The sequence below is a fragment of the Limnohabitans sp. Jir72 genome, from assembly GCF_003063575.1.
Lineage (GTDB): Bacteria > Pseudomonadota > Gammaproteobacteria > Burkholderiales > Burkholderiaceae_C > Limnohabitans_A.
Map to the genome: position 1 here is coordinate 1 of NZ_NESC01000009.1, position 53,534 is coordinate 53,534.

59 protein-coding genes and 1 riboswitch (1 of these 60 running past the window's edge) are annotated in these 53,534 nt (G+C 60.1%); of the genes, 34 read left to right on the forward strand and 25 right to left on the reverse strand.

Annotation, left to right across the window (positions count from 1 at the left end):
- The 4 genes from B9Z52_RS13050 to B9Z52_RS13065 all read left to right on the forward strand — a co-directional run.
- On the forward strand, positions 1-515 hold a 515-nt coding region (locus B9Z52_RS13050; RefSeq protein ID WP_146182856.1), incomplete at its 5' end, for a DUF2345 domain-containing protein.
- Positions 516-533: 18 nt separating this feature from the next.
- Positions 534-2,906, forward strand: coding sequence for a M23 family metallopeptidase (locus tag B9Z52_RS13055; protein ID WP_108414300.1), 2,373 nt, complete (start codon positions 534-536; stop codon positions 2,904-2,906).
- Positions 2,903-3,565 (forward strand): hypothetical protein, encoded by a 663-nt coding sequence (locus tag B9Z52_RS13060; RefSeq protein ID WP_108414301.1) that lies wholly within the window; start codon positions 2,903-2,905, stop codon positions 3,563-3,565. The genes B9Z52_RS13055 and B9Z52_RS13060 overlap by 4 nt, the downstream gene beginning before the upstream one ends.
- Positions 3,566-3,742: 177 nt before the next feature.
- Positions 3,743-4,501, forward strand: a complete 759-nt coding sequence (locus B9Z52_RS13065; protein WP_108414302.1) for a hypothetical protein — start codon at positions 3,743-3,745, stop codon at positions 4,499-4,501.
- Between the two features lie 158 nt (positions 4,502-4,659).
- Here the strand turns inward: B9Z52_RS13065 and B9Z52_RS13070 are convergent, their stop codons facing one another.
- The gene (locus tag B9Z52_RS13070) at positions 4,660-6,288 is read right to left on the reverse strand and encodes a peptide chain release factor 3 (protein WP_108414303.1); all 1,629 of its coding nucleotides are present in this window, start codon (positions 6,286-6,288) and stop codon (positions 4,660-4,662) included.
- 274 nt (positions 6,289-6,562) lie between these two features.
- Positions 6,563-6,654: riboswitch (S-adenosyl-L-homocysteine riboswitch) on the forward strand.
- 82 nt (positions 6,655-6,736) lie between these two features.
- Between B9Z52_RS13070 and ahcY the strand changes: the two genes are divergently transcribed.
- The 5 genes from ahcY (at position 6,737) to B9Z52_RS13095 (ending at position 11,266) form a co-directional block, all read left to right on the forward strand.
- Positions 6,737-8,170 (forward strand): adenosylhomocysteinase, encoded by a 1,434-nt coding sequence (gene ahcY / locus B9Z52_RS13075; RefSeq protein WP_108414304.1) that lies wholly within the window; start codon positions 6,737-6,739, stop codon positions 8,168-8,170.
- A 178-nt stretch (positions 8,171-8,348) separates the two neighbouring features.
- The gene (locus tag B9Z52_RS13080) at positions 8,349-9,197 is read left to right on the forward strand and encodes a TlyA family RNA methyltransferase (RefSeq protein WP_108414305.1); all 849 of its coding nucleotides are present in this window, start codon (positions 8,349-8,351) and stop codon (positions 9,195-9,197) included.
- An 18-nt stretch (positions 9,198-9,215) separates the two neighbouring features.
- A complete protein-coding gene (metF, locus tag B9Z52_RS13085) occupies positions 9,216-10,055 on the forward strand; it encodes a methylenetetrahydrofolate reductase [NAD(P)H] (RefSeq protein ID WP_108414435.1) in 840 nt (279 codons plus the stop codon).
- Positions 10,055-10,522 (forward strand): septal ring lytic transglycosylase RlpA family protein, encoded by a 468-nt coding sequence (locus tag B9Z52_RS13090; RefSeq protein WP_108414306.1) that lies wholly within the window; start codon positions 10,055-10,057, stop codon positions 10,520-10,522. Before metF ends, B9Z52_RS13090 begins: the two co-directional genes overlap by 1 nt.
- A gap of 141 nt (positions 10,523-10,663) precedes the next feature.
- Positions 10,664-11,266, forward strand: coding sequence for an OmpW family protein (locus B9Z52_RS13095; RefSeq protein WP_108414436.1), 603 nt, complete (start codon positions 10,664-10,666; stop codon positions 11,264-11,266).
- Between the two features lie 68 nt (positions 11,267-11,334).
- On the opposite strand, the gene paaE is transcribed toward B9Z52_RS13095, so the two are convergent.
- From paaE to B9Z52_RS13125, 6 genes are all read right to left on the reverse strand, one after another.
- Positions 11,335-12,435 (reverse strand): 1,2-phenylacetyl-CoA epoxidase subunit PaaE, encoded by a 1,101-nt coding sequence (gene paaE / locus B9Z52_RS13100; RefSeq protein WP_108414307.1) that lies wholly within the window; start codon positions 12,433-12,435, stop codon positions 11,335-11,337.
- A gap of 21 nt (positions 12,436-12,456) precedes the next feature.
- Complete coding sequence (paaD, locus tag B9Z52_RS13105; protein ID WP_199222104.1) at positions 12,457-12,993, reverse strand: 1,2-phenylacetyl-CoA epoxidase subunit PaaD; 537 nt, start codon at positions 12,991-12,993, stop codon at positions 12,457-12,459.
- A gap of 129 nt (positions 12,994-13,122) precedes the next feature.
- Positions 13,123-13,935, reverse strand: a complete 813-nt coding sequence (gene paaC / locus B9Z52_RS13110; protein ID WP_108414308.1) for a 1,2-phenylacetyl-CoA epoxidase subunit PaaC — start codon at positions 13,933-13,935, stop codon at positions 13,123-13,125.
- Between the two features lie 56 nt (positions 13,936-13,991).
- On the reverse strand, positions 13,992-14,288 hold the full coding sequence (paaB, locus tag B9Z52_RS13115) for a 1,2-phenylacetyl-CoA epoxidase subunit PaaB (protein ID WP_108414309.1): 297 nt from the start codon (positions 14,286-14,288) through the stop codon (positions 13,992-13,994).
- The gene (paaA, locus tag B9Z52_RS13120) at positions 14,285-15,325 is read right to left on the reverse strand and encodes a 1,2-phenylacetyl-CoA epoxidase subunit PaaA (RefSeq protein WP_108414310.1); all 1,041 of its coding nucleotides are present in this window, start codon (positions 15,323-15,325) and stop codon (positions 14,285-14,287) included. The genes paaB and paaA overlap by 4 nt, the downstream gene beginning before the upstream one ends.
- Positions 15,326-15,451: 126 nt before the next feature.
- A complete protein-coding gene (locus B9Z52_RS13125) occupies positions 15,452-16,342 on the reverse strand; it encodes a 23S rRNA (adenine(2030)-N(6))-methyltransferase RlmJ (RefSeq protein ID WP_108414311.1) in 891 nt (296 codons plus the stop codon).
- 195 nt (positions 16,343-16,537) lie between these two features.
- Between B9Z52_RS13125 and rplM the strand changes: the two genes are divergently transcribed.
- From rplM to erpA, 3 genes are all read left to right on the forward strand, one after another.
- Positions 16,538-16,969 carry a 50S ribosomal protein L13 gene (gene rplM, locus B9Z52_RS13130; protein WP_089953382.1) on the forward strand — a complete coding sequence of 144 codons (432 nt, stop codon included), beginning with the start codon at positions 16,538-16,540 and terminating at the stop codon, positions 16,967-16,969.
- Positions 16,970-16,980: 11 nt separating this feature from the next.
- Positions 16,981-17,373: a 30S ribosomal protein S9 gene (gene rpsI / locus B9Z52_RS13135; protein WP_108324550.1), complete on the forward strand. Its 393-nt coding sequence runs from the start codon at positions 16,981-16,983 to the stop codon at positions 17,371-17,373.
- Positions 17,374-17,540: 167 nt separating this feature from the next.
- Entirely contained in the window at positions 17,541-17,906 is a 366-nt protein-coding gene (erpA, locus tag B9Z52_RS13140) for an iron-sulfur cluster insertion protein ErpA (protein ID WP_090137811.1), read from the forward strand.
- A gap of 43 nt (positions 17,907-17,949) precedes the next feature.
- On the opposite strand, the gene B9Z52_RS13145 is transcribed toward erpA, so the two are convergent.
- Together B9Z52_RS13145 and B9Z52_RS13150 are read right to left on the reverse strand one after the other, a co-directional pair.
- The gene (locus B9Z52_RS13145) at positions 17,950-19,083 is read right to left on the reverse strand and encodes an anhydro-N-acetylmuramic acid kinase (protein WP_108414312.1); all 1,134 of its coding nucleotides are present in this window, start codon (positions 19,081-19,083) and stop codon (positions 17,950-17,952) included.
- 85 nt (positions 19,084-19,168) lie between these two features.
- On the reverse strand, positions 19,169-20,635 hold the full coding sequence (locus B9Z52_RS13150) for a M23 family metallopeptidase (RefSeq protein ID WP_108414313.1): 1,467 nt from the start codon (positions 20,633-20,635) through the stop codon (positions 19,169-19,171).
- 141 nt (positions 20,636-20,776) lie between these two features.
- On the opposite strand from B9Z52_RS13150, the gene tyrS reads away from it, so the two are divergent.
- The 4 genes from tyrS to dbpA all read left to right on the forward strand — a co-directional run bounded on the left by tyrS (position 20,777) and on the right by dbpA (position 24,959).
- A complete protein-coding gene (tyrS, locus tag B9Z52_RS13155; protein WP_108414314.1) occupies positions 20,777-22,009 on the forward strand; it encodes a tyrosine--tRNA ligase in 1,233 nt (410 codons plus the stop codon).
- Between the two features lie 42 nt (positions 22,010-22,051).
- Positions 22,052-22,978 carry a cation diffusion facilitator family transporter gene (locus B9Z52_RS13160; protein ID WP_108414315.1) on the forward strand — a complete coding sequence of 309 codons (927 nt, stop codon included), beginning with the start codon at positions 22,052-22,054 and terminating at the stop codon, positions 22,976-22,978.
- Positions 22,975-23,418 carry a D-aminoacyl-tRNA deacylase gene (gene dtd / locus B9Z52_RS13165; RefSeq protein ID WP_108414316.1) on the forward strand — a complete coding sequence of 148 codons (444 nt, stop codon included), beginning with the start codon at positions 22,975-22,977 and terminating at the stop codon, positions 23,416-23,418. Before B9Z52_RS13160 ends, dtd begins: the two co-directional genes overlap by 4 nt.
- 131 nt (positions 23,419-23,549) lie before the next feature.
- Positions 23,550-24,959: an ATP-dependent RNA helicase DbpA gene (dbpA, locus tag B9Z52_RS13170; protein ID WP_108414317.1), complete on the forward strand. Its 1,410-nt coding sequence runs from the start codon at positions 23,550-23,552 to the stop codon at positions 24,957-24,959.
- 300 nt (positions 24,960-25,259) lie between these two features.
- Here the strand turns inward: dbpA and ybeY are convergent, their stop codons facing one another.
- Together ybeY and B9Z52_RS13180 are read right to left on the reverse strand one after the other, a co-directional pair.
- Positions 25,260-25,715 carry an rRNA maturation RNase YbeY gene (gene ybeY / locus B9Z52_RS13175; protein WP_108414318.1) on the reverse strand — a complete coding sequence of 152 codons (456 nt, stop codon included), beginning with the start codon at positions 25,713-25,715 and terminating at the stop codon, positions 25,260-25,262.
- Between the two features lie 39 nt (positions 25,716-25,754).
- Positions 25,755-26,735, reverse strand: a complete 981-nt coding sequence (locus B9Z52_RS13180) for a PhoH family protein (protein WP_108414319.1) — start codon at positions 26,733-26,735, stop codon at positions 25,755-25,757.
- An 85-nt stretch (positions 26,736-26,820) separates the two neighbouring features.
- Between B9Z52_RS13180 and ruvA the strand changes: the two genes are divergently transcribed.
- The 4 genes from ruvA to ruvB are packed head-to-tail and all read left to right on the forward strand — an operon-like array spanning position 26,821 to position 29,116.
- A complete protein-coding gene (gene ruvA / locus B9Z52_RS13185; protein WP_108414320.1) occupies positions 26,821-27,396 on the forward strand; it encodes a Holliday junction branch migration protein RuvA in 576 nt (191 codons plus the stop codon).
- A gap of 48 nt (positions 27,397-27,444) precedes the next feature.
- Positions 27,445-27,705, forward strand: coding sequence for a hypothetical protein (locus tag B9Z52_RS13190; RefSeq protein ID WP_108414321.1), 261 nt, complete (start codon positions 27,445-27,447; stop codon positions 27,703-27,705).
- On the forward strand, positions 27,702-28,067 hold the full coding sequence (locus tag B9Z52_RS13195; RefSeq protein ID WP_108414322.1) for a type II toxin-antitoxin system PemK/MazF family toxin: 366 nt from the start codon (positions 27,702-27,704) through the stop codon (positions 28,065-28,067). The genes B9Z52_RS13190 and B9Z52_RS13195 overlap by 4 nt, the downstream gene beginning before the upstream one ends.
- A complete protein-coding gene (gene ruvB, locus B9Z52_RS13200) occupies positions 28,064-29,116 on the forward strand; it encodes a Holliday junction branch migration DNA helicase RuvB (protein WP_108414323.1) in 1,053 nt (350 codons plus the stop codon). Before B9Z52_RS13195 ends, ruvB begins: the two co-directional genes overlap by 4 nt.
- Positions 29,117-29,370: 254 nt before the next feature.
- On the opposite strand, the gene B9Z52_RS13205 is transcribed toward ruvB, so the two are convergent.
- From B9Z52_RS13205 to B9Z52_RS13230, 6 genes are read right to left on the reverse strand one after another with little or no spacing between them, the layout of a single operon-like run.
- Entirely contained in the window at positions 29,371-30,015 is a 645-nt protein-coding gene (locus B9Z52_RS13205; protein WP_108414324.1) for a histidine phosphatase family protein, read from the reverse strand.
- Between the two features lie 21 nt (positions 30,016-30,036).
- Positions 30,037-30,684, reverse strand: coding sequence for a DUF4136 domain-containing protein (locus B9Z52_RS13210; RefSeq protein WP_108414325.1), 648 nt, complete (start codon positions 30,682-30,684; stop codon positions 30,037-30,039).
- Positions 30,685-30,701: 17 nt separating this feature from the next.
- The gene (ttcA, locus tag B9Z52_RS13215) at positions 30,702-31,640 is read right to left on the reverse strand and encodes a tRNA 2-thiocytidine(32) synthetase TtcA (protein WP_108414326.1); all 939 of its coding nucleotides are present in this window, start codon (positions 31,638-31,640) and stop codon (positions 30,702-30,704) included.
- A 2-nt stretch (positions 31,641-31,642) separates the two neighbouring features.
- On the reverse strand, positions 31,643-32,014 hold the full coding sequence (locus B9Z52_RS13220; RefSeq protein WP_108324516.1) for a dihydroneopterin aldolase: 372 nt from the start codon (positions 32,012-32,014) through the stop codon (positions 31,643-31,645).
- A complete protein-coding gene (locus B9Z52_RS13225) occupies positions 32,011-32,406 on the reverse strand; it encodes a dihydroneopterin aldolase (protein ID WP_108414327.1) in 396 nt (131 codons plus the stop codon). Before B9Z52_RS13225 ends, B9Z52_RS13220 begins: the two co-directional genes overlap by 4 nt.
- Entirely contained in the window at positions 32,403-33,176 is a 774-nt protein-coding gene (locus B9Z52_RS13230; protein WP_108414328.1) for an SDR family oxidoreductase, read from the reverse strand. The genes B9Z52_RS13225 and B9Z52_RS13230 overlap by 4 nt, the downstream gene beginning before the upstream one ends.
- A 133-nt stretch (positions 33,177-33,309) precedes the next feature.
- On the opposite strand from B9Z52_RS13230, the gene B9Z52_RS13235 reads away from it, so the two are divergent.
- From B9Z52_RS13235 to trxC, 5 genes are all read left to right on the forward strand, one after another.
- Positions 33,310-34,482, forward strand: coding sequence for a class I SAM-dependent methyltransferase (locus B9Z52_RS13235; RefSeq protein WP_108414329.1), 1,173 nt, complete (start codon positions 33,310-33,312; stop codon positions 34,480-34,482).
- A gap of 18 nt (positions 34,483-34,500) precedes the next feature.
- Positions 34,501-34,695, forward strand: a complete 195-nt coding sequence (locus B9Z52_RS13240) for a DUF2905 domain-containing protein (RefSeq protein ID WP_108414330.1) — start codon at positions 34,501-34,503, stop codon at positions 34,693-34,695.
- A gap of 369 nt (positions 34,696-35,064) precedes the next feature.
- Complete coding sequence (locus B9Z52_RS13245) at positions 35,065-35,280, forward strand: hypothetical protein (RefSeq protein WP_233251958.1); 216 nt, start codon at positions 35,065-35,067, stop codon at positions 35,278-35,280.
- Between the two features lie 14 nt (positions 35,281-35,294).
- A complete protein-coding gene (gene infA, locus B9Z52_RS13250; RefSeq protein WP_108414331.1) occupies positions 35,295-35,549 on the forward strand; it encodes a translation initiation factor IF-1 in 255 nt (84 codons plus the stop codon).
- An 88-nt stretch (positions 35,550-35,637) separates the two neighbouring features.
- Positions 35,638-36,084, forward strand: coding sequence for a thioredoxin TrxC (gene trxC, locus B9Z52_RS13255; protein ID WP_108414332.1), 447 nt, complete (start codon positions 35,638-35,640; stop codon positions 36,082-36,084).
- 202 nt (positions 36,085-36,286) lie between these two features.
- Here the strand turns inward: trxC and B9Z52_RS13260 are convergent, their stop codons facing one another.
- The 3 genes from B9Z52_RS13260 to B9Z52_RS13270 are packed head-to-tail and all read right to left on the reverse strand — an operon-like array spanning position 36,287 to position 40,268.
- Positions 36,287-37,540: a multifunctional CCA addition/repair protein gene (locus B9Z52_RS13260; RefSeq protein ID WP_108414333.1), complete on the reverse strand. Its 1,254-nt coding sequence runs from the start codon at positions 37,538-37,540 to the stop codon at positions 36,287-36,289.
- A gap of 14 nt (positions 37,541-37,554) precedes the next feature.
- Positions 37,555-38,238, reverse strand: a complete 684-nt coding sequence (locus B9Z52_RS13265) for a glutathione S-transferase family protein (protein WP_108414334.1) — start codon at positions 38,236-38,238, stop codon at positions 37,555-37,557.
- A gap of 35 nt (positions 38,239-38,273) precedes the next feature.
- Entirely contained in the window at positions 38,274-40,268 is a 1,995-nt protein-coding gene (locus tag B9Z52_RS13270; protein ID WP_108414335.1) for a lytic transglycosylase domain-containing protein, read from the reverse strand.
- Positions 40,269-40,277: 9 nt separating this feature from the next.
- Between B9Z52_RS13270 and B9Z52_RS13275 the strand changes: the two genes are divergently transcribed.
- The 3 genes from B9Z52_RS13275 to B9Z52_RS13285 all read left to right on the forward strand — a co-directional run bounded on the left by B9Z52_RS13275 (position 40,278) and on the right by B9Z52_RS13285 (position 42,779).
- A complete protein-coding gene (locus B9Z52_RS13275) occupies positions 40,278-40,862 on the forward strand; it encodes a 5-formyltetrahydrofolate cyclo-ligase (protein WP_108414336.1) in 585 nt (194 codons plus the stop codon).
- Between the two features lie 11 nt (positions 40,863-40,873).
- Entirely contained in the window at positions 40,874-41,503 is a 630-nt protein-coding gene (locus B9Z52_RS13280; RefSeq protein ID WP_108414337.1) for a TetR/AcrR family transcriptional regulator, read from the forward strand.
- Positions 41,504-41,765: 262 nt separating this feature from the next.
- Positions 41,766-42,779: an MBL fold metallo-hydrolase gene (locus tag B9Z52_RS13285; protein ID WP_108414338.1), complete on the forward strand. Its 1,014-nt coding sequence runs from the start codon at positions 41,766-41,768 to the stop codon at positions 42,777-42,779.
- Between the two features lie 149 nt (positions 42,780-42,928).
- On the opposite strand, the gene B9Z52_RS13290 is transcribed toward B9Z52_RS13285, so the two are convergent.
- Positions 42,929-43,795 carry a DUF6279 family lipoprotein gene (locus B9Z52_RS13290; RefSeq protein ID WP_233251959.1) on the reverse strand — a complete coding sequence of 289 codons (867 nt, stop codon included), beginning with the start codon at positions 43,793-43,795 and terminating at the stop codon, positions 42,929-42,931.
- Between the two features lie 300 nt (positions 43,796-44,095).
- On the opposite strand from B9Z52_RS13290, the gene glmU reads away from it, so the two are divergent.
- The 3 genes from glmU to B9Z52_RS13305 are packed head-to-tail and all read left to right on the forward strand — an operon-like array spanning position 44,096 to position 46,250.
- Positions 44,096-45,499 (forward strand): bifunctional UDP-N-acetylglucosamine diphosphorylase/glucosamine-1-phosphate N-acetyltransferase GlmU, encoded by a 1,404-nt coding sequence (gene glmU / locus B9Z52_RS13295; RefSeq protein WP_233251960.1) that lies wholly within the window; start codon positions 44,096-44,098, stop codon positions 45,497-45,499.
- A gap of 36 nt (positions 45,500-45,535) precedes the next feature.
- Positions 45,536-45,781, forward strand: a complete 246-nt coding sequence (locus B9Z52_RS13300; RefSeq protein ID WP_108414340.1) for a metal-sensing transcriptional repressor — start codon at positions 45,536-45,538, stop codon at positions 45,779-45,781.
- Positions 45,782-45,821: 40 nt separating this feature from the next.
- Positions 45,822-46,250, forward strand: a complete 429-nt coding sequence (locus tag B9Z52_RS13305; RefSeq protein ID WP_199222099.1) for a rhodanese-like domain-containing protein — start codon at positions 45,822-45,824, stop codon at positions 46,248-46,250.
- A gap of 1 nt (position 46,251) precedes the next feature.
- Here the strand turns inward: B9Z52_RS13305 and coq7 are convergent, their stop codons facing one another.
- The gene (coq7, locus tag B9Z52_RS13310; RefSeq protein ID WP_108414341.1) at positions 46,252-46,878 is read right to left on the reverse strand and encodes a 2-polyprenyl-3-methyl-6-methoxy-1,4-benzoquinone monooxygenase; all 627 of its coding nucleotides are present in this window, start codon (positions 46,876-46,878) and stop codon (positions 46,252-46,254) included.
- Positions 46,879-47,223: 345 nt separating this feature from the next.
- On the opposite strand from coq7, the gene B9Z52_RS13315 reads away from it, so the two are divergent.
- Complete coding sequence (locus B9Z52_RS13315) at positions 47,224-48,372, forward strand: porin (RefSeq protein WP_108414342.1); 1,149 nt, start codon at positions 47,224-47,226, stop codon at positions 48,370-48,372.
- Positions 48,373-48,490: 118 nt separating this feature from the next.
- Here the strand turns inward: B9Z52_RS13315 and B9Z52_RS13320 are convergent, their stop codons facing one another.
- Together B9Z52_RS13320 and B9Z52_RS13325 are read right to left on the reverse strand one after the other, a co-directional pair.
- Positions 48,491-49,462, reverse strand: a complete 972-nt coding sequence (locus B9Z52_RS13320; protein WP_108414343.1) for a tripartite tricarboxylate transporter substrate binding protein — start codon at positions 49,460-49,462, stop codon at positions 48,491-48,493.
- A gap of 131 nt (positions 49,463-49,593) precedes the next feature.
- Positions 49,594-50,928 carry a porin gene (locus B9Z52_RS13325; RefSeq protein WP_158270564.1) on the reverse strand — a complete coding sequence of 445 codons (1,335 nt, stop codon included), beginning with the start codon at positions 50,926-50,928 and terminating at the stop codon, positions 49,594-49,596.
- A gap of 279 nt (positions 50,929-51,207) precedes the next feature.
- Here B9Z52_RS13325 and B9Z52_RS13330 point away from each other — a divergent pair, with 279 nt between their 5' ends.
- Together B9Z52_RS13330 and B9Z52_RS13335 are read left to right on the forward strand one after the other, a co-directional pair.
- Positions 51,208-52,230, forward strand: a complete 1,023-nt coding sequence (locus B9Z52_RS13330) for a phage integrase SAM-like domain-containing protein (protein WP_108414345.1) — start codon at positions 51,208-51,210, stop codon at positions 52,228-52,230.
- A 39-nt stretch (positions 52,231-52,269) separates the two neighbouring features.
- A complete protein-coding gene (locus B9Z52_RS13335; protein ID WP_199222100.1) occupies positions 52,270-53,241 on the forward strand; it encodes a tripartite tricarboxylate transporter substrate binding protein in 972 nt (323 codons plus the stop codon).
- Here B9Z52_RS13335 and B9Z52_RS13340 read toward each other — a convergent pair whose 3' ends face one another.
- On the reverse strand, positions 53,242-53,534 hold the end of the coding sequence (locus B9Z52_RS13340; protein ID WP_108326489.1) for a MurR/RpiR family transcriptional regulator. 553 nt of this gene lie beyond the right edge of the window; the window shows 293 of its 846 coding nt (coding positions 554-846); its start codon lies beyond the right edge, outside the window; it ends in the stop codon at positions 53,242-53,244.

Below are 53,534 nucleotides of genomic sequence, written 5' to 3' on the forward strand. Positions count from 1 at the left end.
AAACAGAAGGGAAATTCCCGGAACTGAGTGAACCGCATTTGGTCCTGACCAGCCCAGCGGGCATCGAGAGCACCACACCGCAAAGCACGCACCAGCACAGCGGCCAGCACCACGCCATCACCAGCGGCGGGCACACCAGTGTGAGCGCGGGCAAGAGCTTGCTGGTCAGCGCAGAAAAAGCACTGCGCCTATTTGCGTACAAGGCTGGCTTAAAAATTGTGAGCGCAGTGGCCAACGTGGACATGCAAGCGCTGGACAAATCCATCCGCTTCTTGGCCAAAGTGAAGATCACGCAAACGGCCAACCGGATCACCTTCACCGCCAAAGAAGAGATCGTGATCAATGGCGGGGGGAGCTACACAGTGTTCAAGGCTTCGGGCATTGAAGACGGCACCACCGGGGCGTGGACGAGTAATGCCGTCAGTCACAAGATGCCTCAAGGCAAAAGCTTGGCGGTGGTGATGCCTAGATTGCCCACAGCATCGCCTCAAGCAGTACGCGGCTTTTCTAACTGATTTTTAGAAAGAACAGCGATGATCATCAGCCTTCCTTTTCTTGCAGACGCTCCAGTCGATACCGATGACGATTTGGTTCGGTATGCCTTTGGAGGTAATTACCCTATTTCCTCGCATCTTGAGTGGCACAACGGGATCCATCTGATTGCACCCTCAGACCAAAGCCCCGTTCGTGCCATTGCCGATGGCAAAGTGATTTTTGTCAACGCGCCTGACAGTGCGCCCAGCACTGAGCCGTTGCATCCTCAAAACTATGGCTCGGCCAATCCTCAAGAAACCCTGTGGACCGACAAAGGCATGGTCATCGTGGAGCACACCACTGAGATCGGTGCCAATGGTGCCACGCCTGTTGAGTTGACTTATTACAGTGTGTACATGCATCTCAAAAGTGTGGATAAAGCGGTCGGCAAAGACAAACCTGTTTATCGCAAAGACAGGCTGGGTGAGGCGGGGCAAATTTACGGTCAACGAAATCACATGCATTTTGAAATCTGCATGAACGAAGCCAACCTCTCCAAACTGTTAGGGCACGCACGAGATAAACACCCCGAGGATGGTGTAACGCCCAGTGCCGATGGCCGTGTCGATGCCGTCTTTGGTAGCACTTGTGTGTTTTTGCCTGCCACCACGCCTGTTTTGGACAAAGAGCCCGGTACACACATGAATACGATAAGCGCAGGTACGTTAGGCGCACCCATGTGGCTCAAGATCGACTATGCGGGCAATGCCACGATTGGCAGCTACACCATCAATGGTGAGCCCATCGGTGCGGTCGTGGTGGAGCCTGATGGCGAATACCAGCTCTACAAAGATGCACTCAAGAGACACGGGCTGTTGACGCCGGAGCAACAAACGCAAAGCAGCCCTAGTGGTTGGTATGAGTTGTTGCGCTTTGGCCGGAATTTAGGGCCTGATCCGTTGCCCTCTAGTGTTGAGCATTGGCGTAAGGTGGCAACACCCTCGGGTGAAAAGTATGTCAACTTGAATGTAGTGGGCTCATTCAAGTTCAGTGAAGCTGATTTCCCGGTGTTCTTGGGTTGGCAGTGCATTGCGGACGATGACAGCGTGAACGACCAGCGTTGTGACAGTCCCAAGCTCAGGACGTTGCTGGCCCGCAGCATTGCAGACATGGGGCAGCGAGAAAAAGCGTTGAAAAAAACCGGCGATGGTCGCCAGCTGCTGGCCAAGCAAACTGCGCAAAAAAATATGGCTGCCAAGATGCGGAAACTCATTTGCAAGTTTCCGAGTGAATTTGAGCAAGGCACGTTCGAGGAACGCTATGGGCACATCAAAGAAGAGGACGATTTCAAAAGCAATGATGAGAACTGGAAGAAGCTCAAGGCGCACATTCAGGCACTGACGCGCACGGACTTGCCGCAGGTCTACAAAGATGCGCAGTGGCATGTCCATCCGGTGTCGTTCATTGAGCAGATGCGCAAGTGCGGGTGGTTGAGTAAACAGGAGTTGGTGCAGTGCATTCCAAGTCATGCGCTGCGCACAGGGGCGTGGAAAGATGCGCAAGGCAATAAGCACACGGGAGTGTTTTGGGAGGAAGTCGCTTCGCCTGAGGCAGGCAAAAAAGGGACGGCAGGGAGGGCCTACGACATCATTAAAAATCACTACATCCCACTTAACCGGATGATGCGCAAATATGGCATCAGCAGCAAACCCTTGCGCATGGTGTCATTGCTGGGTAATGCATTGCAGGAAACAGGATGGCTGTCGGGCTTGCAAGAAGCCGGTGGCTCAGGATATTGGTACACACCATGGCACGGCCGTGGCATGTTGCAACTGACGCATGCCGAAAACTATTTCAATTACTGGCGTTGGCGCGGTCGAAAAACACCAGCTGCTTTGGAAAAAGCGCTGAAAGATGCTACCCAAGTAGAGGCCAAAAAATCTTCATCAGCCCGTAGCCTTACGGCGCTTGCAGACAACAACTTCATCGGCTGGACATCAGACATTAAGGATTGGCGAGAGGATGTCAGCGCAGCAATAGGGACTCCACGCGAAAACACAGGAGATGCGCGCCAAGCACCTACAGACAGTGCAGGGTACTACGCCTTAGCCAGCAAGCTGGTGCAATACGCTGATGAAGCCCACACGATTGAGCGCGTAAGCGTAAACACGGTCAATGTAAGTGGGGTTAGTACGGGCGCCAAGGTGTACTACAGAAGCCTGTCTTTCTGGAAGGTGTCGGCCAGCGTGAATTTGCCTGGAGTGGTCAGTAACACGAACTACAGCGGTATCAATGGTTTTGACTCTCGTTGTTCAGCCTACGGGGTATTGCTGGCGATGCTTACTGAAACTTATTTTTCAGATGCACAAGGGAATCGATCACTGCTATTTCCTGAGGGGTATGAGCGACGTAAACAAGAGGTGAAGTCATGAAGAATCTCATTATTTTGTTGTGTATTGAGGTGTTTTTTTGCAATTTAGCTTTTGCTAAAGACAATACTCCAACACATAAAGTACAAGCTGACTATGGCGTTGGCTGTCGAATCTCAGTAGAGCTTCCCATAAGTAAAGATGGAGGTCTTGGTGCTGACGCGGCAACTGGATTGGGGGGTATGGCTGTCAACCCCCTTCCAAAGGCATGGGCCAGCAAACTTGATGCACTGGGCTTCGGTATCTCTTGCAAGCCAGCAGAAGAACTTGATCGACCTCAAACTTGGGGCATCTTGGATGCAAAGTCGCAACGTTGGATTAAAAATCCAGAATCCATGCGCAAGGAGTTGAAGGCAAGTGCGAATGTGTATGAAAGAAATCTGGCTGATCGAATAATTGCCACTACAAATATCTATGACATTCGCGCTGTTAATTCGCATGGCTGGGTCGAAACATTTGAAGATCTGACGGGTGACGAGAGCTTTCGCAAGCGAAGTTTAGTTTTTTGTTTATTCGAGTCATCCAAGGTTCTTTGTGGACGTGGTGATGTTGCCTATCTGAACGATGGTAAACGCGGCGACTTGACACCTATCGCGCTCAAGATCATTCAAAGCATTGAGTTTTTACCTGATGTAAAACCTAGCAAGCGGGATGCGAAGTGAATGGAGATTCCATTTTTTTGATGCCTACAAGCTAAAAAATCAAAGCACTGTCCTACGCCCAATGCCCAACGCCTGAGCGGTTAGTGGAGCATTGAGGTGCGCTTTGAAGTCCAGCCCATCACCGAGGTGCTGTGCCCCGAAGGCATTCAACGTAACCCACATCCTTAAACCCACCCTATGACCACTACCACCACACACCCCTCAGCCTTCAACTACGCCGAACACGACAAGCAACTGCGCAAGTTGTTTGAGTTGGCCGAAGACAACCAACTGGCGGTGCAAGACGCCATCGCATGCCTGAGCGCCGAGCGCGAGGCGCTGGCCAAAGAGCGCCAGGTTTTGGCCAAGGCCTCGGTCAATTCTGCCGAGGTGTCCGAGACCTTGCGCCGCTCCACGGCAGATGCCATTCCGGCCATAACGCAAGCGGCTGACCAGTCCATCCGAGAGGCCATGGACCGCGCCCTGGGCCTCACGCAAGACGTTGCCAATCGCATTTGGAACGGGACCACTGCGCCCATGGTGGAGCGCTTTGGCACCCTGGCGCAGATGGCACAAGAGATGGAGTCTCGCATCCGCCGCGTTGGCGACCGCCATGCTTGGCAGTGGACGGCCCTGAGCGCGTTGGGTGTTGCTGCCACCGTGGTGGTGGCGGTGGTGGGCGTGCAGCAAATCAAGGCGCAACAAGCCGAGGTGCAGCGCCAACAGGCCGAGCTGGCCGCTCAGCGACAGGCGTTTTCTGAGGAGATGGCCCGCATGCAAGCGAGTGTGGCCTTTCTGGAGAAAAAGGGCGGGCGCATCCGACTGGACAAATGTGGCCCCGAGCAGCGCCTGTGCATCGAAGTGGCCACCGACCAAGGCAACAGCCGCAGCAGCTTTCGTGGGCCTTGGGCTGATCCGAAAAACGAACGCACATTTGTGATTCCACGGGGGTACTGAGTTCTGCGACGGCGTGCTGGTGGACAGCGTAGCCATCACCTGCGGCATGCTGCTCGCGTGTTCACCAGCATGCACGACTTGCGCTTGGCGTGAAGGTCTGACACTGTTCTAACGCATCGCAAATTGCAGGCAGGGCGCAAGCCCTGTGATCTGCATACTCAGTTGGCCGAACCCAAGGCCAAGCCCGCGTGCTCGCGCAACGGGTGAAAATGGATTTTGGGAAAGCGCTCTTGCGCCAGACGCACGTCGTACGGACTGGTGCACAAATAGGCCAGCGTGCCTGCCGCATCCAGCGACATGCGCTGCGGGTAGGCGTTGGTGAACTCGCGCAGCTCGGCAGGGGTGTCGGCGGTGATCCAGCGGGCGCCGGTGTACTGGCAGCCTTCCAATCGCACGTCGCAGTCGTATTCGGCTTTGAGGCGGTGCTGCACCACTTCAAACTGCAGCTGACCTACAGCGCCCAGCAGCATGGGGCCGCCGATTTCGGGTTTGAAGACCTGGATCGCACCTTCTTCGCCCAATTGGTCGAGGCCGGTTTGCAGCTGCTTGGTGCGCAGCGGGTTCTTCAGGATCACGGTCATGAAGAGTTCGGGCGCAAAAAACGGCAGGCCGGTGAATTGCAGGTTGGCGCCGTCGGTGATGGTGTCGCCCAACTGCACGCCGCCGTGGGTGGTGAAGCCGATGATGTCGCCTGCATAAGCTTCGTCGACCGCTTCGCGCCGTTGCGATAGGAAGGTGACCACGCTGGTGGGGCGCAGTTCTTTGGCGGTGCGCTGCACCTTGAGTTTCATGCCGGGGGTGTATTTGCCAGACGCCATGCGCACGAACGCAATGCGGTCGCGGTGGTTGGCGTCCATATTGGCCTGCACCTTGAACACCACGCCCGAGAACGCGCTGTCTTCGGGCTGGATTTCTTTGACCACGGGCTGTTTGTTGACGATCAGGTTGCTGGTGCGGGGCTTGGGCGCGGGGGCCAGATCGACCAAGGCGTCGAGCACTTCCATGACGCCGAAGTTGTTCACACCGGAGCCGAAGAACACCGGGGTTTGTTTGCCCGCCAAAAAAGCTGCTTCGTCAAATGCGGGCGATGCGCCGGTGGCCAGCTCCATGCTGTCCATGGCGGTTTGCCATTCCAGGCCAAAGCGCTCGGCCAGTTGGGCTTGCTCGGTCAGGGGGATGGTTTCGAAGTCTTGCGGCAGGCGCTCGCTGCCGGAGTCGAACACCGTCATGGCCTTCGTGCGCAGGTTGATGATGCCGCCAAACGATTTGCCTTGACCGACAGGCCAGGTCATGGGCACACAAGGCATGCCCAGTTCGCGTTCGACTTCGTCCAAGATGTCCAGCGGGTCGCGCACTTCGCGGTCCATCTTGTTCACAAAGGTGATGATGGGCGTGTCGCGCTGTCGGCAGACTTCAATCAGACGGCGGGTCTGGGCTTCCACACCGTTGGCCGCGTCAATCACCATCAGGGCCGAGTCCACGGCCGTCAGTACGCGGTAGGTATCTTCCGAGAAGTCTTTGTGGCCGGGGGTGTCCAGCAGGTTGATGACGTGCTCGCGGTAGAGCATTTGCATGACCGACGAAGCCACCGAGATGCCGCGCTGCTTTTCAATTTCCATCCAGTCGCTGGTGGCGTGGCGCGAGGCCTTGCGGGCCTTGACCGAGCCGGCGATCTGGATCGCGCCCGAGAACAGCAAGAGCTTTTCGGTCAGCGTGGTTTTACCCGCGTCGGGGTGGGAAATGATGGCAAAAGTCCGGCGGCGCCGGGTCTCGTTGGCGTAGGTCACAAGGGGTCCTGATCGGGGAAAGCGCCGCAGGGGCGCCAGGCGGGCGGCCAAGCGTGGCCGCGATGCCATGATTTTACCGGGCCCGCCCCATCGCCCACGGGGTGGCCTCCTCAGGTTTTTTGTAGGAGCCCACCCCGTGGGCGATGGGGCGTGTGGTGGTCCATCAAACATCGCCCAAAGGGTTGGGCTCCTACAAAGACGCATGCCCTGTAGGAGCGCACCCTGTGGGCGATGGCCAAAGCGCGTGGTGCGGGGGATGGGTTAGAATATTGGGTATTCCGAGGAGCGTTGCAGCGCCCACCAGCCCCGAAGCTGGCAGCAGGCGTGAGGCTCGGAACCTTCAAACAGCAACGACGCTCATCCACTCGACGTGCGGTGAGCCTGTACCTTCCATTCAGTGCTTTCATCCACGCGTGTGGCTTATTCACATTGCTTTGGAGCTTTTCTCATGAATGCACGTATGCCTTCCACCGTCAACGCTGACTGCGTGATCGCCGACATCGGCCTGGCCGATTGGGGCCGCAAAGAAATCAAAATCGCCGAGACCGAAATGCCCGGTCTGATGGCCATCCGCGAAGAGTTCAACGCAGCGCAGCCCTTGAAGGGCGCGCGCATCACCGGCTCGCTGCACATGACCATCCAGACGGCCGTGCTGATCGAGACCTTGCAAGCCTTGGGCGCTGACGTGCGCTGGGCTTCTTGCAACATCTTCTCGACCCAAGACCACGCCGCTGCGGCCATCGCCGCCAAGGGCACTCCTGTGTTCGCCATCAAGGGCGAAACCTTGGCCGACTACTGGGACTACACCCACCGCATTTTTGACTTCGGCGCGGCAGGCACACCCGGCGAAGGCCCCAACATGATCTTGGACGACGGCGGCGACGCCACCTTGCTGATGCACCTGGGCAAGCGCGCTGAAACCGACGCATCTTTGATCGCCAACCCCACCAGCGAAGAAGAGACCTGCCTGTTCAACGCCATCAAGGCCAAGCTGGCTGTGGACCCCACTTGGTACAGCCGCAAGGGCGCGCAGATCATTGGCGTGACCGAAGAGACCACCACCGGCGTGCTGCGCCTGAACGAAATGGCCGCCAAAGGCAGCTTGATGTTCCGAGCCATCAACGTGAACGACTCGGTGACCAAGAGCAAGTTCGACAACCTGTACGGCTGCCGCGAATCGCTGGTGGACTCGATCAAGCGCGCGACCGACGTGATGATCGCTGGCAAAGTGGCCGTGGTTGCCGGTTACGGTGACGTGGGCAAGGGTTCGGCCCAAGCCCTGCGCGCCCTGAGCGCCCAAGTGTGGGTGACCGAGATCGACCCGATCAACGCCCTGCAAGCCGCGATGGAAGGCTTCAAGGTTGTGACCATGGAATACGCCGCCGACAAGTGCGACATCTTTGTGTCGGCCACCGGCAACAAGAACGTGATCCGCTACGAACACATGGCCGCCATGAAAGACGAAGCCATCGTTTGCAACATCGGTCACTTCGACAACGAAATCGACGTCGCTTCGCTGGACAAGTGCCAGTGGGACGAGATCAAGCCCCAGGTCGACCACGTCATCTTCCCTGATGGCAAGAAGATCACCTTGTTGGCCAAAGGCCGCTTGGTGAACCTGGGCTGCGCCACCGGCCACCCCAGCTTTGTGATGTCGTCTTCGTTTGCCAACCAGACGATTGCCCAGATCGAGCTGTTCACCAAGCAAGACCAATACGAGTCGGGCAAGGTCTATGTGCTGCCCAAGCACCTCGACGAAAAAGTGGCCCGTTTGCACCTGAAGAAAGTTGGCGCGATGCTGACCGAGCTGAGCGACGAGCAAGCGTCATACATCGGCGTGTCCAAGAATGGTCCTTACAAGGCCGACACTTACCGCTATTGATGCGCAAGAGTGGGTTGGCGGTCAGCCCTGCATGGTGTTGTTGTGACACCCTGTCGGGGCTGAAGCCGCCGACCTACAGATGCCTGCTCCGCAGGTCGGTGGCTTTAGCCCCGACATGCTTGATCCTGCACCATCGCGCGTACATCCCTCCCCCCATTGTTTGACTGAATCCCACCGCATGCGCATTGACCAACTTCTCGTTGAACGTGGCCTGGCCGCTTCTCGCTCACAAGCCCAGCGACTCATTGCTGGAGGCGTGAAGTGGCAGCAGCCCGACGGCCATTGGCGCACCGTCGTCAAAAACCGCGACGAGGTGCCCGAGAGCGCTGCCCTGGAGTTGCTGGACGATGCCGAGTCGCGTTATGTCTCGCGTGGCGGTCTCAAGCTCGAAGGCGCATTGAAGGCCACGGGCGTCAAGGTCGATGGTTTGCGTTGCCTGGACGTGGGCCAAAGCACAGGTGGCTTCACCGACTGCTTGCTGCAGCACGGCGCGGCCGAGGTGGTGGGTGTGGATGTGGGCCACGCCCAGGTGCACCCGCGCATCAGCCAGGATGAACGGGTGATCTGCATCGAAGGCGTGAATGCCCGCGAGCTGGAGCCCGGTGACGAACGCATCCCGGATGCGTTGGAAGGCTTTGACTTGATGGTGGGCGATGTGTCGTTCATCTCGCTGACCTTGGTGCTGCCGGGCGTGGTGCATTTGCTCAAGCCCACAGGCCAGTTGCTGATGCTGGTGAAACCCCAGTTTGAATTGCAACCCGGTCAGGTGGGCAAGGGCGGCATCGTGAAAGACGACACGCATTTCCCCTTCATTGAGAACCGTGTGCGCACGGCTTTGACCGAGTTGGGCATGAAAGTCACCGCATGGCTGGACAGCCCGATTGCGGGCGGCGACGGCAACCACGAGTTTTTTGTGCAGGCCTGCTGGCCCGACCCGGCGGCCGTTTTGCCCGCTCGCGAGGCCACGCGTGTGGCGCACGAGGCCGATCTGGCCGCCAAGGCCTATGCCAAGGCCAACGACTATTGAATTTTGGAAGGTGACGTGATGTCTGGTTTGAAGCTGCCCATCAGCCTGGAATTTTTTCCACCCAAAACGCCCGAAGGCGCAGAAAAATTGCGCGGTGTGCGCGAGAAACTGTACGCCCTGAAACCCGAGTTTTGCTCGGTCACTTATGGCGCAGGCGGCTCGACGCAAGAGGGCACTTTTTCCACCGTGAGCGCCATCCTGAGCGAGGGCGTTGCCGCCGCTTCGCACTTTTCGTGCATTGGCGCGACCAAGGCATCTGTGCGCGAAGAGCTGGCCACCCTCAAGGCCATGGGCGTCAAGCGCCTGGTGGCTTTGCGCGGCGACTTGCCCAGCGGCTATGGCGCAGGTGGCGAGTTCCACTACGCCAGCGATCTGGTGGCCTTTATCCGGGCCGAGACGGGTGACGATTTCCACATCGAAGTGGCGGCCTACCCCGAAATCCACCCCCAGGCCAAGTCGCCCGAGTCTGACTTGCAGGCCTTTGCCACCAAGGTCAAAGCCGGTGCCAACTCGGCCATCACCCAATATTTTTACAACAGCGACGCCTACTTCCGCTTTGTAGACGATGCCTACAAACTCGGTGTGGACGTGCCCGTGGTGCCCGGCATCATGCCGATCACCAGTTCATCGCAACTGCTGCGCTTTTCCGACGCTTGTGGTGCCGAGATCCCACGCTGGATCAGATTGCGTTTGCAAGGCTTTGGCGATGATGTGGAGTCCATCAAGGCCTTTGGCGTGGACGTGGTGAGTGACCTGTGCGAGCAACTCATCAACGGCGGCGTGCCTGCGTTGCATTTCTACACCATGAACCAGAGCGCTGCCACGCTGGGTGTGCTGTCAGGCTTGAACGGCCGGTGATGCGCTGGTTTTTGGCTTGTGCCTTGTGGTGTGGCATGGCCGTTGCTGCGGTTGCGCAGCCAAACGACGTGGTGCTCCCCGCGTCGATGATCGAGTCGTCGCGGTTTGACACCACAGGCCCTTCGGTGCCGTTGTCGGATCGGCCGGAATCGCTGTTGCAACAAGGACTGGCCACTTGGTATGGCGGCAAACGCTGGCAAGGGCGGCGAACTGCCAGCGGGGAGTCGTTTGACCGGCATGGCCTGACTGCGGCACACCTGACCTTGCCACTCGGGTCCATGGTCAGGGTGGTGAACCTTCACAATGGCCGTGAGGTGCTGGTGCGCATCAATGATCGGGGCCCGTTTGCCAAAAATTTCATCATCGATTTGAGTGAAGCGGCAGCGGAGCATTTGGGCATGCGCCGTGCGGGTCGAGCACAAGTCGCGTTGCACCGCAATGAGTTACTGCACACCCAAATGCCTTAACGGCCAAGGCTTGATCTGACGCAAAGCAAGGCCAGACATCCTTGTCATGGCATTTCAGGTTTGATGCAACGCAATGCGTGCCGTGATGCGCAGGCGCCCAATGACTCTGAGGCGGAAAGCTTCTTAGTCAAAGGAAAAACCATGAAAAAACAATTGATCGTTATCGCCGCTCTGGCCGCTTGTGGCGTGAGCGCTGTTCAAGCACAACAAGCCGAAGGCCCTTGGATGGTGCGTGCACGCGCTGTGCACTTGGACATGGCCAACCACGACAGCACGGGCTTGGGCTTGAGTGTGGACAACAAAACGATCCCTGAAGTGGATGTGAGCTATTTTTTCACGCCGAACATCGCGGCCGAATTGATTCTGACCGTGCCACAAAAGCAGACCGTGCATTCATCGGTCTTGGGCTCTGACATCGGCACTTTCAAACATTTACCGCCCACGCTTTTGTTGCAATACCACTTCACGGGTTTGAGTGCTTACAAGCCTTATGTCGGGGCGGGTATCAATTACACCGACATCAGCAAAGTCAACCTGCTCAGTGGTGCGACCACCTTGGACGGTCACAGTTGGGGTGGCGCATTGCAAGCGGGTGTGGATATTCCATTGGACAAGAATTGGTCCATCAACTTTGATGTGAAAAAGGTCTACCTCAAGACGGATGTTTATGCCGCAGGCCTCAACTTGGGCGCGCTTAAGCTTGATCCAGTGCTGGTCGGCGTGGGCTTTGGCTACCGTTTCTGATCAGCTTCACTCTCAAGTAAAACGCCCTGCATTGCAGGGCGTTTTTGATGGCATGTGACGAACGCAGATCAGCGTTCGTCGAAGCTCACCACCACACGGTCGCTGGTCGGGCGGGCCTGGCATGACAGCACGAAGCCCTGGTCGACTTCGGGCTTTTCGAGGGTGAAGTTTTTCTCCATCTCCGTTGAGCCTTCCATCACCTTGCAACGGCAGGTGCAGCACACGCCGCCTTTGCACGAATAGGGCAAGTCCAAGCCCAGTGCCAGCGCGATGTCGAGGATCTTCTCGTTCTTGTTCATCGGCATGTCGTAGGGCTTGCCGTCCAGCACCACCGTGAGCTGCACTTCGCCGCCATCGCGCGTAGCTTTGTGGCCCAGCACAGCCTTCGCTTTCTGCTCGGGGCTCAAGGCCTCCAGGGTGGGCGATGTGAAGCGTTCGGTGCGGATGCGCTCGGCCTTGACGCCCGCATCCAGCAAGGTTTTCTCGGTTTCTTCGATCATGGCTTCGGGGCCGCAGATGAAAACCTCGTCCATGCTGCCCACCGGCAAGAAGGCGTCGATGATGGCTTGCACTTTGGCGGCGTCGATGCGGCCTTCAAGCAAGGGCACCTCTTGCGATTGACGCGACAGGATGTGGATCAGCGTCAGGCGCGAAGGGTAGCGGTCCTTCAGGTCTTGCAGCGCTTCGTTGAACATCACGCTGTCCATGCGGCGGTTGCCATAAACCAAGGTGAATTTGGATTCAGGCTGATCTTCCAGCGTGCTGGCCAGGATCGACAAGATGGGCGTGATGCCCGAACCTGCTGCAAAACCCACACGGTGGATGGCGCGGGCGCGCTGCACCACAAAGCGGCCATCGGGTGGCATCACGCGCAGTGTGTCACCCACCTTGAGCTGTGTGGCCGCCCAGTTAGAGAACACGCCACCTTCGACGGGGCGAATGCCCAACTCAAGTTCGCCGCGCTGCAGCTGGCTGCGGGCCGAGCTGATGGAGTAACTGCGGCGCACGTCGGCGCCGTCGATGCTGGCGCGCACGGTCAGGAACTGTCCGGGCACAAAGGCAAAAGCCTCGCGCAGATCGGCAGGCACATGGAGCGTGACGGCCACAGCGCCTGCGGCTTCGGGCGTGACGCGGGCGACGGTGAGGTCATGAAAACGCAAGGCGGTCATGGCGGGCTTTCTCAAGAAGCTTCAGTAGGGTTTGAAGTAGTCAAACGGTTCCATGCAATCGAGGCACCTGTACAGGGCCTTGCAGGCGGTGGAGCCGAAATGGGAGGTTTCGGTGGTGTTGGCCGAGCCGCATTGCGGGCAGTGGACCACCTCGGCTTGGGCGCTGCGTGCTGCGAACTGCACCACATTGGCCGAACCGGAAGGTGCACTCACACAGGCGTGCGGTGGTGCAATGCCATACGCCCGCAGCTTGTCTTTGGCAGCCTCGGTCATCCAGTCGGTGGTCCATGCCGGGGCCAGCTGCGTGACCACGGTGCCTTGCAGGCCCTCTGTGGCCAAGGCGGCTTTCACATCGTCTTCGATCTGGCCCATGGCGGGGCAGCCGCTGTAGGTGGGGGTGATGACCACTTCCAAACCGGATGCACCTTCTCGCACGTCGCGCAAGATGCCCAGCTCGCGCAGCGAGACCACGGGGATTTCCGGGTCGCTCAGGTGTTCGAGCAAGGCCCAGGCGCGGTGTTCAATCTCTGTCATCTCGACCGAAGAAGTCTCCTTCATTGGGACCGAAGAAGCCTCCGTCATCGCGAGCGAAGAAAACTCCGTCATCGCGAGCGAAGCGCGGCGATCCAGTGGCTGTTCTACTGCGCTGGCTGTGAGGGTCGGTATGGTCATGGCAGCCCAGCAGGTTTACCAAGTGGCGCCGGGGTGTTGGCGGGCCAGGCTTTGCATTTCGGCCAGCACGAAGCCCAGGTGTTCTGAGTGGATGCCTTGCTTGCCGGTGGGCACAAAGCCGCCTGCTGCGGGGCGTTGCAGCGTGGCCTCGGTCAGGGCTTCGTCCACGATGCGGTTCCAGTCCTCTTGCAGCACGGCCATGTCGATGCCCGTGCCGTTGGCCCGTGCGGCTGATTCTTGCGGGCTGGTGCTCCAGAACTCTTGTGTGTAGGGCAGCAGTTGGTCGAGTGCGGCTTGAGCCTTGGCGTGTGAGGCCTCGGTGCCGTCGCCCAGACGCACCAACCAGTCGCGCGAGTGGCGCAGGTGGTAGCGCACTTCTTTGAGCGACTTGGCAGCGATCGCAGCCAGTTGCGCGTCTTGGGAGGCTTGCAACTGGTCCCACACCAGCACCATCAGGCTGCTGTAGAGGAAGTTGCGCACGATGGTCATCGCGAAGTCGCGGTCACCGGCCGAGGTGCCAGCCATCAGCGGCATGTGGGGCAACTCGCACAGGGTGTAGTTGCGGAAATCGGGCACGTCGCGGAAATACGCCAGCGTGTCTTCGGTGGCGCCGTTGCCGATTTGCGCAGCGGCGTGCTGGTACAACATGCGGGCCTGGCCGATCAGATCGAGGCTGTTGTTGGACAGCGCGATGTCTTCTTCGAGGATGGGGCCGTGGCCGCACCATTCGGCGTTGCGCTGACCGAGGACCAGCGCGTTGTCTGCCAAATGCAGCAGGTAATCGACCGGTGCGTTGAGCGTGGCGTGTTGAGAGTTGAGCGTGTTCATATTGGACGAGTCTGGTGCATGACGCTCAACGCAAAACGCTGAACGCCAGACGGGAATCACATGTGACCGACTTCGTCGGGGATTTCATAGAAGGTCGGGTGGCGGTACACCTTGTCGCTGGCGGGCTCGAAGAACTCGCCTTTGTCGTTGGGCTCGCTCGCCGAAATGGTGGCCGAGGGCACGACCCAGATGCTCACGCCTTCTTGGCGGCGGGTGTAGACGTCGCGTGCCATTTGCAGGGCGTGCTGAGCGTCGGAGGCGTGCAGGCTACCGCAGTGTTTGTGCTCCAAGCCTTGCTTGGAGCGGACGAAAACTTCCCAGAGGGGCCATTCCTTGAGTGCGGGTGTGCTCATGCTGCTTCCTTCATTTGACGCGCTTGTTGTTTTTGGGCGTGGGCCAGGGCCGCTTCGCGCACCCAGGCACCGTCGTTCCAGGCTTTGACGCGGGCACCCAGGCGCTCCTTGTTGCAAGGGCCGTTGCCATTCACGGTGGCCCAGAACTCGTCCCAGTCGATCTGGCCGTAGTCGTGGGCTTGACGCTCTTCGTTCCACTTCAGGTCAGGGTCGGGCAAGGTCACGCCCAGCACCTTGGCCTGCGGCACGGTGGCGTCGACAAACTTCTGGCGCAGGTCGTCGTTGCTGATGCGTTTGATGCCCCAGCGCATGCCTTGCGCGCTGTTGGGGCTGTCGGCGTCGGGCGGCCCGAACATGGCCAGGCACTTCCACCACCAGCGGTTAACGGCGTCTTGCACCATGGCTTTTTGCTCGGCCGTGCCTTGCATCATGACCAGCAGCGCTTCGTAGCCCTGGCGTTGGTGGAAGCTTTCTTCTTTGCACACACGCACCATGGCGCGGGCATAGGGGCCATAAGAGCAGCGGCACAGCGGGATCTGGTTCATGATGGCCGCGCCATCGACCAGCCAGCCGACCACGCCCACATCGGCCCAGTTGAGCGTGGGGTAGTTGAAGATGGAGCTGTATTTGGCTTTGCCGGTGTGCAGGGCGTCCAGCATCTGGTCGCGGCTGGTGCCCAGGGTTTCGGCGGCGCTGTAGAGGTACAGACCGTGGCCGCCTTCGTCTTGCACTTTGGCGATCAGGATGGCCTTACGCTTCAAGCTGGGGGCGCGGCTGATCCAGTTGCCTTCGGGCAGCATGCCGACGATTTCGCTGTGGGCGTGCTGGCTGATCTGGCGCACGAGGGTCTTGCGGTAGGCGTCTGGCATCCACTCGCGCGGCTCGACGCGGCCGTCGGCGTCGATGCGTTCGTCAAACTGGGCTTGCAGCGCTTGTTCGCTGGCGCTGGCTTGTTTGGGCACGGCCACCAGTGAGGCGGTTTGGCCGGCCGACTTCGCGTCATCCTGGTCGGATACGCTGAAAGATTGCGTGTACATGGGCTTCTCCTGCGCCTGACAGGATGGAATGATCGTGGCGCGAGGCGAAGTATAACAATTAACCGACCGATCGGTCGGTTAATTAAAGCCCTTGTGCTCAGTACTTTCCCTGAGCCGGGGCGAGCCTCAAGACGAGGATTCGACTTTCCATTCCTTGCCCGTGCCGCGTGCCAAGGCCGGGCCCACCACGTCCAGCGCCTTGCGGATCTGGTCCTTCAAGGTGAAAGGCGGGTTGATCACGAACATGCCACTGGCCACCAGTCCGCCCTCGTCACCGGGGCCTCGGCCAATGGCGAGCGTGGCATTGAGCCAGGGCTTTTGAGCCTGATTGGCCAGTGTGCGCAAGCGGCGCGGCAGCTCGTGCGCTTCGGGGCGCGGAATGATCGGGTACCAGACCAAGTAGGTGCCTGTCGAGAAACGCTTGAGGTATTCCTGTATCACGTTGGCCACTTTCACGTAATCGGACTTGATTTCGTAGCTGGGGTCAATCAGCACCATGGCCCGCTTGGAGCCACTGGCCGAAGCCGGCGGCGGCAAGATCTTCTTGAGCGCTTCAAAACCATCTTCGCGGCTCACGGTGATGGTGCGGCCAGCATCGAGTTGGGCGATGTTGGACATCAGCGACTTGCTGTCGGTGGGGTGCAACTCAAACAGGCGCAAGCGATCACGCGACTCGTGGCGCATCAGGCGCTGCATCAAAAAGGGCGAGCCGGGGTAAATGCGCGCTTCGCCATTGGCGTTGAAGCTGGCGATCTGCTCCAGGTAATCTTCAATCGGCTCGGGAATGCTGTCGAGTTTTTCCAAAGCGCCCAGCAATTTGAACAAGCCGTCTTCGGCCTCAGCGCCTTTTTGAGAATAATCGCCATCCAGGCGGTACAAGCCTGCGCCCGAATGGGTGTCGATCAATGTGATGCCAGCCTCTTTTTGCATGAGGTGGCGCATGGTGGCCAGCAAGGTGATGTGCTTGAGCACATCCGCATGGTTGCCGGCGTGGAAGGCGTGTCGATAACTGAACATGCACCGATGGTAACCAATATCCCCGCAAGTCCTTGATTTTTCGTATAATGGCAGGCTTCGCAGCGATTCAGTGGTCCCGCGGCGAAGACGCTCAGCACCTTAAAAGGCTGGCAAATTCCCACCTAAGAGGCTCCCAACAGAGGAGCACCGACCGTGGAAAAGGACCCAACAAACCTTTCTTCAAAGAGAAAACTCATGACAACAACTTTCAGCGCAAAACCCGCTGAGGTCGTGCACGAGTGGTTTGTGATTGACGCGACCGACAAGGTCCTCGGACGAGTAGCCAGCGAAGTTGCTCTCCGTTTGCGCGGCAAACACAAGGCCATTTACACGCCTCACGTCGATACCGGTGACTTCATCGTCATCATCAATGCTGCCCAGCTCAAAGTGACTGGCACCAAGACCATCGACAAAGTGTATTACCGTCACTCGGGCTATCCCGGCGGTATCACTGCAACCAACTTCCGCGACATGCAAGCCAAGCACCCTGGCCGCGCACTCGAGAAGGCTGTCAAGGGCATGCTGCCCAAGGGCCCACTCGGTTACGCCATGATCAAGAAACTCAAGGTGTATGGTGGCGCTGAGCACCCACACACCGCCCAACAGCCTAAAGTGCTGGACATCTAAGGAGCCTTGAGATGATTGGTGAATGGAACAATGGCACAGGCCGTCGCAAATCCAGCGTCGCCCGCGTGTTTCTGAAAAAAGGCACTGGCAAGATCACGGTCAACGGCAAGGACATCCAAGCCTACTTCGGCCGCGAAACTTCGATCATGATCGCCAAGCAACCCCTCATGTTGACCAACCATGCCGAAACTTTCGACATCATGATCAACGTGCACGGCGGTGGCGAATCCGGTCAAGCCGGCGCATCGCGCCACGGCATCACCCGCGCCCTGATTGACTACGACGCAACGCTCAAGCCTATGCTGAGCCAAGCTGGTTTCGTCACTCGCGATGCACGTGAAGTCGAACGTAAAAAGGTCGGCTTGCACTCTGCTCGTCGCCGCAAGCAATTCTCGAAGCGTTAATCCGCTTTCTTGTTTTGCCAAAAGCCGCAACAGTTCGCTGTTGCGGCTTTTTCATTGGGCAAATCACCGCAGGCATACCCCCAACGCCAGTAGCGTTAATGGTTTGGGTGAACGGGAATAACCTACTGCGGCGCTATACTATTCAACATTGATTCCGGAGAAACACCATGAGCGCCGTCGCAGAAAACATCCAGACCGAAATGCCCGCACCGATTGTCTTCACCGACAGCGCGGCCGCCAAAGTGGCTGACTTGATTGCAGAAGAAGGCAACCCGGATCTGAAGCTGCGCGTGTTCGTGCAAGGTGGCGGCTGCTCGGGCTTTCAATACGGTTTCACCTTCGATGAAATCACCAACGAAGACGACACCACCATGAGCAAAAACGGTGTTTCGCTGCTGATCGACGCGATGAGCTACCAATACCTGATTGGCGCTGAAATCGACTACAAAGAAGATCTGCAAGGTGCCCAGTTCGTGATCAAAAATCCGAACGCCACATCCACCTGCGGCTGCGGCTCGTCTTTTTCGACTTGATCCAACAAACTGGCGAGCAGGGCTCGCCACGACTCAACCGGGGTCAGCGTGGATAAATCGCCCCCAGCACACGGGCGCCTCTGGCGCCCGTGACGCTTTGCAAGCTGGCGGTTTCGCGGCGCAGCGTCTTGAACGCCAGCCAAGCAAAGGCAGCAGCTTCCACCTGCAACGCAGGCAAGCCGCGCTGTTCGCTGCTGACCACCGCAACCCCCGGCAAAAGCTCAGACAGGCGGCGCATCAAGTGCCCATTCAAAGCCCCGCCGCCACAGACGATCAAGCTGTGCGCCTCTGCCGCAAAGCGCTTCACATCCATGGCACAGGCCTGCGCAGTGAACTCGGTCAAGGTGGCTTGCACGTCCGCGGTGGCCAGTCCCGCGAACGCCCCCAAATGCTGCGCCAGCCAAACCGGGTTGAACAAATCACGCCCGGTGCTCTTGGGCGGCGTGCGGCGCAAGAATTCTTCGCTCAGCAAACGTGCCAGCAGCCCAGCATGAACCTGCCCGCTGGCTGCCCATGCGCCATCTCTGTCAAAAGGCTGGCCCGTGTGGGTTTGGCACCAAAAATCCATCAGGGCATTGCCTGGCCCGCAGTCCCAGCCCTTTACGCCGCCATCGGCCTGCAAGACGCTGATGTTGGAGATTCCGCCAATGTTCATGGTCGCCACACACGCGCCCGCTTGGCCGAACACCCCTTGGTGGAAGGCGGGTACCAAAGGCGCGCCCTGACCGCCAGCGGCCAGATCGCGGTTGCGAAAATCCGCCACCACATCGATGCCCGTGAGTTCTGCCAACAACGATGCATTGATCAGCTGGATCGTGTAGCCCACCGCCGGGTGTTGCTCGTCACCATCGAACTCCAGCGGTCTGTGGCGTACGGTCTGGCCATGCGCGCCAATGGCGTCAATGCTGGCCGCCACTTGCCCCGTCTGTTCCAGCAAATCGTGTGCCACCCGGGCATAGTGCCGGGCAATCGCGTTGGCAGACAAAGCACCTCGGTGAATTTCGTCGGGGCCGCTGACATTCAGAGCCAGCAAGGCTTCGCGAAACGGTGCGTCAAACGGCGTGAACGCATGCGCCAGCACCTGCATCTGGCCTTGTGGGGTGATGCGCGCCAGTACGCCATCGACGCCGTCGAGCGACGTGCCCGACATCAAACCAATGAACAGGCAGGCAGACATGGAGGGAGTGGCAGAAAGGTAAAGCAACAACGCCGTGATGATGCCAGCAAAAAAGCGGACCGGCCGCCTCCAGGCACGTCGAAGATCACAACTCGCTGTTGTCGCGCATCATTGCAGCGGCTTGGAGCTGCGATCGGGCATATTTGACAGACGCATTGAAGCGGGGCATCGCGGAGGGTGAAACGGGGGTGCTTTGCGCTTGCTGGATGACGCTTTGAGGGTCGACATGCACGCCATTGACGCGAAACTCAAAGTGCAGGTGAGGGCCTGTAGACCACCCGGTTGTTCCCACTGCGCCAACGGATTGGCCTTTTTGTATGGCTTGGCCTTTGCTCACATGGATGCGACTCAAGTGGGCGTATACCGTGCTGTGATTGGCGCTGTGACGAACAATCACCACATTGCCAAAGCCATTTTGGACGCCTGCAAAATCGACCACGCCGTCACCGACCGACATGGCAGGTGTGCCAACAGGAGCGGCATAGTCCACGCCGTTGTGTTTTTGCAGTGTCTGGAAGATGGGATGCAGCCGCATGCCCATGCCACTGGTGTTGCGTGAGAACGCCACTGGGGCTGCCAAGTAAGCGCGTCGAAGGCTCTTGCCGTCCATGGCGTAATAATTGCCTTTTTGACCGGGTTCTTGGAACCAGATGGCTTGGTACAGCTTGTTCTCGTTGTTGAATTCTGCGCTCAGAACGCGGCCTGTACGGACGGGCTCGCCATCGGCCTCAAGGACTTCGTAGACCACTGAGAAGTGAGCGCCTTTCCGCAATGTGCGGTGGAAGTCGATCTGACTTGAGAAGATATCAGCCAGCTGGCTGATCACGGCATCGGGCAAGCGAGCTTCATCGGCCGCAGCATACAGAGAGCTGGCCACGGTGCCGCCGGTCATGCGCACACTGGTGTTCAGTTCGGCAGACTCCAATGCCGCTTGTAAACCTCGATCGGTGTATCGCACGACCAAGCGTTGGAAGGCCGTATCGGTTTCGTTGCGCAGCCATCGCACAGTCAGTTGGCGCAATTGTTGTTGTCCGTTGACTTCCACTGAAACAGTGCGGCCCGCGCGCAGCAAGGCTTGTTTGGCCAAAAGGTTGTTGCGCAGGAAAGCGGCAGCTTTTGCATCCACCACGCCCATGCGCCGCAGCAGGCTTTCGGGCGTGTCGGAAGATCGCGTCAGGTCCGTACGAATCAACTTCAGATCGATCTGTTCAATGGCTTGCGCCTGGGCGGCCAGATCTGCCACGTTAATGGTGGTGGTGATACTGACCACGGGTTGATCAGCGATGTCTGGCCCCAAGTTGGCCACAGCGAAAGCACCGCCCCCGCCGCCCAGCAAAACCGAAGCGAATGTGATGCTGATGGTTTTAGGGTGGCGCAGCAAACCCGTGCGCAAGACCTGCAGGCCGTGCATCAACTGAGGATGTTGGCCGTCCAGCCAGATCAAGCCGCGCTGTGCAAAAGACAAGCTGTGACCCAGGGCAAGCGAGCCCTGCAACAACAGCTTCATCAACAGCGCGCTCAGGCGGGCTTTGAAATCGTTCAAAAAGAGCATTTACTTCAGAAATTGCTTTGGCCAGCATCGCATTTGCAGTGCTGGTCAATGAATATAGACAAGCGCATCCACCTAAAATGGAGGCCTTGGTGAGGCACAGATTTTACCGCCCGAGCCCAATTGACTCCAGAAAAAACCTTTATGAATCAAGCGCTTGTTACAAAATACCCGATCACGGATTCGGTTTTGAATGCTTTGGAGGTCACTTTGCGCGGCTGTGAAGAGCTGATTCCCAAAGAAGACTGGCTGCAAAAACTGGCCAAATCCGAGGCCACAGGCGTGCCCCTGCGCATCAAGCTGGGCTTGGACCCGACCGCGCCCGACATCCACATCGGTCACACCGTGGTGCTCAACAAAATGCGCCAGCTCCAAGACCTGGGGCACCAAGTCATTTTCCTGATTGGCGACTTCACCAGCCTGATCGGCGACCCGTCCGGTCGCAACAACACCCGCCCGCCGCTCACGTCTGAGCAGATCAAGCTCAACGCCGAAACCTATTACAAGCAAGCCAGCCTCGTGCTGGACCCCGCCAAAACCGAGATCCGATACAACAGCGAGTGGTCGCTCCCCTTGGGCTCCATGGGCATGATCCAGCTGGCCGCCAAGTACACCGTGGCCCGCATGATGGAGCGCAACGACTTCCACGACCGCTTCCACGCAGGCACCCCCATCAGCGTGCACGAATTTTTGTACCCACTCATGCAAGGCTACGACTCGGTGGCACTCAAGAGCGATCTGGAGTTGGGCGGCACCGATCAGAAGTTCAACCTGCTCATGGGCCGCCACCTGCAGGCCGAATACGGACAGGACCAGCAATGCATCCTGACCATGCCCCTGCTCGAAGGCCTGGACGGCGTGGACAAAATGTCCAAGTCCAAGAACAACTACATCGGCATCACCGAAGAAGCCAACAGCATGTTCGCCAAGGTGCTGAGCATCTCCGACACCCTCATGTGGCGCTGGTACACGCTGCTGTCCTTCAAGTCCATGGCCGAAATCGAAGCACTTAAAAAAGAAATCGAAGGCGGGCGCAACCCCAAAGACGCCAAGGTCATGCTGGCCAAGGAAATCACCACCCGATTCCACAGCGCAGCCGCTGCCGATGCCGCCGAGCAAGACTTCATCAACCGCAGCAAAGGCGGCGTCCCCGACGACATCCCCGAGGTCTCCCTGTCCGGCGCCCCCATAGGCATTGGCGCCTTGCTCAAATCGGCAGGCCTGGCCCCTTCCACCACAGAAGCCGGGCGCCTGATTGACGGCGGTGGCGTGCGCATTGACTCCACGGTCATCAGTGACAAAGGCCTCAAGCTCGAAGCGGGCACCTACGTGGTGCAAGTGGGCAAGCGCAAGTTCGCCAAAGTCACCCTGGCCTGATCCGGTCACGGGCGCTTCATCGCTGCGGAGTATCCTCAACGCATGAAACAACTTGATGCCTGGATGAACCCAAAGCGCATGCTTTGGGCCTCGGTGGTGGTCGCTCTGATCACCATCGCCCTCAAAACCCTGGCCTGGTGGCTCACCGACTCGGTCGGCCTGCTGTCCGACGCCATGGAGTCCCTGGTCAACCTGGCCAGCGCCATTTTCGGCCTCATGATGGTCACCGTGGCCGAAATGCCGCCCGACGAAGACCACCCCTACGGACACCACAAAGCCGAATACTTTTCCTCCGGCTTCGAGGGCATCCTCATCATCGTGGCTGCTCTTGGCATCGTCTGGGCTGCGGCGCACCGCATCTTTGACCCCCAGCCGATTGAGCAAGTCGGCCTGGGCTTGGCCCTGTCGGTGGGCAGCTCGGCCCTCAACGGCTTGCTGGCCTGGCTCATGTTCCGCGCCGCCAAACAACACCGCTCGCTGGCGCTGCAAGCCGATGCCCGCCACCTGGTCACCGACGTCTGGACCTCCGCTGGCGTCGTGCTCGGCATCGCGCTGGTCAGCGTCACCGGCTGGCTGTGGCTTGACGCCGTTGTCGCCATCGGCGTCGCCCTCAACATCCTCAAAGAAGGCGCTCACCTCGTCTGGGAATCCTCGCAAGGCCTCATGGACGAAGCGGTGGAAGCCGAGGTCTTGGCCGACATCCATACCGTCTTGCAGGGCTTTGCCCACCAGCGTGGCGATGTCGAAATCATCCGCTTTGACCACCTCACCACCCGCAAAGCCGGACAACGCCGATTTGTCGACGTGCACATGCACATGCCCGCCAGCTGGACACTGGGCCGCGCCGCCGCCCTGCGCACCAGCGTCGAGCAAGCCCTCATGAGTGAAGTGCCCGGTCTGCGCGCCAGCATCCAGCTGCTGCCCAGCGACGTCGAAGCCCACTTCGACGACCCCCGCGACCTGAAATGATCGCCCTCCTGCAGCGCGTGAGCCAAGCCAGCGTGCAGGTCGATGGCCAAGTCATCGGCCAGATCGGCGCCGGCCTGCTTGTTTTGCTTTGCGCCGAAAAAGGCGACACCGACGCCGTGGCCGACAAAATGCTCGCCAAGATGCTCAAGCTGCGCATCTTCAGCGACGACGCCGGCAAGATGAACCGCAGCGTGCAAGACATCGGCGGCGGCCTGCTCATCGTCAGTCAATTCACCCTGGCCGCCGACGTGGCAGGTGGCAACCGCCCCAGCTTCACCCAAGCCGCCCCACCCGACGAAGGCCGACGCCTGTATGACCACTTCGTCGCCCAAGCCCGCACCCAGCACCCCCAGGTGCAAACCGGCCGCTTCGCCGCCGACATGCAGGTCTCGCTCGTCAACGACGGCCCCATCACCATCCCCATGCGCATGAGTGCTTGAAAAGAGCGTTATGCCGATGCACAGGCCATGGTGACTCAGTCAATGGTGTGCAGGGTGGACTGAGGCCGTTGAACTGCAGATGGTTTTCATGTCGGTCCGCAATCATCAGCCTCGCCACCGATAATCCCTGCATGACTGTAAAACCCCAAGACGCGACATCGCTTCGCTTTGACCAGCTGACGCTGGCGCCCGCCACCCTTCAAAACCTTGAGCAATTGGGCTTTGCCCAGATGACGCCCATTCAGGCGGCGAGCTTGCCTGTGACTTTGGCGGGGCAGGACCTGATTGCCCAGGCCAGCACCGGCAGCGGCAAGACCGTGGCCTTTGGCTTGCCCCTGATTGAACGCTTGCAAAGCGCGGGCTCGCCCAGCGCGCCGGTGCAAGCGGTGATCTTGTGCCCCACCCGCGAGCTGGCCGATCAGGTGACGATGGAAATCCGCCGCCTGGCCCGTGCCCGCCAAAACGTGAAGGTGGTCACCCTGTGCGGTGGCGTGGCCTTGCGCGGCCAAACGGTGAGCCTAGAGCACGGTGCCGACATCGTGGTGGGCACGCCCGGTCGCATCTTGGACCACCTGGAGCGCGGCTCGCTGAGCTTGGCTGGCGTGAACACGCTGGTGCTGGACGAAGCCGACCGCATGTTGGACATGGGCTTTTTTGACGACATCGCCAAGGTGGTGCGCCAGTGCGCCAAGGACCGCCAGACTTTGTTGTTTTCGGCCACCTACCCCGAGGGCATTGACAAGCTGGCTGCGCAGTTCATGCGCCAGCCCAAGACCATCCAGGTCGAGGCGCAGCACAGCGCGCACAAGATCCGCCAGATCTTTTTTGAAGTGACCGAGCACGAGCGTTTGCATGCCGTGTCCAGCATCCTGGCCCATTACCGCCCCGAGCGCACGCTGGTGTTTTGCAACACCAAGCAGCAGTGCCGCGATGTGGTGGCCGTGCTGCAAGCCCAGGGCTTGAGCGCTTTGGCTTTGTATGGCGAGCTGGAGCAGCGCGAGCGCGATCAGGTGCTGGTGCAGTTTGCCAACCGCAGCTGTTCGGTGCTGGTGGCCACCGATGTGGCTTCGCGTGGGCTGGACGTGGAAGGCTTGGAGGCTGTGATCAACGTGGACGTGACGCCCGACGCAGAGATTCACATCCACCGCATTGGCCGCACCGGCCGGGGCGATGCCGAAGGCTTGGCGCTCACGCTGGTCAGCATGGACGAGATGGGTTCGGTCGGCAAGATCGAGGTCTTGCAAGGCCGCGAATCCGATTGGCAGCCTTTGTCCATCCTGATGCCTGCAGCCGGTGGCCCTTTGCGCCCACCGATGCGCACTTTGCAAATCGTGGGTGGCCGCAAGGAAAAAATCCGCGCAGGCGACGTGATGGGCGCACTGGCTGGCGAGTGCGGCTTGACCCGCGAGCAGGTCGGCAAGATCAACGTGAACGAGTTTTCGACTTATGTGGCGGTGTTGGCCGATCTGGCCAAGAAGGTCGAGGCGCAGCTGTCGAGCGGCAAGATCAAGGGCAAGACTGTGAAGGTCCGATTGATCTGACGTTTGTTTCTGTTGGGGGGGGCGGTGTGTGAGGGGATGCGGCGGGCTCCTCATAACGGGGTACCGACAAATCGTCGCCCGCCGCATCCCCTCACACACCTGAGTTGTCATTCGCGCAAATGGTTGGCTGTGAATTAGCGGCTTTCGATTCGAAGCCTGCAGGTTTGACATGGCTCAGATGACCCGCGAGTTTTAAAAGAGCACCACGGCCTTGTGTGGGATGGGGCCGGGTGACGATTTGTCGGTACCCCGTTATGAGGAACCCGGCCCCTTCCCATTCAAGGCCTCACCCGCTGAACACTACAGATAAGGGTTCTTGATCCCCAACTCCGCCAGGATGTCAATTTCGTAGGCCTCCATCTCTTCGGCATCGGCCTCGCTGGTCTCGTGGTCCCAGCCCTGGGCGTGCAAGGTACCGTGCACCAGCAGGTGCGCGTAATGCGCTGCCAGCGTCTTGCCTTGCTCTTTGGCCTCACGCGCGACCACCGGGGCGCACAGCACCAGGTCGGCCAGCACCACGGGTTCTTGCGCATAGTCAAAAGTCAGCACGTTGGTGGCGTAGTCCTTTTTGCGGTAGCTCTTGTTGAGCTCGCGGCCTTCTTTCTCGCCCACGATGCGCACCGTGATTTCGGCGTCGTCGGCCAAGGCGTGGCGAATCGCGCGTGTCACCGCGTGGCGGGGCAGGGCGGCGCGGTGGCGGGCTGCATCAGGCATGTCGCCAAATTGCAGAGAGAGCTGGAGTTTTTGCAGGGCCATGGGTGCTTGTCGGGTGTCGGTCGGGTGTCGGTCGGGTGTTCAGTCGTCGGTGGGCAAAGGCTTGCGGCGGGTGCTGATGCCTGCGCGCATGACCGCGCTGCCTTGCGCTTCGTAGGCGTCCACGATGCGGGCCACCAGCGGGTGGCGCACCACATCGGCGCTGCTGAAACGGGTGAAAGCAATGCCTTTGACGCGCTTCAAGACGCGCTCGGCGTCGATCAGACCGCTCAATTGCCCTTTGGGCAAGTCGATCTGGCTCACATCGCCCGTGACCACGGCCTTGGCGCCAAAGCCGATGCGGGTCAAGAACATCTTCATTTGCTCTGTGCTGGTGTTTTGCGCTTCGTCCAGAATCACAAAGGCGTTGTTCAGCGTGCGCCCGCGCATGAAGGCCAGCGGCGCGATCTCGATGGCGTTGCGCTCAAAGGCTTTTTGCACCTTGTCGTAACCCATCAGGTCGTACAGCGCGTCGTACAGGGGGCGCAGGTAGGGATCGACCTTTTGCGACAGGTCGCCCGGCAAGAAGCCCAGGCGTTCACCGGCTTCCACCGCCGGGCGCGTCAGCACAATGCGCTGCACGCTGGAGCGCTCCAGCGCGTCCACCGCGCAGGCCACGGCCAGATAGGTCTTGCCCGTGCCTGCTGGGCCAATGCCAAAGCTGATGTCGTGGCTGGCGATACTTTCCAGATACGCCGCCTGCACGGGGGTGCGGGCCTTCAGGTCGGCGCGGCGGGTTTGCAGCGCGGGCAGCTCGGCTTCTTCGCCCCCGCTGTCGCCCACCAGCATGAGTTGCACCATGTCAGGGGCAATCGGGCGGTCGGCCCGCTCGTAAATCGCTTGCAATATCTCCATGGCCCGCATGGCCACCGCCTTGGGGCCGTCTACCTTGAACTGCTCGTGCCGGTGCGCGATGCTCACTTGCAGACCCGCTTCAATGGTGCGCAGGTGCGCGTCCATCGGGCCGCACAGGTGCGACAGGCGGGTGTTGTTGTGCGGGGTGAAGGTGTGTCTGACGATCAAGTTGATAATCCTAGGTGAGCGCGGTGCCGGGTCATTGGCCACCGCGCATTTTCTCCCATGATAGGCATTTGAAGGCACCCTCTCCATGATTGGCAAACTGACCGGCATCCTGAGCGACAAGAACCCCCCCGAGGTGATCGTGGACTGCCATGGCGTGGGCTACGAGGTGAATGTGCCCATGAGCACTTTCTACAACTTGCCCGCCACCGGCGAGAAGGTCAGCCTGGTCACGCACTTTGTGGTGCGCGAAGACGCCCAGATCTTGTACGGCTTTGCCACTTTGAGCGAGCGCGAGGCGTTTCGCCAGCTCATCAAAATTTCGGGCGTGGGCCCCCGCACCGCCCTGAGTGTGTTGTCCGGCATGAGCGTGGATGACTTGGCCCAAGCCATCACCACCCAAGAAGTGGGGCGTCTGGTCAAAGTGCCGGGTATCGGCAAAAAGACAGCCGAGCGCCTGCTGCTGGAGCTCAAGGGCAAGCTGGGGGGGGACTTGGGCGGCCTGTTTGCCGTGAACACCAGCGACGCGCAAAGCGACATCCAGCAAGCCCTGATGGCGCTGGGTTACAGCGACAAGGAAGCGTCGGTCGCCCTCAAGAGCCTGCCCGCCGATGTGGGCGTGAGCGAGGGCATCAAGCTGGCGCTCAAGGCCTTGAACAAATAAACATTCGGGCGGCCTTGTGTTTGGATATCCGTTGGATATACTTTGTGCATGAAAACCACTGCCTTGACCATTTCCACTTGGGGCAACAGCCACGGCATTCGTCTCAGCCGAGAGTTGATGCAGACGCTGGGCATCACGCCGGGCACGCCTTTGCAAGCCACCGTCGTGTCCAAAGGGTGTTTGGAGTTGCGCGCCGTGCCTCAGCGCCCCAGCTTGCAAGACAAGTTGGCGGCTTTTGACCCCCAGGTGCACGGTGGTGAGGTCATGCAGGATGCCCCCCAAGGCGCCGAGTTTGGGGCTTCCGAGTGAGCCGGTCCGTTTGGGTGCCCGACCGGCAAGACATCATCTGGATCAATTTCAATCCGCAGGTGGGCCGCGAGATGCGTGACATGCACCCCATGCTGGTCCTGTCACCCAAGGCTTTCAACGACAGGACATCGTTGGTCATCGGCTTTCCCATGTCCACGGCAGCTTACAACGCCACCAACCCGTTTGCGATTGACAACAGCAAATCGGCCAAGCAAGCGAGCTACATCATTTGCAACCAGCCCAAGAGCTTTGACTGGCGACAACGTGGTGCGACACCTCACCCATGGAAGCGGGTCAGTGACGCCATTTTTCAATCCGCTCGTCTTGAGCTCAACGACATCATCGAGTTGGTTTCCCCATGAGCATCCGCACCGACGACTTTTTGCCCGAACCCGTGCCCCGAGTCATCTCGGCCGCCCCCGTGTCGCACCAAGAGGAAGCCATTGAGCGCGCCTTGCGCCCCAAACTGCTCGACGAGTACGTGGGTCAGGTCAAGGTGCGAGAGCAGCTGGAGATCTTCATCAGCGCGGCCAAGATGCGCGAGGAGCCGCTGGACCATGTGCTGCTGTTTGGCCCGCCCGGTTTGGGCAAGACCACGCTGAGTCACATCATTGCCGCCGAGTTGGGCGTGAACCTGCGCCAAACCAGTGGCCCGGTGCTCGAAAAGCCCAAGGACCTGGCGGCGCTGCTGACCAATTTGGAGCGAAACGATGTGCTCTTCATCGACGAGATCCACCGCCTCTCGCCTGTGGTCGAGGAAATCTTGTACCCCGCGCTGGAGGACTACCAGATCGACATCATGATCGGCGAAGGCCCAGCGGCGCGCAGCATCAAGCTCGATTTGCAGCCCTTCACCCTGGTGGGCGCGACCACCCGCGCCGGCATGCTCACCAACCCGCTGCGCGACCGCTTTGGCATTGTGTCGCGGCTGGAGTTCTACACCCCCGAAGAGTTGACCCGCATCGTGACCCGCAGCGCTGGGCTGCTCAAAGCGCCGATCGACGCCGAAGGCTCGTTTGAAATCGCCCGACGCTCACGCGGCACGCCGCGCATTGCCAACCGCTTGCTGCGCCGGGTGCGCGACTATGCCGACGTCAAAGGCGACGGCACCATCCACAAGGCCATCGCCCAAAAAGCCCTGGTCATGCTGGACGTGGACCCCGAAGGCTTTGATTTGATGGACCGCAAACTGCTGGAAGCGGTGATCCACCGTTTTGACGGCGGCCCAGTGGGCTTGGACAACATCGCCGCCAGCATCGGCGAAGAGCGTGACACCATCGAGGACGTGATCGAGCCGTATTTGATCCAGCAAGGTTATTTGCAGCGCACCCCGCGTGGGCGCATCGCCACGCTGGCGGCCTTCAAGCATCTGGGCGTGACACCGCCCAAATCGTTTGGCGAACGGATGTAAAGTCAAAAACCACTTGCCTTTGCGGGCGCTGATCGATCCGAGCTGTCGACAAGCGATGCCAAGTTGCTTTTCGCAGGAGCCCACCCCGTGGGCGATTGCCTGCATACAGCCACCCCACGCCATCGCCCAAAGGGTTGGGCTCCTACAGAATCTGACATCACGCAAGTGGCCCCTTGTAAGAGCTCACCCCTGTGAGCGTGTGCGCTGACGAACGGGGGCTGACTCGCCCGCTGGGGCGGTCTCCCACTGAGGCTTCAGGCTGTCGCCTCGTCCTTGCCCAGCGCATCCAGGTGCGAGGTGTCGCCCCAGCCGACCAATGACAAGCCTTGCGGTGTCCACAGCAGCCGGTTGACGGCGGTGTTGGTCAGCTGCCAGGTACGCGGTGCCTGCAGGTCCAGTCGGGTCGCTGCGCGGTAGAGGATGTCCATCACGCCGCCGTGCGCGACCATCACGATTTGCTGGCCGGGGTGGCGTGCGGCCAATTCGTCTACGGTGTTCAAAATGCGTTCGCGCAGCACGATCAAGGACTCGCCACCGTCCGGTGGCACCCACTCGGGGGTGCGTTTGCGCCAGTGCCAGGCTTCGCCCGGCAACTCGGCCTCGATCTCGGCAAAAGTGCGGCCCTGAAAAGCGCCAAAGTGCCGTTCGCGCAAGCCGGGGTGTGCCGTGACCGATTGGCCCACGGCTTGGGCAATCGCGCTGGCGGTGGTGTGGGCGCGCGACAGGTCGCTGGCATACACCGCGTCGATGGCATCGCGCTGTACCAGAGTTTGGGCCAGGTGCGCGGCTTGCTGCAAACCCACCTCGTTGAGCGGAATGTCCAGATGCCCCTGGAGGCGGGTGTCCACGTTCCAGGCGGTTTCTCCGTGCCGAATGGCCAGAATGCGGGTGGCGTCCATGCGAGGCAGTGTCCAGAAAATTCAGCGGGGGATTTCGATGTTCACCCGGCGCAGACCGGCTGGCGGGTTCGGAAAGTTGGCCATGGCGGCCTGGAACAGCGTGGCAAACAGCTGCGCGCTGTCGTTCCAGGGGCCATCGTGCGTGGCGCGGGTTTCATAGACCACTTGGCTGGATCTCAAGTCGCGCATGATCAGGCTGACTTCGCGGCGATATTGTGTCGGGGGCGGAAAGCGCATGCCCATGCCCAGACCCACGTTGGGCCCGATGCCGCGCCCCATGGAAATGCTGCCGTAAAAAGGCGACCAGGCACCCGGTGGCAAAGGACGGCCCCAAGGATCGGCCAGGTATTGCGTGCCCGCAAAGCCCACCAACACGCTGAGCTGGGCATTCGCATCGTCACGCACCAAACCCACCGCCGTCATGGCCGCTTGTGCTTGTTGTTCGGCCAGGCCTGCTTCGGGGTTGTTGGCCTGCGAGGGCAGGCGCTCAAAGCGGTATGTGGCCCCTTGCAAGCTCATGCCTGCAGGTGCGGCGGCCACCGACACCACATCGCTGTCGATCAGACGCACAGTGGCGCAGCCCGACAACAGCGCCATGGCCAGAGCGGCCATGGCCAAAGAAATCCGCCAAGTGAATGGGCGATCAAACGGCTGAGTTGGTTGGCGCATGACCCGTCTCCAGAGGTTTACATCGAGATGACCTGAATGCCCGGCAAGGACGCTTCCTTGAACTCTTCTTCGTCAAAGGCTTTGTCGCCGTCGTCCGATTCAATGCCGGTGATCTTCAAGTCTTTGAAGCCGTGCAGTTTGGCGTCCATCAAATGCGAGGGCACCACATTTTGCAAAGCCGCAAACATGTTTTCAATGCGGCCAGGGTGCTTCTTTTGCCACTCGCGCAGCATGTTGCCCACCTGCAGGCGTTGCAGGTTTTCTTGGCTGCCACACAGGGTGCACGGGATGATGGGGAACTGTCGGTGCTCTGCCCAACGGATCAGGTCGGTCTCGGCCACGTAGGCCAGCGGGCGGATGACCATGAACTCGCCGTTGTCGCTGACCAGCTTCGGGGGCATGCCTTTGAGCTTGCCGCCAAAGAACATGTTCAAAAAGAAGGTCTGCAGCATGTCGTCGCGGTGGTGGCCGAGCGCCAGCTTGTTGCACTTCAACTCCCGTGCCACGCGGTACAAAATACCTCGGCGCAGACGCGAGCACAGGCTGCACATGGTCTTGCCTTCGGGGATCTTGTCTTTCACGATCGAATACGTGTCTTGTGTTTCGATGTGGTACTCCACACCCAGCTCTTTGAGGTAGGCAGGCAGGATGTGATCGGGAAAGCCGGGTTGCTTTTGGTCGAGGTTGACCGCGACCAACTCAAAGTCCACCGGAGCACGGGCCTTCATCTTGAGCAAGATGTCCAACATGCCGTAGCTGTCTTTGCCACCCGACATGCAGACCATGATGCGGTCGCCCGCTTCGATCAGGTTGAAGTCACTGATCGCCTGGCCCATTTGGCGGCACAGGCGTTTTTCGAGCTTGTGGGTTTCGCGTTCGATCTTGATGGCTTTGGCCGCTGCTGCATTGGCTTCGGCCTCAGCGTCCACCCAGGTGTTTTCAGTTGTTGTGTTCATGTTCACCACTGTCCGGTTTCCATGCGAATGGCCACTTCGCAGTCTTCAAAAATTTCAAGTTTGGCAATCTTGACGCGCACGCCCAACACGCCGGGCAATTGCATCAGGCGGTTCGACACTTTGCCGATCAGCGTTTCCAGCAGGTTGATGTGCTCGGCGGTGCATTCGTCGATGATGATTTTGCGCACCTTGCGGTAGTCCAGCACATGGTGGATGTCGTCGTCGCTGGGCAGCAGGGGCTGCGTGCCCAGGTTCAGCTCGGCATCGACCTGGATCGGCTGCGGGTCTGTTTTTTCGTGTTCCAGAATGCCCAGATTCGCGTCAAAGCGCAAACCGGTCAGCTCCAAAGTTTGGTGTCCTGCGGGTGTTTTCATGGCGCGGATTTGATTTGGAAAATTTCAACCCCGACGGCTTCGCAGTCCGGGTACACATCGGGTTTGCAGCTGGACAGGCGCACCGCCTGCACCTGCGGGTGCGCGACCAGCTCGCGCATCAGATCGTCGCACAAAGTCTCTTGCAACACGATGTGGCCCTGGGCCACCCGGCGCGCAATCACCTCGCGGATGAAGTCGTAGTCCACCACCTCGGCCAAATCGTCTTGCGCAGGGGTGGACGCGCTGTAGGGCACGAACAGCTCGACGTTGAAGACGATGCGCTGGGGCCCGAGCTTTTCAAAATCGTGTGCGCCGATGCGCACGTCCACCGTGTGGTTGCGCAAAAACAGGCGGCGGCAGTTCAGCGCCAAATCGGTCATCAGCGCGCTCATGCAGGGTCTTTCGGTTCACCCAAAAACATCACGTCGCGCGCCAAAGGCACCAGGTGTTGGCCGTTGTCCACACACACCGTGGTGCCGGTGATGCAGGGGTTTTGCGCCAGAAAAACGCAAGTGGCCGCCACCTGCGCCGGGTCGATCGGTTCGCGCAGCAGGTTCACGCGGCTGTTGCGGTCAAAGTTCTCTTGGGTTTGTGGGCCGCTCAAAAACATCAGGCCCGGAGCCACGCCGCACACGCGCAAAGGGGCCAGGGCTTGCGCCTGCAAGGAGACGGCACGTTCCAGCGCCAGTTTCGAGACGGTGTACGAGAAATAGTCCGGGTTCAGGTTGAACACCTTCTGGTCCAGGATGTGGACCACGCTGCGCTGGCCGGGCGTGGCCTTGGGCGCGGCTTGCCTGGCCATCAGCGAGGCCAGCAGCATGGGGGCGATCAAGTTCACTTCGAGTTGTTGGCGCGCGCCGGGCAAGTCCATGTCGGTGCCTTCATCGGGCTCGAACAAAGACGCGTTGTTCACCAAGCAATCCAGCGGCCCGGTGGTTTGCGTGATGTGGGCCACCATGCGCTCGACCTCAAAGCTTTTCGCCAAATCGGCTTGCACGCATTCAATGTGGCCCCCTGCGGCCCGCAACTCAGCCTGCAGTGCCTTGGCCGCATCGGCCGAGCGTTGGTAATGGCACCACACGCGCCAGCCCGCCGCCGCAAATTGGCGAACGATCTCGGCGCCCAGGCGGTGAGCGCCACCGGTGACCAGAACTTGTTTCATGAATGAAGTGAATGGATGCGGTGGATTTGTCACCCCGGACGTGGGTTCGGGGTCCCTGCTTGCGCCAACATGGATGCAGGATCAAATCCTGCATGACAGCGGGTCAAGCAAACCGCCAATTATCGGGCAAGCCATGAATTCGGACTTGGCACCCCGTCAACCCCCGTACACCTTCGGCGACAATCACCGCGTGACCACGCAGCATCCCCATCATTCTTCCGAATTGACCCGCCTCATTCACCAAGCCATCGCGCAAGCGGGCGGCTGGATCGGCTTTGACCGCTTCATGGCCATGGCCCTGTACGAGCCGGGTCTGGGCTATTACACCAACGACCTGCAAAAGTTCGGTGCCATGCCGTCTTCGGGCAGCGATTTCGTGACCGCGCCCGGTTTGTCGCCGATGTTTGGATCCACCCTGGCGGTGCAGGTGCGCCAAGCCTTGCAAGCCACAGGCACGCAGGAGGTCTGGGAATTTGGCGCTGGCACCGGCGCCTTGGCCCTGCAGTTGCTGGACAGCTTGGGCGACGCGGTGGCGCGTTACACCATCATCGACTTGTCGGGCACCTTGCGCGCCCGGCAGGCGCAGACCTTGGCGGCGCACGCCCACAAAGTGCGCTGGCTCGACGCCTGGCCCGAGGTGATTGAAGGCGTGGTGGTGGGCAACGAAGTGCTCGACGCCATGCCGGTACAGCTTTTGCAGCGCACAGGTGGCGTTTGGCACGAGCGCGGTGTGGTCAGCGCAGGCGAGGGTGAGGGCCGGACCTTGGCTTGGCAAGACCGCCCGACCGACTTGCGCCCACCGATGGCCATCGAGGGCGAGCACGACTACCTGACCGAAATCCACCCGCAAGCTGAAGCCTTCATCGCCAGCCTGGCCGAGCGCTTGCAGGCCGGCCGTGGCGGCGCGGCGTTTTTTCTGGATTACGGTTTCCCTGAGGGCGAATACTTCCACCCCCAACGCCACATGGGCACTGTCATGTGTCACCAGCTGCACCAGGCCGATGCCGATCCGCTGGTGGCGGTGGGTCAAAAAGACATCACGTCCCACGTCAACTTCACCGGTGTGGCGCTGGCCGCTCAAAACGCGGGCTTGCATGTGCTCGGCTACACCAGCCAAGCTTGGTTTTTATTGAACCTGGGTCTTGCCGAGCGCATGGCCGAGGCTTCTTTGGCCGAGCGCAGCCAGGCCCAGCGACTGGTCAACGAGCACGAGATGGGCGAGCTGTTCAAGGTGATCGGCTTGGCCACCTCGGCCGATTGGGCCGCACAAGGGTTTGACCGGGGTGACCGGTCGCACCGGCTCTGAACCGCAACAAAGGCGCACATGTTCCGTTGGCTGATCGTCGTATTGCTGGCCCTGATCATCTTCAGTGGCCTGCAGCCTTGGCTGCAGAAGTTGGGCTTTGGCCGCCTGCCGGGCGATTTCCGCTTTCGCCTGTTCGGGCGCGAATGGTTCATCCCGATCACCAGCACCTTGCTCTTGAGCATGCTGGCCAGCGTGATCGCCAAGTGGCTGTGAGCGGGCGCAGATAAGCGCTGCAAGCTCGAACGTGTTACAGTGCGACACGCCATTGGCGACTTATGCCCATCTAGCTCTTCGCGAGCCGATAGCGCATCCCGGCAGAGGGATGCCAGTCTTGTCCTCCACTGTGCTCATCGCCCGCCATGCTTTTACAGCTGGGCCCAGACGATTTTTTTGCTTCCTTTTGATGCACCTCTGCACGGTGCGCTGTGGTCCACTCCCAGTGGATTTATCGGAGGCGTTTTTGGCACCAGGACATGCCAAATCCCGCGCCGCGAGACCGCCCCAAAGAGGCAGGAAAAGCGGCCTGATCTCCGTTAGATAAAATCCATGTCGATTCACCATTGTTTTCACAAGTCCATTTCGATGGGCAAGTACCGAATCCAACCCTGCTCCCGCGTGCTGCCCAATGGGGCTTTTGGCGCGCAAGTGTCCGTGGCCAGTGGCCGCGGAAGCGCCAGCACCGACCGCGTGATGCGGTTTGTGCCCGAATTTGCAACGTCTGCCGCTGCCAGCCAATACGCCCTCGATGAAGGCGTGCTCTGGGTTGAGCGTCAGACCACCAAACCGATTCTGTTTTGAGAAAGACGTTTTAAATGGCTAAAGAAGAACTGATTGAACTGATGGGCGTGGTCAACGAAGTGTTGCCCGACACGCGTTTTCGCGTGACCCTGGACAACGGTCACCAGCTGATCGCTTACTCCGCAGGCAAGATGCGCAAGAACCACATCCGCATTTTGGCCGGGGACCGCGTGACCCTGGAGCTGTCGCCTTATGACCTGAGCAAAGGGCGCATCAGCTTCCGTCACTTGGCTGGTCGCGCCCCCATGGCGCCTCGCACGCCTCGTTGACCCGGGTGGGCAGCGTTGGCTGCCCAGTTTCAGGCTCTTGAAGCGGTGGGCATGGCCCCCAAGTGGGGTGTAACCACAAAGGGTTTTCATGACCGCCACCACCGACTCTGTTCACATCGTCTGTCCGCACTGCCACACCACCAATCGGGTGCGCGTGGCCGACATGCGCAGCAGCCCTGAGTGTGGGCAATGCCACAAAAATCTTTTTGACGGGCATCCGCTGGCGTTGGACGCCACCTCTTTTGACCGCCACATGGGCCGCAGCCAGATTCCCGTCCTCGTGGACTTCTGGGCTCCTTGGTGCGGGCCCTGCCGCATGATGGCCCCGGCTTACGAGCAAGCCGCCAGTTTGCTGGAGCCCCAAGTGCGGCTGGCCAAACTCAACACCGAAGACGCGCAGGGCATCGCCGCCCGTTTCAACATCCGCAGCATCCCCACGCTGGCGCTGTTTGTAGGCGGCAAGGAAGTGGCCCGCCAAGCGGGCGCGTTCCGAACAGCGCAAGACATCGCCGATTGGACCCGTTCGCATTTGTGAGGAGGCGTTGGTTGGCAATGAAGGCAGCGCCCCGTTGATCCGACCTTTTGAAGCCCTGAGCCAAAGCCTTGCCGCGAACCTTGATGCAGGAGCCCACCCCTGTGGGCGATGGGCGTGGCACACGCCCTTCAAAGCATCGCCCACGGGGTGGGCTCCTGCAAGGGAACAATGGCGCCAGCCATGTCGACCTGAAGGCGCCGACCTACTGGACAATATTTCGGATGGCGCGCACCCTTGCTTGCGTGATCCGCTCACCGATCTGTGGGCCTTTGAGCCCCGCTTGAGCAGCCGCTTGCGCGATGGGCGCTGTCTCGACCGACAAGGCCGCTTGCTGTGCCTGCAACAAACGGGCGGCTTGCGGATAAGTGGCGTCGGCAAAACCCAGACGCCCCCGCGCATCGCATTCACAGGCTTGCAGCACCCGTTCAAAGCGCTCGGCCTGGCGAACAGCGTCGCAGCGTTCCAATAATCGCATCACTGCCTCGGCGTTCAACTCAGCACTGCGGTGGATGTTGCCGTGCTCACGCGCCACCACTTCGGCCAGTTCCTTGCAATCGGTGGGCACGCGCAGGCGATCACACACCTTGAGCAACAACTTCACGCTGCGCCCTTCGTGCCCGATGTGGCGCGGCAGCACATCAGCGGGGGTTGTGCCTTTGCCCAGGTCGTGTAACAAACAAGCCACGCGCACCGAAAGCGGCGTGTGCAGCTGCGCGGCCATGTCCATCACCAGCATCATGTGCACACCGGCGTCGATTTCGGGGTGGTATTCGGCCCGTTGCGGCACGCCCCACAGCTTGTCCAGCTCGGGCAGCAGCACCCTCAAGGCGCCGCATTCGCGCAGCACCTCGAACATGCGCGAAGGCTTGGTGCTCATCAGGCCTTTGGCCAGTTCTTGCCAGACGCGCTCGGGCACCAAGTGGTCGACTTCACCGCCCGTGACCATCTGGCGCATCAATGCCATCGTTTCTTCGGCCACGGTGAAATCGGCAAAGCGCGCCGCAAACCGTGCCAAGCGCAGAACGCGCACAGGGTCTTCGGCAAAGGCCTCGGTCACGTGGCGCAGCACCTTGGTCCGCAGGTCGCGCTGGCCGCCATAGGGGTCGACGATGTGGCCCGTCCAAGCGCTGGGCGGCTCGTGCGCCAGTGCCTCGGGCACAGCCATGGCGTTGATCGTCAGGTCGCGCCGGGCCAGGTCTTCTTCGAGCGAGACGTCTGGCGCGGCCTGCACCGCAAAGCCTTTGTAGCCCCGCGCTGTTTTGCGCTCGGTGCGGGCCAGGGCGTATTCCTCGCGGCTTTGGGGGTGCAAAAATACCGGAAAGTCCTTACCCACCGGCACATACTTTTGAGCGGTCATGGCCTCAGGCGTGCTGCCCACCACCACCCAGTCGCGATCATTGACGGACAAGCCCATCAAGGCATCGCGCACCGCACCGCCGACGACAAAAACGTTCATGTCAACCGCTTCGCTCAGCGAGCCACCCGGAAGGGCTCTTCGAAGTCAATGAAGTCCTTTTCGGCCAAAGCGTCGTCGATCCATGCTTTCACACCGGGCAGGGCGCACACGCGGTCCATGTAGGCGGCCACATCGGCAGGTACCGGCAAGGCATAGGTTTTCAGGCGCATGACCACCGGGGCAAAGTAGGCATCGGCGATGGTGAAGTGGCCAAACAGCATGGGGCCGCTGTGTTCTTGCAGCAGACCACTCCAGAGGCTGCAGATGCGGTCCAGGTCGGCGCGCACGGCGGGCTTGTCGCGCAGGGCGAGTGCGCCAATCTCGGGCAGGTGCGCCTCGATGTTCATCGGGCAGGCGCTGCGCAGGCCCCCAAAGCCGCTGTGCATTTCGGCGCAGATGCTGCGAGCGCGTGCGCGGGCAGCGCGGTCAGCGGGCCACAACAGCTTGTCAGGAAACTGTTCCGCCACATATTCTGCAATCGCCAGGGTGTCCCAGATGGCCAGCCCATCGTGCACCAGCACAGGCACCTTGCCGACCGGATTCACGGCCTTGAGTGACGCCTTGAATTGCGAGTCCGGGGCGAAGCTGTCAAAGCGGACATAAACCTCTTCAAAGGCGATGCCCGCCTGGCGCAGCAGCACCCAGGGGCGCATGGACCAGGACGAGTAATTCTTGTTGGCGATGTAAAGCTGCAGCATGTGGTGGCTCCCCTTGTTTTTCTGCCATCAGTCCGTCATGGAAGGTCTGGGTTGGGCTCGGCTTGGGCGCTGTTGCGCGGCCCGACTTGGCCCAGACGGCTTTTAAGCGATTGCGGCTGCCGGGTCAGGATGGCGGCGTAGTTGGTGGTGTTGGACAGCACCTTTTTCACGTAATCGCGGGTTTCCTGAAAGGGCACGTTTTCGGCCCAGATGGCCGCTTCCAGCACCGGGCCATTGCGCCAGTTGCGTGGGCGGTTGGGGCCTGCGTTGTAGGCGGCAGCGGCCATGGCCATGGAGCCTTCAAAGTCGCTCAGCACCAGCTTGAGGTAACCGGTGCCAATGGCCACGTTGACCTCTTTGTCGGTGATCTGCTCGGGCGTGAAGCTGGTCATGCCGATTTTTTTGGCCGTCCATTTGGCGGTGGCGGGCATGACCTGCATCAGGCCCGAGGCGCCCACGCCCGAGCGGGCGTCCATGATGAAGCGGCTTTCCTGGCGGATCAGGCCGTACACATAGGCCGGATCGAGTTTGACCTCGCCTGCGCGGCGCACCACGATGTCGCGCAACGGCATCGGAAAGCGCTGCTCAAAATCGATCACGTCCTTGGTGCGTTCGCTGGTGTTGATGCAGCGGTCCCACACTTGGCGCTGGCAGGCCAAGTCGGCGGCAGCCAGCAGTTCGCGGTCGTTCATGCCGCCGGGGCTGTGCAAATTGGTGCTGTAGTTCCATTCGCGGTTGCCCTCGGCACGCAGGCCGATGCTGATCGCGTAAAGGGCACGTTGCAAACCGGGGTTGGCCTGGGCGGTGGCTTTTTCCTGGGCCGTCAAAGCCGCAGGGCGCTCCGGCACGGTGATGTTTTGGCCCAGCTCTTCCAGCGCGAGTTGTTCGTAAAAGCCGCGCACGCTGGCAATGCTGCGCAGCAGGTTTTGAGCCTCTTGTTTTTGCGCGGCATCGTTGCCCGCGGTGGCCAGCAGGGCGCGGGCTTGCCAATAGGTCCAGGTGGCGTCCTTGCGGGCTTCTGGCGACATGGCTTGCGTGGCACTCAGCACCTGTTTCCACTGGCCCATGCGCAAGGCGGCGCGCACTTTCCAGCCCAGCAAGTCATCGTTCAGGTCAGCGTCTTTGCGCACGTTGGCAAAGTAGCTGCTCGCGTTGTCCTGCAACTTTTGAGCGGCCTGTTTGCCAATCACGGCCCAAGTCCAGTTGCGCTCTTCGGCGCTCAGCAGCAAGCCCCAGTGTTTGTCCAGCCGTTCGGCGGCCTCCTCGGGGTCGCTGGCGGCCAGGCGGATCAGGGCCAGCGTGGCCAGCTCTTTGCGGCTCTTGGTGATGGCGATGATGCGTTTGTCCAGATAGCGGGTCGGATCGGCGTGGATCAAGGCCACTTGCTCTGACAAGCGCGGGGCTTCGATGTCCACAGCGTCTTTGGCCGGTTTGGGCCGGTTGGCGTCCATCGCCATGCGCGCCTTGCGCCACAAATCCAGGCCGTTGATCTGCTTGCCTGAATGCAAGTGTTCGGCCACATAAGTGCAGCCATCGTCGGCCTCGCGCAACGAATACCACAGGCGTTTGGCTTCGTCGGCCACATTGGCCTTGCTGTTGATGGCTTCGGTCACCAGCGCATAACAGCGCACTTCGCGGTCATCGCGCATGCGGTAGTTGGGGTATTCGGCTGTGAAGTTGGCCCAGTCACGGCGCTTGCCCAGTTGCAGCAACCAATCGGTGCGCAGGCGGTCTTCGTAATAAGTGCCCGCATAGTTGCTCAGAAAGCTTCGGATCTCGGACTCCGGCGCGGTGTCCAGCCGTGGGCGCAACTCCCAATAAGCGGCCAAAGGCTCCAGCACATGCCCACGGGCTTGCGCCAGCAAAGCGCTCAGGCGGGCTTTGTCGTTTTTGCGGAACGCCTGGGCCATCTCCAGCAGCGTGTCATCGCCCTTGTTTTGTGCTTGCGCAGGAAAACTGGCCAGACCTGTCACGGTCAGTGCGCCAACCAGTGTCAGAATCGGTGTCAGTTGCTTGAATGGATAAGGCATGGGTTGATTATGGACAAAGCACACGCCAAGAAAGCCTTGCGAAAGGCCTTGATCGAAGAAAGATTGAACCTGCCGGACCGCCTCGCGCGGGCCGAGGCGCTGCAGCGCGTCATGCGCATTTGGCTGTTCGACCGTCCGGACACCGTGATCGGCGCTTACTGGCCCATCAAGGGCGAATTTGACCCCTTGCCCGTGCTGCACCGCTGGAAAGAAGACGGCGAGCTGCACGGCGAACCGCAGCGCCGCCAAATCGGCCTGCCGGTGGTCAACAAGCTGCACAAGACCTTGACCTTTCACACTTGGTACCCCGGCTGCCCGATGGAAGAGGACGCCTACGGCATCCCCAAGCCCAAGGACACCGAAGTCATCGTGCCCACCTTGCTGTTTGTGCCCTGCGTGGGCTATGGCATTGGCGGTTATCGCTTGGGGTATGGCGGCGGGTTTTACGACCGCACCCTGGCCACGCTGCAGCCCAAGCCGTTCACCGTGGGCCTGGGCTTTACCCAGGGCTATGTGGACGACCTGGAACCCGAGCCGCACGACGAGCCGCTGGACGCCATCCTCAACGACAACGGCGTGGTCTGGCCCGTTTGACACACTGAAACATGGCACGCCCCAAATCCGCCACCCACGAGATCAAGCGCGACGCGATCCTGGACATTGCCGCGCAATCCTTTGCGCAAAGCAGCTACCCGGCCGCCAGCATGAACGAGATCGCCGCCGCCTGCGGCACGTCCAAAGCCCGGCTGTACCACTACTACGAGAGCAAAGAAGCCATTCTGTTTGATTTGCTGGACCGCCACACCCAGCGCCTGCTGGGTTTGATCGCGCAGACCGAAGCCACAGCCCAGCGCAAAAACCTGGACGACCGCGCCGCCCTGCACGAGCTGGTGCGGGCCTTTTTGCAAGAGTACGAAACCTCGGCCACCCGCCACGCGGCGCTGCTCAACGACACCCAGTTCCTGAGCGATGTGCCCGACCCGGCGCTGGGTGCTAACGCCGTGTCGCCGCGCGAGCTGGTGCTCAACCGCCAGCGCGACATCGTCGCAGCCATGACCCGCTTTTTGAAGCGCGCCTACCCCGAGCGCCTGACGCCCACCAACCAGACCGCCCTGACCATGATGCTGCTGGGCATGATCAACTGGACCTTCACTTGGCTGCGCCCGGGCGGACCGATCAGCTATGCGGCTTTTGCCGAAGAAGTCATCGCCATGCTCGAAAAAGGTTTGGGTTGAGGGCGAAAGGCCAGACGCTTGCACAACCAGTGGGGTAGGAGCCCACCCCTGTGGGCGATGGGCGTGGCACACGCCCTGCAAACCATCGCCCACAGGGGTGGGCTCCTACGGCTCCGAGAGGGGGATGCGTCGAAGCGCGCCATGTTGGACCTGAAGGTTGACCTGTCGGTACAGGCCATTGGCTTGTGTGGGCAAATTCAACAATGCGTAACGCATTTCGTTTAGGTAAAATCTTGACCATTCATTGACCGGAGAAATTTCCATGTCCAAAGCCAACACAACGGCCCCCACCAAAGCATTCGCCAGTCAGGCCGACCTGAGCGAGAAAAACATCACGTTCGAGCAACTCAGCAAGCACTGCTGGGCCTACACCGCCGAAGGCGACCCCAACTCGGGCGTGATCATCGGTGACCGCTTCATCATGGTCAGCGACGCCACGGCCACACCCGCCATGGCGCAGGACCTGATCAAGAAAATCCGCACCGTCAGCGACCTGCCCATCAAATACGTGCTGCTGACCCACTACCACGCCGTGCGCGTGCTGGGCGCTTACGCCTACGCCGCCGAAGGCGCGACCGAGATCATTGCCAGCGAAGGCACTTTGGACCTGATCAAAGAGCGCGGCGCGCAAGACATGAAGAGCGAGATGGAGCGCTTCCCGCGCTTGTTCCGTGGGGCCGACAGCATCCCCGGCCTGACTTGGCCCACCCTGGTGGTCGGTGGTGGCAACCCCACAAATGGCGAAGTGCCCGGCAAACTCAGCATCAACCTGGGTGGCGTGGTGGTGCAAATCTGGCATCCAGGCCCAGGCCACACCCGTGGCGACACCATCGCTTGGGTGGAAGAAGAAAAAGTGCTGTTCTCAGGCGATCTGGTCGAGTACGAAGCCGGTGTCTACACGGGCGACGCGCAGCTCGAAGAATGGCCTGCCACGCTCGAAGCCTTGCGTGATTTGAAAGCCGAGTTCATCGTGCCCGGCCGCGGTGAAGCCATGAAGGGCAATGCCAACGTGAACAAGGCGCTGGACTACACCCAGCGCTGGGTGACCACTTTGTTCCAGGCCGGCAAAGAAGCCGTGGCTGCCAAGATGGACCTGAAAGCCGCCATGGCCCACACCCGCCAAAGCATGGACCCGGTGTTTGGCCATGTGTTCATTTACGAACACTGCTTGCCGTTTGACGTGACCCGCGCTTACGACGAAGCCAGCGGCATCAAAAACCCCCGCATCTGGACGGCCGAGCGCGACATGGAGATGTGGAAGGCGCTGCAAAGCTGAACGAATCGCGCGCAGGGCGCGGCTCCCACGGTCATGTGGAGCCTCGCCCCCCATCACGCTGCTGGTGGCTGCATCACCCGTGGGAGCGCACCCCGTGCGCGATTTTCTTGGGCCGCACCGTCGGCGCCATTTCCTGCCCCGGGCCGACCTCAAGGCCTGATCAAATCCCGCAAATCCTGTTCATAAGCGCGCAACCTGCGCGCGGCACGCTGGCGCTGCTCCGGGCTGGCGCTGTTGTGCAGCAGGGCCAGGTTGTCGCAGCCTTGTTGAATCATTTTTTGCACCACCGCACGCCCGGCGGCATCCGGTGGCGTCAGCCAACGCTCCCACACCCCCCACAAATCGGCCTCGACCTGAGGCAAAGCCGCTGCGTTGCTTTGGGGCGCTTTTTGCAACGTCGCCAGCAAATCTTGTTGCTTGCGCAGCCGGTCGCGTTGACCCCATTCGGGCGTCCAGACCGATTGCTGCAGTTGCGCCTTGACCATCGCCGTTTGCGCCGGCGTCAAGGACCCGTAAAAGTCGCTGAAGCGCTCCAGGGCTTTGCCCAGCCGCCGCTCCAGCCTTTCGCTGGGGCTGCCTTGCAGCCACTCTTTGTCCCAATCCTTGTTCTTGCCGATCCAGTATTGGTTCAGGTGGCTCAGTTGCTCAGGCCCCAAAGCCATGGCCACGGGGGCGGCCGTCCGCACGGTTTGGCGCAGGGTGCGGTCCATGGCTTTGTCGATGTCTGTCCACACCGCACAGACCTGCGCCGCCTGAATCGGCTCGGCGCTTTGCGCGGCCAGTCGCTGCAGCAAGTCGGCATAGGCGGGCAATTCTTCGCGCTTGTGCCAGCGGTGCAGCTGGCTCAGCGCCTCTTTGGTTTGGGTGCTCTGCGCATCGCTGAAAGACACGGCGCTGTCCAGCCACCAATAAGACAAATTGGGCAGTTGCTGGTAGCCCAGCTTGATGGTGCTGCACCCCTGCAGGCAGAGCAGCACCACCAGCAAAAAGCATCTTGAAATCGGTATCATTTTCATCTTTGACGGGGTCCGCATGGACCATTATTCGGAATGCGCAAGTCGCGTCTGGGCGCCTTGTCGCACGCCCATCGCCCACAGGCGTGGGCGCTTACAGCAACAACCATAACGCATGGCAGACAAACCAGGGCCATTCAAACGGCATGGGGCCTGATCTGCAAAACACCACGAACTCATATTTTGCAGGTCGGCAGCTTGCGCCCGCACATGCCTGCACGAAAGCCCATGGTGACTGGCGATAATGGGTGCATTCCGTGAGCGGACAGACTGAGAAAGATTGCCATGACCCGAGTTGATTCCATGCCCGTTGATGTTGTCGTGATGGCCGCAGGCAAAGGCACCCGCATGAAAAGCCGCGTGCCCAAGGTCTTGCAACGCCTGGCCGGAGTGCCGCTGGTGCAACACGTGCTGAACACCGCTGCGCAGCTGCACGCCCGCTCGGCCGTGGTCATCACTGGCCACGGGGCCGACCAGGTCGAGCCCCTGCTGCTGGCCCCAGGTCAGGTGCTGGCCGTGCAATGCGTGCGCCAAAATCCCCAGCTGGGCACCGGCCATGCCGTGCAACAAGCCGTGCCCGCACTGGGCGACGATGGCATCGTGGTCATCTTGTCGGGCGACGTGCCCTTGACCCAGGCCGACACCTTGCAAGCCTTGATCGCGCAGTGTGGCGGCGACAAACTGGCGCTGCTGACCATCGACTTTGCCGACCCGACCGGCTACGGTCGCATTGTGCGTGGCGGTGGTGGTCAAGGCGATGCCGTGCAAGCCATCGTTGAGCAAAAGGATGCCAGCGAAGCGCAGCGCCAAATCAAAGAGGTCTACAGCGGCATCATGGCCGTGCCGGCCAAGCTGCTCAAAGCCTGGCTGGGGCGGCTGGACAACCAGAACGCCCAAGGCGAGTACTACCTGACCGATGTGGTCAAGTTCGCCGTGGCCGACGGCGTGTCCGTGGTGGCCCACAAAATCACCGATGCCCTGCAAGTGGCCGGCATCAACAGCCCGGTGCAACTGGCCGAGCTGGAGCGCGCCCACCAACTGCGCCAAGCCCACCATTTGATGGAACAAGGCTTGCGCCTGAAAGACCCCGCCCGCTTTGACCTGCGCGGTCAAATCGACTGCGCGCAAGACGTCGAGATCGACGTCAACTGCGTGTTCGAAGGCCAGGTGTCATTGGGCGAAGGCGTCCAGATCGGCGCCCACTGCGTCATTGCCAACTGCCGCATTGAAGCCGGAGCGGTGATCCACCCCTTCACCCACATCGACGGTGAAAAGCTGGGTGTGACGGTGGGCGAGGGCGCCTTGATCGGCCCCTTTGCCCGCCTGCGCCCCGGTGCGCAGCTGGGCGCCGAAGTGCACATCGGCAACTTTGTGGAAGTGAAGAATTCAACGATGGCCATGGGCGCCAAAGCCAACCACCTGGCCTATTTGGGCGACGCCACCGTGGGCGAGCGCGTCAACTACGGCGCAGGCAGCATCACCGCCAACTACGACGGCGCCAACAAACACCGCACCGTGATCGAAGCCGATGTCCACATCGGCAGCAACTGCGTGCTGGTGGCCCCCGTGACCATTGGCGCGGGCGGCACCGTGGGCGGCGGCTCCACCATCACCAAGAGCACCGAACCCGGTGCCCTGAGCGTGGCGCGTGGCAAACAAGTGAGCATCGCCAACTGGGCGCGGCCGCAGAAAAAACCCAAAGCTTGAGCGTATCCTGCACCGACATCAGACCGGAGACCCCCCATGAGCCGCATCGTTGACCCCGACATGAAAAAAGCCCTGCGCACCCGGCTGGCCCGTGTGGAGGGGCAGTTGCGCGGTTTGCAGCGCCTGATCGACGATGACGCCGACTGCGAAAAAATCGCGCAGCAAATGGCGGCGGCCCGCAAGGCGCTCGACAAATCGTTCTTCTCCATGGTCGGCTGCTTGATCGAGCAAGGCGACCATTCGGCCGAGCATGTGGCCAAAATGTTGACCAAATTCGCTTGATCCAGTCCAGTTGCTGAACGCCACCTGCCAAGGCCCGAACATGACCCAGACCCCCGACAACATGAACGTGATCCCCGCCCAAGACTACGCCGGCGACGTGAGCCCCCAACTGGCCTGGGCTTGGGTGCAGGCAGGCGAGGCCGAACTGGTGGATGTGCGCACCGACGCCGAGCGCACTTGGGTCGGCTTTGTGCCCGGCGCCCACGCACTGGCCTGGAAGCAATGGCCCGGCATGGCCATGAACCCCGAATTTGACGCGGGCATTCAGGCGCTGGGGGCGGATGGCAAAAAGCTGGTGCTGCTGTGCCGCAGCGGCGTGCGGTCGATTGCGGCTGCGCAACGTGCCACCGTGTTGGGTGTGCAGGCCTACAACATCCTGGAAGGGTTTGAGGGCGACCCCGACGCCCAAGCCCATCGCGGCCAATTGGGCGGCTGGCGCAAGCGCGGCCTGCCCTGGCAGCAAAGCTGATTCAAACCCGGTGGGCCACCGTCGTCATCAGCTTGGCGGCGGTTTGCATCAGGGCTTTGACCGGGCCGGGCAATTCCACAGCGCCAGCCTTTTGCGCCATTTGGGCGTGGGCAATCTCATCGGCCTTCATCTGCGCCACGATCGCCCGTGATGCGCTGTCTGCGGCAGGCAGCTTGTCCATGTGGCTTTGCAAGTGGGCTTCCACCTGGCGCTCGGTTTCCACCACAAAGCCCAGACTGACTTTGTCGCCGCCCAGCTTGCCTGCGGCGTAACCAATGGCAAAGGCGCCCGCATACCAAAGCGGGTTGAGCAGCGAAGGCCGATCGTTCAATTCATTCAGGCGCTGCGCAGTCCAGGCCAGGTGATCGGTCTCTTCGCGGCTGGCCTCGGCCAGCTTGGCGCGCAGGGCGGGGCTTTGGCAAGCCAGGGCCTGACCGGTATATAGCGCTTGGGCGCACACCTCGCCCACATGGTTCACCCGCATCAGGGCGGCGGCTTCGCGGCGCTCGGCATCGGTCATCACCAGTTCGCTGGTGGCGGCTTGCGGGGTGGGGCGGCTGGCGCGGGGCTCGGCCCACAGGGTGCGCAGGGCACTGTCGGCGGCAAGGATCAAGGCATTGAGGCTCATGCAACGAGTTTACTCATGATTAACCCGAATAAGGCCCCCTCCAACACCTTCGAAATGGCTGTTTTGAGCCATCGTCAAGGTCATCTTGTGCGTGCAACAAAGCGCTGAAGTTGTTGTATTCATTGGAAAAACTGTCAAAAAATTGTCACAAACACAAGGGTGAACCAGACTCTGTTGCATGGATGCAACGAAAAGACTTTTTCTTTGTCAATATCCTTGGCGAAGCCTGCGGCGTCTGGTGCAATACACACAACCTTCTTGACTGGGGGTTGGCTCAGAGGTGCGTTTGGTGCTGTGCACCAGCTAAATCTTCTGGACCCTTGTTTAACCTTGGAGAAACTTGCAATGAAAAAAACTCTGATCGCTCTGGCTGTTTTGACAGTTTCTGGCGCTTCTTTCGCTCAATCTTCCGTCTCTATCGACGGTCAGTTCGATAACGGCTTCCAAGCCATCGACTACAAAGGCAACAAAGTTCAAGGCTTTGGCGGCAACGGTTCGACCACCAGCCAAATCAACTTCCGTGGCGTGCAAGACTTCGGCGGCGGCTTGAAAGCTGACTTCCGCGTTGAAACCGACTGGAGCACCGTGTCCAACAACGCCAACACTGGCGTGAAAAAAGCTGACGGCACTGTGGCTGGTGTGTCTACTTTTGGCAACGGCGAAATCCGTGGCGGTTTGTCCGGTGGCTTCGGTCGCGTTGACATCGGCGCCATCAACAACGCCCAATTGGACGCTTTCTTGACCGGTCAAAACTTCGGTACCGCTGTGGGCTCCGCTTTCCGTGGCCTGTTCGTGACCGACGCACTGAACCCCGTGAGCGGTTCTGTGGTCCGTTTTGACAACAGCGTTCGTTACATCACCCCTTCATTCAACGGCTTCAGCGCTGCTGTTTTGAACGTGCAAAAGCAGACCAAGGCCAACAGCAGCAACTTCGGTGGTCTGGGTGCTTATGACTACGCTGGCGTGCAAGAATTCAGCCTGCGCTACAACCAAGGCCCCATCAACGCCATCTTCGCTTCGACCAAGCAAGACGCAACTGGCGTTAGCGTGACTGCTTTCACAGCCGGTTCCGCTCCAGCATTTGGTACTTCTGCTACGGCTGACAGCACTGTGGCCAACGCCACTACACAAACTCTGGGTGCCAACTACACCATGGGTGACTGGAAGTTCTTCTTGCTGAACCAAACAGCCAAGAACTCCTTGGTTGCTGGTGGTACCAACTTGGACCGCACTGCAACCACCGTGTCGGTGGCTTACACCATGGGTGCCAACCGCTTCAACGTGCAAGTGGGTAACGCCAAAAACAGCCTGACAGGCTTGAAGTCTGACCTGGTGGCCCTGGGTTATGACTACGACCTGAGCAAGACAACTTCTTTGTACGCTCGTTATGAGACCATCAAAGACACAGCCGGCATCGTTCCAGCTGCAAGCACCATCGACGGTTCCGGTACAACTCGTAACCGCACCGCCCTGGGCCTGCGCATCGGCTTCTGATCGCACGCTGTCGTCAGACAGCTTGAGATTTGAAAGTTAAAAAACCCACCGTGGCAACACGGTGGGTTTTTTTACGTCTGCACAGCCTCATCAGCCCAATGGCTGCGGGTGCAGGGCTTCAAGCAGGCGTCAAGCCCGCCTTGGCGATCACCTCGGCCCAGCGCTTGATGTCGCTGTCCAGCAGTTGCCCCAACTGCGCTGGGGTGCTGGCTTTGGCTTGGACGTTGAAGCCTGCCAGGCGTTGCACCATCTCGGGCTGCGCCAGGATCTTGGCCAGTTCTTGGCTCAAACGCTCCACCACCGCTTTGGGGGTTTTGGCGGGGGCGGCCAGGGCGTTCCACGACGACACGTTGAAGTTGCTCAAGCCGGGCAGCTCGCGCACGGTGGGCGTTTGCGGCAGGTCTTTGGGGCGGGTCTCGCCCATCACGCCCAACAGGCGCACGGCTTTGGCGTTGATTTGGGGTTTCATGGGGCCCAAAATCTCCACGGCGGCATCGACTTGACCGCCGCGCAAGGCATTGATGACGGCGGGCGTGCCGTTGTAGGGGACCACCTGGGCCACCCAGTTGGCTTGGCTGCGCAAGAGCTCGGCCGCCAAGTGCTGCGTGCTGCCGATGTTGATGGTGCCAATGTTGAGCTTGCCAGGGTTGGCGCGGCCATACCCAATCAGCTCGGACAAGGTTTTGAAGGGCGAGTTTTCTGGCACGACCACGGCCATGTCGAACAGGCCCAGCAGTGACACCGGTGCAAAGTCGCTGCGCGGGTTGAAAGGCAGCGACTTGAACAAGCCTGCACTGACGGCGGTGCCGTTGGACATGAGGAGCAAGGTGTAGCCATCGGGCTCGGCCTTGGCCACCAGTTCGCCTGCCACAATGCCGCCCGCGCTGGGCCGGTTGTCGATCACCACCGGCTGGCCCAGGTTTTCGGTCAGCTTTTGCGCCACGGCGCGTGCGGTCAGGTCGGCCACGCCACCGGCACCAAAGGGCACGACGATTTTGATCGGCTTGCTGGGGTAGCTTTGCGCCCACACAGGTGCCCAAGGCAAGGCCGACAGGGCGGCGGTTTGGATCAATTGGCGGCGACTGAGCATGTTTTGACTCGATTTGGGAGGTGAATGGGTCATTTTCCCATCGTTTCGAGTGCCCACAACAAAAAACCCACCGTGTTGCCACGGTGGGTTTTTGATTTCTAAACCTCAAACTGTCTTACGACAGCGTGGGATTAGAAGCCAACTTGAATACCAACCTGGCTACGGATACGCTTGTTGTTTGCTGCGTCCATACCCAGCAAAGCACCACTAGGAGCGGCACCCGACCAAGAGTTATAGATCAAACCGGCTTGGTCATCCAACTGCTCATAACGAGCGTAGAAGTTGGTCATCTTGCTCAGAGCGTAGTTGTAGCCGACACCAGACATTTTTGATGTTTTACCGTTAAAGGCGTTGTTCTGAGCCTTTTCCTTGGCTGTACCGTAAGTCGCGAACAGAGTGTGCGCGCCTGTTGTGTACTGCAACGTACCAATGTAAGCTGCACGATTGGTTTGATCGCCGCTTCCTGCAGTGATTTCACCCAAAGCAGTTTTCTGATAACCACCGCTCAACAAGAAGCCGCTGCCCAAATTGTAGCTAGCTGCCAAGCCTTCTTGCTGTGCTTTGTAGCCAGCGCCAATGGTCGCGCCTTTAGCGATTTGATTACCATTACCGACGATGCAAGGCTGGTTAGCCGAACCGACGAAGTAAGGGTTGGTTGTGGTGCCAGCACCTGCTGCGCAGAAAGCACCGCCAGTGATGTCTGTACGTGTAGCCACAGCGCCGATCGTCAGAGGACCGTTAACGTACTTGGCCGACAGTTCGGTTGCGCCGACTTGATCGTTCAGACCCAGACCGTAGTTGACGGTTGTTGCAGCAGCGCCGCTGGCGTTGGCTGTATTGGGTTGATTGGTCTGCTTGGCAGCATAGATGGCTTGAGCTTGGAAGCCATTGATGACTGGCGTTGCGTACTTGACGCTGTTGCCCCAACGCACAATGGCCATTGTTGGGTCAGCACCGATGATCGAGCCATAACCAGAGTTGATAGCGGTGCCAGTCAATGGAGAAGCGACGACAACAAAGTTGGTCAAACCACCGTTGTTAACAGCACCGAAATCCACGGAACCGTAGTTAGCACTCGCCAAACCAACACGCAGTTCGCCGTTGGCAAACGTACCAACTGAACCTTTGGTTGTTTGTGCAGCTGTGTAGTTAGCTGTTGAGGAGCTTTGTGGAACGACGTTGCCCACGCCAGTCATGGTGCCTTGGTTGGCATCATTGCGGACGATGCTGATGTCGTTTTCAACGCGGAAAGTGGCTTTTAAGCCGCCGCCGAGGTCTTCAGTGCCGCGAATGTTGAATTGTGTAGTGCCAGCGCCATTCTGTTCAACGCCAGTGACTTTCACGCCTTTGTAGCTGTTGCTAGCCAGGCCAGCGTTGAACATACCGTCGATTTGTACGGAAGACTGAGCGAAAGCACCAGTAGCGGCCAATGTAGCCAGAGCGGTTAGCTTGACGGTGTATACCAAGAGCTGAATGTTAGATTTGTTATAACCAATCTATATTCACGTAGCATGAACCTCAAGCCACTACTCGCCCCGCTTTGCGCCAGCTTAGGGGACTTTGTTCTCAAGCCAATGGAGTTTGTCGGGCATTCGGGGGAGTCGGCACTTGCGATCTTGGATCAGAACCAACCTGTCTTTTATGTGGTGAGTCCTGAGGCTTATGCGGGGTTGCTCCGATCCCGATCACCACCCCAGAGGGCACCAGAGCCTGCAGCGGTCGATTCGGTGTTGACTCAAGGCACCATGCGCTTGAACCGTTTTGATGCCTTGGCAGAAAAGCTGATGGGCCTGGAGCAACAGCGTGTCTCGCGTGGCGAGTTGAGCAAGGCCTCGGTGGGGATTTTGCGAAACCGGCTCGATGCGCATGTGCTGCCGTTTTTCAAATACATCCCGCCTTCGCAAGTGACGGTGGTGCAGATGGAGGCTTTTGTGCGGCGCCTGACAGAGCACCAGCTGAGTTCCACCACGGTGTCACAGTACCTGGTGGTGGTGCGCAAGTTGCTCAAGCTGGCCGTGCGGCATGGCTTTTTGCGGGAGCTGCCCGAGATGCCGGAGGTCAAAGTGGTCAGTCGGCCAAGGTCGATGTTGTCTTTGAATGAATACCGCGCCTTGATTCGGACCGCGCACCGTTTGGAGAGGCAGCAGACATTGGCGCCAGAGCTCAAGACCACGGCGGGTCATCGTGAGCGGTTTTGGGTGGCGTCGCGCAACCGCTGCTTGCCGCCTGACATGGCTTGGGCGATCCGGTTCATGGTCAACAGTTTTGTGCGGCCTGGCGACATTCGTCAGCTCAAACACAAACATGTGCAGGTGGTGCGCAGCGACAGCACGTATTTGCGCCTGACGCTGCCCGAAACCAAGAAGCACGACACGCCGGTGGTGACCTTGCGCCCTGCGGTACAGGTGTACGAGGTGGCTTTGGCCAGGGCGCAGGCCCATGGGCAGGGAGGGCCGGATGATTATGTGTTCTTGCCCGGTGAGACTGACCGTGTGTACGCATTGGCGGTCTTGGGTTTCTGGTTCAAGTGGGTCATGCGCGAGGCCGCTGTGGCGTCTGTCGATGCCTTGGGGCGTGACCGGACGCTGTATTGCCTGCGGCACACGTCCATCATGTTCCGCTTGCTCTATGGCCAGGGCATCGACATGTTGACCTTGGCGCGCAATGCCCGCACCTCGGTGCAGATGATCGAGCGCTTTTATGCGTCGGCGCTGGACGGCGAAATGAACGTCGCCATGCTGCAAAGTCGGCGCAAACAAAAGGGGTAAGCTGTCGCTTTGCTATAAAACAGACACAAGGAGAGCTCCATGATCAAGCGCCGTTCCGTCATCCAAATGGCCGCAGCTCTGGGCGCACCTGCGCTGAGCTGGGCGCAAGACAAATACCCGAGCAAGCCCATCACCTGGGTGTGCCCGTATGCCGCAGGTGGCAATGCCGACAGCCGTTCACGCCAGGTGGCCAAGGTCATGGGCACTTTGCTGGGCCAGCCCATCATCATCGACAACAAGGCTGGCGCAGGCGGCAACATTGGCACCGAGGCGATTGCCCGCGCCAAGCCCGATGGCTACACGATCGGCATGGGCAACTTTGCGCCTCTGGCGGTCAACCACGCGCTGTTCAAGAAGCTGAACTTCAACCCTTTCACCGATCTGGTGCCGATCTTTTTGATCGAGAAAGGGCCTTTGATTTTGATGGTGCGCAGCGACTCGCCTTACAAGTCGGTCAAGGATTTGGTGGCCGCCGCCAAGGCCGCACCGGGCAAGCTCAGTTATGCGTCGGGCGGTATCGGTGGCACGCACCATTTGAGCGGGGCCTTGTTTGAGCATGCGGCAGGCATTGACATGATCCATGCGCCTTACAAGAGCGGCTCGGCTGGGGCGACTGACCTGATGGGCGGGCAGGTGCACATGATGTTCGAGCAAATGTATGCGGCCATGCCGTCCATCAAAGGTGGCAAACTGCGGGCCTTGGCCATCACCAGCAAAACGCGCTCACCCTTGGCCCCGGACATTCCGACCATGGCCGAGCAAGGCTACCCCGAGGTCGAGGTGCTCAACTGGCAAGGCCTGATTGGTCCCAAGGGTATGCCGGCCGATTTGATCAAGCAGCTCAATGCGATCGGCAACAAGGCCTTGCAAGACCAGGACTTGAAAGAAAAGATCCTGAGCCAGGGCAACGAGGTGGGCGGCGGCACGCCCGAGCAGTTTGCGGCACTGATCAAGGCCGAAGCGCCGCGCTGGGCCAAGGTGGTGCGCGACGCGAAGATCGAGCCCGAGTGATCAGGTGTAGCGCTTGTTGCGCAGGTTGTTTTTCATGTCGCGCAAGGTGGGTTGCAGCTCTTCGCCAATGCGCAGGGCCACGGTGGTGGCCAGGATGTCGATGATGAGCAGGTGCAGCAATCGCGAGACCATGGGGCTGTATTTGTCGTAGCCCTCGGGGTGGTCGGCTGTGAGGTGAATGTGGCCTGCGCTGGCCAGTGGCGAGCCACTGGCGGTGATGACGATGGTTGTGGCACCTTGCTTTTTGGCGATGTCGCAGGCGTCCATCAGGTCGCGTGTGCGGCCCGAGTTGG

What these genes read in the sequence shown, in the direction of transcription:
- B9Z52_RS13285 (WP_108414338.1), top strand. Translation starts at nt 41,766, where the DNA reads ATGTCCAAAGCCAACACAACGGCCCCCACCAAAGCATTCGCCAGTCAG.
- paaE (WP_108414307.1), bottom strand. Translation starts at nt 12,435, where the DNA reads ATGACCGCCTTGCGTTTTCATGACCTCACCGTCGCCCGCGTCACGCCC.
- ybeY (WP_108414318.1), bottom strand. Translation starts at nt 25,715, where the DNA reads ATGGCCCTGCAAAAACTCCAGCTCTCTCTGCAATTTGGCGACATGCCT.
- B9Z52_RS13240 (WP_108414330.1), top strand. Translation starts at nt 34,501, where the DNA reads ATGTTCCGTTGGCTGATCGTCGTATTGCTGGCCCTGATCATCTTCAGT.
- B9Z52_RS13150 (WP_108414313.1), bottom strand. Translation starts at nt 20,635, where the DNA reads ATGCTCTTTTTGAACGATTTCAAAGCCCGCCTGAGCGCGCTGTTGATG.
- B9Z52_RS13125 (WP_108414311.1), bottom strand. Translation starts at nt 16,342, where the DNA reads ATGTTCAGTTATCGACACGCCTTCCACGCCGGCAACCATGCGGATGTG.
- coq7 (WP_108414341.1), bottom strand. Translation starts at nt 46,878, where the DNA reads ATGAGCCTCAATGCCTTGATCCTTGCCGCCGACAGTGCCCTGCGCACC.
- B9Z52_RS13225 (WP_108414327.1), bottom strand. Translation starts at nt 32,406, where the DNA reads ATGAGCGCGCTGATGACCGATTTGGCGCTGAACTGCCGCCGCCTGTTT.
- B9Z52_RS13210 (WP_108414325.1), bottom strand. Translation starts at nt 30,684, where the DNA reads ATGCGCCAACCAACTCAGCCGTTTGATCGCCCATTCACTTGGCGGATT.
- B9Z52_RS13145 (WP_108414312.1), bottom strand. Translation starts at nt 19,083, where the DNA reads ATGTCTGCCTGCCTGTTCATTGGTTTGATGTCGGGCACGTCGCTCGAC.
- B9Z52_RS13280 (WP_108414337.1), top strand. Translation starts at nt 40,874, where the DNA reads ATGGCACGCCCCAAATCCGCCACCCACGAGATCAAGCGCGACGCGATC.
- B9Z52_RS13315 (WP_108414342.1), top strand. Translation starts at nt 47,224, where the DNA reads ATGAAAAAAACTCTGATCGCTCTGGCTGTTTTGACAGTTTCTGGCGCT.
- B9Z52_RS13235 (WP_108414329.1), top strand. Translation starts at nt 33,310, where the DNA reads ATGAATTCGGACTTGGCACCCCGTCAACCCCCGTACACCTTCGGCGAC.
- paaC (WP_108414308.1), bottom strand. Translation starts at nt 13,935, where the DNA reads ATGAACACGCTCAACTCTCAACACGCCACGCTCAACGCACCGGTCGAT.
- paaA (WP_108414310.1), bottom strand. Translation starts at nt 15,325, where the DNA reads ATGTACACGCAATCTTTCAGCGTATCCGACCAGGATGACGCGAAGTCG.
- B9Z52_RS13090 (WP_108414306.1), top strand. Translation starts at nt 10,055, where the DNA reads ATGCGCTGGTTTTTGGCTTGTGCCTTGTGGTGTGGCATGGCCGTTGCT.
- B9Z52_RS13265 (WP_108414334.1), bottom strand. Translation starts at nt 38,238, where the DNA reads ATGCTGCAGCTTTACATCGCCAACAAGAATTACTCGTCCTGGTCCATG.
- erpA (WP_090137811.1), top strand. Translation starts at nt 17,541, where the DNA reads ATGAGCGCCGTCGCAGAAAACATCCAGACCGAAATGCCCGCACCGATT.
- ahcY (WP_108414304.1), top strand. Translation starts at nt 6,737, where the DNA reads ATGAATGCACGTATGCCTTCCACCGTCAACGCTGACTGCGTGATCGCC.
- B9Z52_RS13245 (WP_233251958.1), top strand. Translation starts at nt 35,065, where the DNA reads ATGGGCAAGTACCGAATCCAACCCTGCTCCCGCGTGCTGCCCAATGGG.
- dtd (WP_108414316.1), top strand. Translation starts at nt 22,975, where the DNA reads ATGATCGCCCTCCTGCAGCGCGTGAGCCAAGCCAGCGTGCAGGTCGAT.
- B9Z52_RS13275 (WP_108414336.1), top strand. Translation starts at nt 40,278, where the DNA reads ATGGACAAAGCACACGCCAAGAAAGCCTTGCGAAAGGCCTTGATCGAA.
- B9Z52_RS13080 (WP_108414305.1), top strand. Translation starts at nt 8,349, where the DNA reads ATGCGCATTGACCAACTTCTCGTTGAACGTGGCCTGGCCGCTTCTCGC.
- paaB (WP_108414309.1), bottom strand. Translation starts at nt 14,288, where the DNA reads ATGAGCACACCCGCACTCAAGGAATGGCCCCTCTGGGAAGTTTTCGTC.
- ttcA (WP_108414326.1), bottom strand. Translation starts at nt 31,640, where the DNA reads ATGAACACAACAACTGAAAACACCTGGGTGGACGCTGAGGCCGAAGCC.
- B9Z52_RS13300 (WP_108414340.1), top strand. Translation starts at nt 45,536, where the DNA reads ATGAGCCGCATCGTTGACCCCGACATGAAAAAAGCCCTGCGCACCCGG.
- ruvA (WP_108414320.1), top strand. Translation starts at nt 26,821, where the DNA reads ATGATTGGCAAACTGACCGGCATCCTGAGCGACAAGAACCCCCCCGAG.
- B9Z52_RS13205 (WP_108414324.1), bottom strand. Translation starts at nt 30,015, where the DNA reads ATGGACGCCACCCGCATTCTGGCCATTCGGCACGGAGAAACCGCCTGG.
- B9Z52_RS13330 (WP_108414345.1), top strand. Translation starts at nt 51,208, where the DNA reads ATGCGCTTGAACCGTTTTGATGCCTTGGCAGAAAAGCTGATGGGCCTG.
- B9Z52_RS13230 (WP_108414328.1), bottom strand. Translation starts at nt 33,176, where the DNA reads ATGAAACAAGTTCTGGTCACCGGTGGCGCTCACCGCCTGGGCGCCGAG.
- B9Z52_RS13320 (WP_108414343.1), bottom strand. Translation starts at nt 49,462, where the DNA reads ATGCTCAGTCGCCGCCAATTGATCCAAACCGCCGCCCTGTCGGCCTTG.
- B9Z52_RS13065 (WP_108414302.1), top strand. Translation starts at nt 3,743, where the DNA reads ATGACCACTACCACCACACACCCCTCAGCCTTCAACTACGCCGAACAC.
- ruvB (WP_108414323.1), top strand. Translation starts at nt 28,064, where the DNA reads ATGAGCATCCGCACCGACGACTTTTTGCCCGAACCCGTGCCCCGAGTC.
- paaD (WP_199222104.1), bottom strand. Translation starts at nt 12,993, where the DNA reads ATGAAGGAGACTTCTTCGGTCGAGATGACAGAGATTGAACACCGCGCC.
- B9Z52_RS13160 (WP_108414315.1), top strand. Translation starts at nt 22,052, where the DNA reads ATGAAACAACTTGATGCCTGGATGAACCCAAAGCGCATGCTTTGGGCC.
- rpsI (WP_108324550.1), top strand. Translation starts at nt 16,981, where the DNA reads ATGATTGGTGAATGGAACAATGGCACAGGCCGTCGCAAATCCAGCGTC.
- metF (WP_108414435.1), top strand. Translation starts at nt 9,216, where the DNA reads ATGTCTGGTTTGAAGCTGCCCATCAGCCTGGAATTTTTTCCACCCAAA.
- dbpA (WP_108414317.1), top strand. Translation starts at nt 23,550, where the DNA reads ATGACTGTAAAACCCCAAGACGCGACATCGCTTCGCTTTGACCAGCTG.
- B9Z52_RS13190 (WP_108414321.1), top strand. Translation starts at nt 27,445, where the DNA reads ATGAAAACCACTGCCTTGACCATTTCCACTTGGGGCAACAGCCACGGC.
- B9Z52_RS13335 (WP_199222100.1), top strand. Translation starts at nt 52,270, where the DNA reads ATGATCAAGCGCCGTTCCGTCATCCAAATGGCCGCAGCTCTGGGCGCA.
- B9Z52_RS13095 (WP_108414436.1), top strand. Translation starts at nt 10,664, where the DNA reads ATGAAAAAACAATTGATCGTTATCGCCGCTCTGGCCGCTTGTGGCGTG.
- tyrS (WP_108414314.1), top strand. Translation starts at nt 20,777, where the DNA reads ATGAATCAAGCGCTTGTTACAAAATACCCGATCACGGATTCGGTTTTG.
- B9Z52_RS13060 (WP_108414301.1), top strand. Translation starts at nt 2,903, where the DNA reads ATGAAGAATCTCATTATTTTGTTGTGTATTGAGGTGTTTTTTTGCAAT.
- B9Z52_RS13270 (WP_108414335.1), bottom strand. Translation starts at nt 40,268, where the DNA reads ATGCCTTATCCATTCAAGCAACTGACACCGATTCTGACACTGGTTGGC.
- B9Z52_RS13290 (WP_233251959.1), bottom strand. Translation starts at nt 43,795, where the DNA reads ATGAAAATGATACCGATTTCAAGATGCTTTTTGCTGGTGGTGCTGCTC.
- glmU (WP_233251960.1), top strand. Translation starts at nt 44,096, where the DNA reads ATGCCCGTTGATGTTGTCGTGATGGCCGCAGGCAAAGGCACCCGCATG.
- B9Z52_RS13220 (WP_108324516.1), bottom strand. Translation starts at nt 32,014, where the DNA reads ATGAAAACACCCGCAGGACACCAAACTTTGGAGCTGACCGGTTTGCGC.
- rplM (WP_089953382.1), top strand. Translation starts at nt 16,538, where the DNA reads ATGACAACAACTTTCAGCGCAAAACCCGCTGAGGTCGTGCACGAGTGG.
- B9Z52_RS13055 (WP_108414300.1), top strand. Translation starts at nt 534, where the DNA reads ATGATCATCAGCCTTCCTTTTCTTGCAGACGCTCCAGTCGATACCGAT.
- B9Z52_RS13305 (WP_199222099.1), top strand. Translation starts at nt 45,822, where the DNA reads ATGACCCAGACCCCCGACAACATGAACGTGATCCCCGCCCAAGACTAC.
- infA (WP_108414331.1), top strand. Translation starts at nt 35,295, where the DNA reads ATGGCTAAAGAAGAACTGATTGAACTGATGGGCGTGGTCAACGAAGTG.
- trxC (WP_108414332.1), top strand. Translation starts at nt 35,638, where the DNA reads ATGACCGCCACCACCGACTCTGTTCACATCGTCTGTCCGCACTGCCAC.
- B9Z52_RS13260 (WP_108414333.1), bottom strand. Translation starts at nt 37,540, where the DNA reads ATGAACGTTTTTGTCGTCGGCGGTGCGGTGCGCGATGCCTTGATGGGC.